Source organism: Parendozoicomonas sp. 2304DJ65-17, from assembly GCF_058148445.1.
In genome coordinates, this window is sequence record NZ_JBYVJV010000015.1 from 1 (window position 1) to 57,671 (window position 57,671).

A 57,671-nucleotide genomic window follows, 5' to 3' on the forward strand; every position below is an offset into this window, starting at 1 on the left:
TTCACCCTGAGCGCGACCACCACCAGTGGCCTGGTGACCGGTCAGAGCGACAGTGGTGAAGCGACGATCACCGATGAAGACACTCCACCTCAGTCTCTGGGAGGCGCAGTCTTAATCAACGAAGATGAAATCCACCTATTCAGCTTTTCAGAGTTTACATACTCAGATGCTGATGGTGATGCTTTTTCTGGAATAAGAATTGATTCTTTGCCCACAAGCGGCGAATTGCAAATATACAATTCAACTTCCATGTCATGGGAAACTGTGACGGCTACAGGAGTAACTGTATCTGCTACTGAGATAAGTGATAATCACTTCCGCTATGTGCCAGCCAGTAATGCCCCTTCGGGAGCTTCTGATGGTACAAACGAAGGGAACTTTGATTTCAGTGTTTCGGACGGAACGTTTTATAGTTCCAGTGTAACAATGCAAATCGATGTTACTCCTGTAGCAGACATGCCAATCATAACGGGGGGAACACCCGGTACCCCTGTCTTTGATAGTAACGGTAATATCCAGCTTCCTGCTTCTACCGGATTTAATCGGAAGATATACAACAATGCACCAATAAAATCAGGCGCAGCAACTGTTAATGAAATCTCTGATTCTGATACTGCTGCGTTTGAAGATGCGCTAAACAATACATCAGCCACTGTCACTGACACTGTCAGTGATATTTTCGCGGATAATGCTGGTAGTGATCAGAACACGCCGTTATCAGCCGATGGAGCAGTAAGTTATACAGGGTGGATTTTCCTTGAAGCTGGTCATACCTATCAGTTTACTGGGTATGTTGATGATGCTCTGCATATAGAACTGGGTGGCGTCACGCTATACAGTTCTGGAGGTGATGATTGGGGGAACTTCCCTGCGGATACAAATGGAACAAGCCAGACATTTACTCCAACAGTGTCAGGTTACTACTCATTTGAAGCCTATGCGTATAATCATGGTGGTCCCGGTGATATTGATATAAATCTTAGTGTTGATGGGCAACCTGCACAGGATCTGAATACCTCCAACTTTAACATTTACACAGATGTGCCTGCCGATGTTGCCAATGGCACAGCATCTGGTATAGGTCCTTATATTCCTGTTGCTGGCGATGCATCTGATAGTAATGATGGTGGTTACTACCCGGTAATTAACACCGGAAATGAAGGGGAGTTCATTAAACTGAATGGCGTGTCAGCGTCGTTTGTGGATAACGATGGCTCTGAGGTTCACACGCTTACTCTGGACAATATTCCACCAGGAGCAATCCTTACGGATGGTACGAATGTTTTCGTTGCGACAGCCGGTAATACCTCGGCAAATATTCTGGGTTGGGATTATGATAATCTGCAGATAAAGGCTGCAATAGACAGTGATTTCGACACAGTTACCTTAACGCTGACTGCAACGGCAGTTGAACAGGCTAACAACGATACCTCCCAGAAAACTGCGGATATTGATGTTTATATTCGTGGTGCTGAAGTTAATGCCACGAATAACAGCTATACAGTTGATGAAGATAGTTCGGTAACAGGCAACATCGTAATCGATGGACCGATTGCTGACAGCGATGCGAGCCCTTCCGCAGGCAATGTGAAATCGGGTGCTGTGCTGAACTATCGGGCAGTTGATGATACTGATGGTGATAGTCAGTGGGAGAATACTGGTACAGGTACTGCCAGCTCAGGAACGTTGAATTGGGGCTTAACAGGCCAAACCAGAGAAAGCGTTACTTCTAAATATGAGGGGATAACTGAGGCCTACAGGTTTACAAATGGCCAGGCAAAAGTTGTTGCTACGTCTTTTACCAATATCAATAGTAGCGATTCCACGAATGTAACCAACAAAGATGCAACCTTTGAGGTGTGGTTTAAGGCAGGTTCAAGTAACGCTGCTGGCAACTACACATTACTGTTTGAATCTGGTGGTTCTACTGATGGCATATCTCTCGTTCTTGAAGGCTCCAATCTCTACTTCATAGTTGAAGATTCAGAAAGTGGGGGAGCTAATCGCCGGCAGGTTGCCCTTAAATACGATCTGTCTGAGTTGGGCATAGACCCTAAAGATGAGTTTGTTCAGGTGACGGGCGTATTTGATCTTGGAGCTCCAGGCAGTGAAGGTCAGATAAGGCTATACGTGAATGGAGCCCTGGTCGCCCAAGATGTAACGCCAGTGAATTTGTTGGACTGGGCCGGTGGTAATGAAAGCTCTCTAGGCAGTATTGATAGTTCTACCAGCACCAGTGCGGATGATGATGATATTGTCATTGACGGTACTTCTTTCAATATTGGTACTTTGAACTCATTTGAAGGGGATATTGCTGAGTTCCGTTATTACGAGGAGGCACTGAGCAATTCAGAAGTACTGGGTAACTTCCAGGCGGTTGCCGGTTTAGCTGTAACTCATGTGAATGGGCAGCCGATTAGCGCATTAACGTCTATTGATACGGGTAATGGAACACTGCTTATTGCAGCAGATGGTTCTTATAAATTTACTCCAGATCCTGATTTTGCTGGCATAGAAACATTCACTTATACGCTGAGTGACCCTGATGGGAATACTGATACGGCGACGGTTACAATTAATGTCACTCCTGTTGATGATGATCCAGTTGCTTTTGGGCAAGCCGTTAATGCGTCGGTTGATAATACGCTAACTGCTCAGGTTCCAAACGCTACTGATGTTGATGGCGATTTGGATGAAAATGGTTACGTTCTATCTCAACCCTTACCATCCGGAAAGGGAGCATTGATGTTTAATGCTGACGGTTCCTATACATTTGATCCGGGTACAGATTTTGATGGATTGTCTCCCGGCACATCCGAAGACATATCATTCTCTTACATTGCTACCGATGAGAATGGTAATACCAGCGATCCTGTGCAGGTGACGATTACTGTAACCAATACAGCAGGTGATGCATTACCTGTTGTGCAGAATGTTGCTGATATTAATTATCTTGAAGGGTCGGGAGCACAAAAGCTTCTGCAGGGTGTGCAGATCAGTGACAGTGATAGCACGACTCTGTCATCTGTAGTCGTTGAGTTAGCTGGCTATGACCCTGCCAGTGAAACTCTTACCTACTTCACGCCCGGAACTTCAGTATCTGGAAGTGTTTCTGTTGTTAACGATGTATGGACGCTCACTCTTACTGGTGGAGCAAATATCGCTGAATATCTGACAGTTCTTGAATCAGTGACTTATGCTAGTAGTTCTCAGTCACCTGATACTGCTGCTCGAGCGCTGAAGGTCACGGCATTTGATGAATCTTATACAGCGTTGTCTGCTTCGGACCAGAGTAACTTCCAGATTACTGAAGTGAACAGTGCACCTGATGCTGTCAATTCCATAGCTGCTTTGCCGCAGAACACCGTAAATCAGCCTCTGGCAATACCAGCGCCAACTGACATTGATGATTCAGTGTCCAGCCTGGTGGTAATCATTGATGGCTTGCCAACCGGACTTGGTACTATCACTCTGCCAGATGGTACAGCGGTGACTGCTGGCACAATCCTGACGGTTGACCAGCTCACATCATTAACCTTGTCCAGCGGTGCTAATGCGGGTACTGGAACGCTGTCTTATATCGTACAGGATGACAGTGGTGCCTCTGATTCTGCCTCTGTCACCATTACGGTAGGCGATGCCAGTGTTGATACTGCAACCGTTTATGAGAGTTCTCTGAATAATGGAACTTTGAGTGATGGCGGCTCAACAGTTGCGACTGGTAATCTGCTTGCCAATGACGGGGCGGCAGGTGCTGATGCACAGCTTACTCAGCTCTCATTTGGGGGGACAACAGCAGGGGCACTGGGCGGCACTATCCAGATAAATACTGACTATGGTCAGTTGACTGTTTACACCACTGATTCCACGCCTGGTTTCCAGAAGGGGGATTACGTTTATCAACTGAATAACCGGGTTAATAATGCTCCGGGTGATGACTCATTTACTGAGAGCATTAATTACCAGTTCACCAGTGGTGGTAACACCTATGGTTCGAGCCTGGATGTTGCTATTCAGGATGATGAGCCTATTGCTGTTAATGTTGTTGAAACAGCACCAGAATCTGCAGAAGAAATATTCAACCTTGTATTGGCTCTGGATGTTTCTACCAGTATGGCGGCCAGTGTTGGTAGTTCAAATCGCTTTGAAATGGCGAAAGAAGCACTGATTCAACTGGTGACTGAATACTTTAACCAGTCGACTCAGGTCTCTGTCACGCTGATGGTATTTGCAAACGGATCTTATGAAATTAATAACGATCCCAGCACTGTAGCATTGCGAACGGACGGTGGCGCTGCAGGTGAACCATTTACAGATCTGGACAGTTTTATAGCTGTTATTAACAGTCCAGCTGTTCACTATGCACCTTACAACGATCAGGGAATCAGTAACTCAACAAACTATGAGTCAGCTGTTGATGGCTTCCGCACAATCCTTGATAACGATCTGAGTTCGCAGCCGGCAGACACAAATAATATTACTTATTTCCTGTCAGACGGTGCGGCAAACTCCGGTAATGTGAGTGATGCAGACCCTGATCCTTCTGACGGTGTAAATAAGGACTGGAGGCAATACACCCAGGATCACAATGTTGATTCCTACTCAGTTGGTATTGGCACAGGTTTACCTTCAAACCTTAACGACCTTAATTACGTTCACAACATAGATGCTTATGGTGAGGGCGGTGGCCATATCGACAATGCACTGATTGTTGAAGACCTGAATGACCTGACTGAAGTACTGCTCAGTACGGTGCCAACAGCATTTGGCGGTACAGTCGTTTCTGAAGGCGGTATTGTGAACTCTGTACTTGGTGCAGACGATGGTTATGTGCAGTCCATTACCGTAGAGCTGTCAGGTAACCCGGTTACCTTTACTTATGATGGCTCAACAGTGACACCGCCTGCTACAGGCTCCTATAACATCAATGGTTCAGTTCTTGAGTTGAATGAAGGCATTGGCTTCCCGTATGGCACCATGCTGTTTGATTTCAGTGATGGTACCTACAAGTTCTTTGCCAAGGCGGGAACTGCCGGGCAACAGGTGAGCATCGATTTCACTCTGATTGATGGTGATGATGATACGGCCAATGATGTGTTGCGACTGGACATTATTGAAGCTGTACCAAGAGCAGATGACGATCTGCATACCATTAACTCTGGTGAAACAGCCCAGGGTAATGTGATCACGGGTCTGGGAACGGATGGTGGTATCACACTTGGTTCCAGCTTTACTGATTTTGCTGTTCAAGGTGGAGGTGTTGACTCGGCTGTTGATAATGCAGACATATCACGCTTCAGTTTGGGAGGCTTGTCTGTTGATTTCAAAAACCAGCAGGTAACTGGCTCAGAGCCTGGATACAGTGTCTCTGGCTTTAGTGAAGAGACGGTTAAAGGGGTGGTTATTCGTCAGGTGACGATTACTCATAGCGCCTCTGGAGCTACTCTTACATTCCGCAGTAATGGTTACTACAGCTATAACCCTGGCTCATTAATGATTCCACTGGTTCTCTCCTATGTGCTTACCGACCAGGATGGAGATGAAGACAGTGCAGTATTAACTGTTCGCACAATGGAGAACACCGTACCGGGCAACGATACCGATCAAACCCTTAACGGTACCAGTCAGAACGATGCGATTAATGGTGAAGGCGGCAATGACATTATTAATGGTAACGCTGGCTACGATAACCTTTCCGGTGGTGCGGGTGCAGACCAACTGTACGGTGGAGATGATGACGACCGCTTAGCCGGTGGTGATGATGATGACCAACTCTTCGGTCAGGCTGGTGCGGACGTTCTTAAAGGGGATGAAGGTAACGACATCCTTGATGGCGGTGCTGGTGATGACCAGTTATTCGGTGGCAAGGGCAATGACCAGCTGTTTGGTTATACCGGCGATGATGTTCTCCATGGTGAGGATGGTGATGACCAACTGGATGGCGGTGCTGGCAACGACATTCTTAAAGGCGGCAGTGGCCAGGATCGCCTGATCGGTAACACTGGAGATGACACTCTGGAAGGTGGAGCGCAGAGTGATACCTTCGTGTTCCGTCTACAGGATATGCTTGATGGGCAGACTGTTCAGACTGACTCAATTCTGGACTTCACTCTGGGTGACCCTAACGCCTCTGATGCCGACTGGTTGGATATTTCTGATCTGGTGACGTTTGATAACAGTGAAACTCTTGATCTGGCCACGCTAACAGGTAAGGGAGTGAGTGCCAGTTATGATGGTGGCTCCAATCAGGCTGTCATTAGCTTCACAGAAGATACTGCAGATGGCACGAACGACACTCTGAATATTCAGTTCAATAACACGACCGGATGGCAGAACCAGAACTCTGATAGTACTTTGGATGGTGATGATATCCTTCTGCAACTGATTACCAACGGTCAGATTATTGTCTGACCGGAGAACACACTATGAATAAGAAAACAAAACAAGGTGAGTACAGGATGTCTCTTAATACTTTCAAGCTTTCCGGACTGGGGCTGTTGTTTCTTTCATCCACTCTTCAGGCGGGCTCTATGCTGGATTCCGTTAATGAGGCTTTGGCAACAAACCCGGAAATTCTCATTCGTACTGCCGAAGCTGATGCCCGTGGTTATGAAATTCGTCAGGCTAAGGCTGGTTATTTGCCAACGGTTGATCTGCGTAGTGGAATTGGCTATGAAAATACCCGTAATAGCACGACGCTTGGCTTCTATCGAACTGGTCAGGAGCCAGACAAAGACCTCAACCGTACTCGCAGAGAGGCCTCTATCGTTGCACGGCAAATGTTGTTTGATGGTTTTGCGGTAGATAGTGAAGTGGCACGACAGAAAGCCCGGCAAGCGTCGGCTTCCTTTGATGTCTGTTCAGCTGCAGAAAGTATTGCGCTTGAAGCCTCGCAGGTTTATATCAACGTGCTGCGCCAACAGTCTATGGTTGAATTGGCAAAAGAAAATGTGCAGGAACACGAACGGGTTGTTGAGCTGATTCGTAAACAGGGCGCAAAAGGCCGTAGCAATGAAGCAGATGTTGCTCAGGCAGAGAGTCGCCTTGTACTAGCTAAGGCGAATGAGATTAGTGCCGAATCAGTTCTGCGTGATGCCAAAACCCAGTATCAGCGTGTTGTTGGTAATCTTCCGAAGTCGTTTACCCTGCCAAGTGCTCCCGCCAGTTTGCCCGGAAACCTGGAAGCCGCGTTAACTCAAGCCAAGGCCAATCATCCTGTACTGCGTCTGGCTTCTGCAGATATCGATGCGGCACAAGCTCAGTATGATGCTTCCAAAAGCCCTTTTATGCCTCGCTTTGAGTTAGAGGTTGGCGCTGATTGGACCAGCGATGCTAATGGTGGCAAGGATGATAATTACACCCACACCGCCAAAGTGAATATGACTTACAACCTCTACAATGGTGGTGCAGATAAAGCTCGTCGTGAGCAGACCAGTAAGTTGATGAACGAAGCAATTGAGATCAAGAACCGTGCGCAGCGTCAAGTTGAAGAGGAAGTACGTTTTGCCTGGATTGCAGTGGAGTTTGGTGAAAAGCGCTTAATGCCCTTGGCTGAGCACGTAAAGCAGGCTGACCGTTCCCGTGACCTTTATAATAAGCAGTTCCTGATCGGTTCTCGTACTTTGCTGGATTTGCTGGATAGCCAGAACGAGTATTTCTCTGCTCGCCAGAGTGAAATCAATGCACGCTATGATCTGGCCTTTAACCGCTACCGTTTGCTGCAAAGCACAGGTTCACTGGTTACCAGTATTGGCGCGACACTGCCAGTTGAGAATAGCTGTGGCGTTGCAGTTGCTTCTTTGTAAGAGGCTCGGGGTATAGAGTAAGGTGGTGTTAGCTGCTAGCATCACCTTATCTGCTCATAGGTAAAAACTATTGGCTAAATAAATTCAATTCATTTCTTCAATTTGATGCTGAGGCATAAGATTGAACTGCAAACACGAAACAAGCAGTTCAAACTTAAGGAAAACGTTATGTCTCTGGTCAACACCAAAATCAAGCCTTTCTCCGCTACCGCATTCCACAACGGTGATTTTATCTCCGTCACTGAAGAAGATCTGCTGGGTAAGTGGTCTGTTGTGTTCTTCTACCCTGCAGACTTCACCTTTGTTTGCCCAACCGAGCTGGGTGATCTGGCTGACCATTACGAACAGCTGCAGGCCATGGGCGTGGAAGTATACTCTGTTTCTACAGACACTCACTTCACCCACAAAGCCTGGCATGATGGTTCTGATACCATCGGCAAGATCAAGTTCCCAATGATTGGCGATCCAACCGGCAAGATCTCCCGCAACTTTGAGGTGATGATCGAAGAAGATGGCCTGGCACTGCGCGGTACCTTTGTAATGAACCCAGAAGGTGAGATCAAGGTTGTCGAAACCAACGATCTGGGTATTGGCCGCTCCGCTAAAGAGCTGATCCGCAAGATTCAGGCCGCCCAGTATGTTGCCGAGCACGATGGCGAAGTATGCCCAGCCGCATGGCAGCCAGGCGAAGAGACTTTGGCTCCTTCTCTGGATCTGGTTGGCAAGATCTAAAACCTGTCCTGCAGTAAGACAGCGGTCTTCCACCTAAGAAGGCCGCTAATTCAAATCACTTTTAAGGAAAACTCGTCTTTCGGGAGCGCATCATGCTGGACGCCAATCTTAAACAACAACTGTCTACTTACTTTCAGAATATTCACCGCGCAGTTGAGATTGTCGCGTATGTTGATAGCTCTGATAAAGCCAAAGAATTAATGAACCTTGCCAGCGAGCTGGCAGAGTTAAGCCAGAACATCGCCGTGGTAAACGGTGAAACAGATCAAGCTCGTGTTCCTTCTATTGCTATACGAGAACAGGGTAAAAATGCCGGTATTAGTTTTGCCGGTGTACCTATGGGGCACGAATTTAATTCGTTGATTTTGGCGCTGCTTCATACTGGCGGCCATGATCCGAAAATAGAACAGGAATTGATTGAACAGATTAAGGGGCTGGAGGGTGAGCTGGAATTCGAAACCTATATTTCCCTCTCCTGCCAGAATTGCCCGGAGGTTGTTCAGGCTCTGAACCTGATGGCAGCACTTAGCCCCAATGTACGCCACACCATGATTGATGGTGCGCTGTTCCAGAGTGAAGTGGATGACCGCAAGGTGATGGCGGTGCCTTCAGTGTTCTTGAATGGTGAGAGTTTTTCCCAGGGCCGTATCAGCCTGAAGGATATTGTTAAAAAGATTGATAAGAATGCTGGCAAGCGTGAAGCGGAAGCAATCAATAACAAAGAATCGTTTGATACTTTGATTATTGGCGGTGGTCCATCCGGTGCGGCAGCTGCCGTTTACTCTGCCCGTAAAGGTATTCGCACAGGTCTGGTTGCTGACCGCTTTGGTGGCCAGGTGATGGATACCATGGCGATTGAAAACTTTATCTCGGTCAAAGCCACCGAAGGACCAAAACTGGTCGCTAACCTTGAGCAGCATGTGAAAGATTATGATGTGGATATTATGTCTGGCCAACTGGCGAGCAAACTCGTTCCAGCTCCAGAAACCGGCGGTTTGATTGATATTGAGCTGGCAAGTGGCGCTGTACTTTCAAGCCGCTCAGTGATTATTTCCACAGGGGCACGCTGGAGGGAAATGAATGTGCCGGGAGAACAGCAATACCGGGGTAAAGGCGTCGCCTACTGCCCACACTGTGATGGTCCGTTGTTTAAGGGCAAGCGCGTGGCTGTTATTGGTGGCGGTAATTCTGGTGTAGAAGCGGCCATTGATCTGGCGGGTATTGTCAGTCACGTGACTCTGTTGGAATTTGATACCAAGCTCCGTGCCGATGACGTTCTGCAGAAGAAACTTCGTTCACTGGGCAATGTAGACATTGTGACTAATGCTATGACCACGGAAGTTCGCGGAAATGGTGAAAAAGTTGTTGGCCTGAGCTATCAGGATCGGGAGTCTGGTGAGATCATTGAAGTTGATCTGGAAGGTGTATTCGTACAGATCGGCCTGGTGCCCAACACGGAATGGCTGAAAGGTGTTGTCGACCTGACGCCTCGTGGTGAAATCATTGTCGATGAGCGTGGGCAGACATCTGTTCCCGGTGTGTTTGCCGCAGGTGATGTAACTACTGCACCTTATAAGCAAATCATTATTGCGATGGGTAATGGTGCAAATGCTTCTCTTGGAGCTTTTGATTATTTGATCCGTACCCCTTTACAAGAATTGCATGCGGCATAAATGAAATAAGCCATTCCAGGTTGTTTGGGATGGCTTATTTTTAGGCACTAACCTTCGAAGGGTTTGGACCGTGTAAAATCATAGGGCGTGAAAATATTCTTCTGGAGGGGTGTTTGAACTGTGTACTTGAGGTGTAAGCTTTTGCATGAAGGCTTTGGCTAGATGATGATTTAACAGAAGGTTTTGCTGAGTGTTCACCCTCAGATGGTTCTCCAAGAAACTCGCGAGCTCTCGCTGTCATAATTGTTTGGCTCTCAGTATGCCCGTAAGAGCAGTTTTCTTGAAGCATTCTATAAATACGCGCCTCTCTTGAAGCAAGCATTGCTTTATAAATTCTATCTTGTCGCAATATTTTTTTTGCAAGCTGTTCATTGTTTTTCTTAAGCTTGTTGTGTTCCAGAAGCTCACAATCACACTCTTCTTCTAGTATTTGAATACGCTCTTTTAACTTATCAACCGCGTTTTCTATTTCACTAAATTCGCCTGACGGAACACCTAGTTTATCGGCGATTTTTTGAGTTTTCTCTAAATAAATTGTTGTCTTGTAAGGGCATGAAATGTACTCATAGGGATTAGCCACGCCCTCTTTCCATACGGTCAGTTTCTGAGGTTGCATTCCTGGAAGTACAGCTACAGGTGCATCAATAGTGTGATACATTGCAGGGCTTTGGCTCGCTCTAACCATAGCTGAATAAAGGGTGGAAACTGCTCTCTGGTTTGCCGCGTTTGTTGCCACCATTGCAGAAATTGTAGGGTCGGCTAATCCTGCGCCCATATTTTGTGGTCTAACAGAAGCATCGGGTGTTGCTGTCTGAACCGTCAAGTGTTGGTTAATGAGTATCCCTCCAGGCCCGGGAAATACGAGAGGGGGCAGAATGCCAGTTAGTGGCAGAGTGCCGGATGCTTGTGTTTGCATGGTATCGTCCTTGATGCTTTTAGAATGAACAAAAAACGAACCCTAATCTCTTTTCTGCGCGTTTAAACTAACACCAGTGTTTGTTTAGCTGACAAGTTCAAAAAATAACCAAGTGCCAGGCCAGAATTCCGCAAACGTTGTGATATAGTGCGCGGCCGAAAAATAATAAAGCCGTTGGTAATTAAGAAGTATGAGTGACGCGGATTCTGTGTTTCAGAGCTATGGACGCTGCTGTAAATCCCCCAATTTCTTTGAAGATTTCTACCAGAATTTTATGGGCAGTTCCGATGCTATTCGGGAACGATTTGCCAATACCGATATGCCTGCCCAATATCACCTGTTGCGTGCAGGCCTGCTCTGGATGATTATGCGTGCGCGAGGCATGTCTGATACCAAACTCAAAGATTTGGGTAAAAGTCATGATCGCAATGGCTACAATATTCCACCCCAATGGTATGACAACTGGCTTGAAGCGCTTTTAAAAACTGTGGCCTCTCATGATCAGGAATATTCTGATCAAATGAGAGAACAGTGGCGTGGTGTTATGTTGCCGGGTATAGAAATTATCCGTTCCCGCTATTAAGAACGTCTCAGAGCCATAGACTGGTGATCTTTATTTTTGCCAGTCTATCCTGTCCCCTTCCCACAATGGTGACTGGTCGTTAGGGCTGCCATTGTAGTTAATGGTTATTTCATCGTTAGGAAGAATCTTTTTAATTGCCACAATTTCCAGAATCTGCTCATCCGGGCAGGGACGATAAAGGGCGTTGGGTGTATAAGAGTGGTTATAGATTGAACCCATTCCCAAGGCTATAGCTGCGCCATCCTGTTTGTTGCCCCAGCAAAAATAATAATTGTTGAGTTCTGTACTGCGCAGACTCTCAACATCGTTGGGTGGCATAACGATAACCGGGCAGCGCTCTATCACGGTGTCCCGTTCAATTTTCTTACTGGTCAGGACCCCCCGTCCCTTCCCGAAAATACTGGAGACATAAAGCATAGGGTTACCATTGTGTTGTTCTTATATTAGGTAATGCGCGGGCTAGTATACGAAATTATTATTACTTATAAAAAAGCCCGTCATGAAAAACTTACTTATGAAAGGCTAATGTCTTTACGGACTACTCGATAACCTTAATTTCTCTTCTATCTTCACCTTTCACTCACAGCATTAAGTATGGGGGACATATGCTGGTGTGGGGGAGAGTGCAAAAATGCCATGCATTTTGGCCTGGGGTATTGTTCTGTCTTGTGGTTGGGTTATGGGCCAGTCAATCGGTGGCTGGCGGTAAGCAACCTCCAAATGTGTTGCCGGCACCAGTTGCCGGAAAGCTGCTTCAGCAATCTTTGGACGTTATAAATCACCAGCCGAGTGCAAAAGCAGGGCAAGGGCGTAGCGTGCGGCCTGAATCAAAAAGTAGTGCGTTTTCTTCATTGGAAGCCAGTTGCCCCTGTTGTTCGGGAGAGGGTTGTACAGAATGTATGACGGGCTGCTTATCTCTGACCTCGAACCTTGCAAAGCTTTGTATTGATTGCTTTCACTCTCATGTCAGGGGACGCAAACCAGCAACGGAGAATCCAATGCCAGTCTCTCCGTTGCCAGAGGAGTCAGAGGCCACCTTATCCCAGCGTTTAGAGGAATTGCATCTACCTCCAAAACACATAACCCCGGCACTGCAGAGCTCAAGTTATCTTTACTTACGAGCTTTGCTCGACAAGCTGAAACATGGGCATATGTTATCAGTTAATCAGGAACGTTTGGATCAGATGTGGGCGCTGTTTCAGGAACAGGAAACCACCCTTGCTTCTCTTTTAACAGGGGAAATCAGCGCTTTGGAAGCACCGGAGTATGGCCTGGTTCTTTATCTGTTTAACCATCTTCCTGAAAATGATGTCAGCGACATGAAAACATTTTTGGGGATGCCGCCGTCATCTATTGATGATCAGAAGTGGCAAGGCCTGATCAGCAGTATTCCTTTTCCCGGTTGGGTGGCTGCAGATGGCACTCTTTTTAATTTTGATAAATATGCCCAGCTTGATCCTGAGTGGGGAATGAGTCTGGCTTATTACATTGGTTATGAACTTGGAGATATAAAACTCGCACCTGTAAATCCACCAACACTGATTGATTACTCACACCGGGGTGATTTCCGTATACAGCTGGTTGGGGACTGGGGAACAGGTGTGTGGAGTGATGATAATAATCAGTGCCCGGCTCCTAATGTGATGACTGCCATGAGAGAACACACAGTAGATGCAGCCATTCACATGGGTGATGAGTATTACGCCGGAACACTAAAAACAATAACTGGCGCACCAGGGGAATCGGCTACTCACTTTCTTGATATGTGGAATCCCAAAGCCAGTCACTCCTTTGCTCTTGGTTCCAATCATGGCATGTATTCAGGCGAACAGGGTTACAGAAACATTATCCTGGAGTCAGAGCTCTTCGCAGCACAGAACAAGTCCAGCTGTTTTGCTATAGAGCTAAGGGATTGGGTAATAGTTGGTCTGGATACCGCACGAGGTGATCACAGTGTTTTGTTTGAACACGGTGATCTTGATGATACTCAGAAAGAATTTCTCGGAAGCATGGGCGGTAAAGGGAAAAAAGTTATGGTGCTCACTCACCACAATGGGCTGACTATTGACGGTAAAAGTCGCACACCTTTATGGAATGTGGTCGCCGAAGCATTGGGGCGAGATCCGGATTACTGGTATTGGGGTCATAAACACAGCGGTGTCGTTTATAGCGATAAATCAGCGGCAGGAGTTACGAAAACCCGTTGTCTTGGACATGGCGCTATTCCGGTTGGTAAACCGAGTGGACTATTCGAAAAAGATAACCCTGAAGTGTTAGCGGCAGAGGTTGATTATGTGGCTCATTCACCCATTCCTTCTCCCGCTGAATCACAGAAGAAACGTATTTTGAATGGTTTCTCTGTTGTGGATATTCATCATGGGGAGGTTGTTGAGAAGTTTTACAATCAGAATGGTGAGCTGGAGTGGAGTTCTGATTCTCACTATTAATAAAAGAGACCTGCGATTCGCAGGCCTCCGGGCGGAAGTTAATGCTTAAAGCAACAGCTCAACCTAATAGCTAAAAACAATCAGGCGATTGAGCGAATTGCGTTTTCCAGCCACTCGAGATCGTCACCTTCCAGGGATGGAGAGATCTTTTCGTAAACCTTACAGTGGTACTCATCAATCCATTGCTTTTCAGATTCTGTGAGAATCTCCAGCTCCAGCAGACGCTGATCGAAAGGTACAAAGGTGATGGCTTCAAACTCCAGCATAGGAGTAGAACCAGGCAGGTCAGCCTTGCGGGCCGCAACAATGTTTTCCAGACGAATGCCGAAGCTGTCTTCCAAGTAGTAGCCTGGTTCGTTACTCATGCACATGCCTTCTTCAACGATGCCGTTTTCGCCAGCGCCCATACGGATACGGGTTGGGAATTCGTGCACAGACAGGCAGTGGCCTACACCGTGGCCGGTGCCGTGGTCGAAGTTGTAACCTTCCTGCCACATTGGCTGGCGGGCCAGCATATCCAGTTGCTCACCACGGAAGCCGGACAGAAACTTGGCCTTGTCCATGTTGATATGGCCTTTCAGCACCAGAGTGAACATATGGCGCTGATGATCAGTCACATCACCCACTTTCAGGGTACGGGTAATGTCGGTGGTGCCGCACAGACCCGGACCTTTGTTGTAGTGGCCGCCACTGTCGATCAGGTACATGCCATCCTGACCCAGTGAACGACAGTCGTCTGGGTTATGGTTGTAGTGGCACATGGCCGCGTTGGGGCCAAGAGCGGAGATGCTTGGGAAAGAAGGCGCCAGAAAACCATCCATTTGCTCACGAAACTCCAGTAGCTTGCAGGCCAGAGTGTCTTCGTTATGAGGATTGCCAGCTTCAACTTCACGATCAACCCAGGCCAGGAAACGGCACATAGCGATGCCATCCTGAATGTGGGCACCACGCATGCCTTCCAGCTCGGTTTCATTTTTGCACACACGGTGCAGAGCACACAGGTTACGACCTTCAATGATTTCCGCATCAGTGTCGCCAATCAGGTTGTACAGCCAGGCGTTGGTTTCAGCCGGAGCCACATATACACGGCTTTCTGGAGTGATGCGCTGAGGCAGAACTTCCGCCATCATGCTGATATCGTGGGTGGAAACACCTTCACCGGCCCACTCGGAAAAACCTTCTGGCAGGCGGGCTGTGTCAATGAACAGGTCCAGAGAACCATCGTTCTGCAGGAAGCCAAAGCTCAGGGTGGTGCGCACGTAAGGAATGTCGGCACCACGGATATTTACCAGCCAGTTGGTGTCTTCAGGCTGGGTCAGCAGCATGGTGGAAAGATTATCAGCCTTCATCTGCTCGGCCAGCAGTCTACGCTTGGCTGTGCTGTCCACATCAGTGCCATCGAACAGGGTGATCTCTGCGTTAGGAGCCGCTGGGCGATCTTCCCAGTACTGGTCGACCGGGTTCTCTGGCAGAGATATCAGCTCGTGATTTTTGGAGGTGAAGGTTTCCTTGGCCTGCTTGAACCAGCTGATGTTGAACAGGGAAGCGTCCACACCAATACGACCAGCTACTGGCAGCTGGCTCATGGTCCATTCCAAATGACAGTCGTTCTGGATATGCAGATATTCAAACACATCGCCAGGAACCTGCTGCTTAACCTGTACGGTGAAGCGGCCGTCTACAAAAATGCCCGCGGTATTCTGAGTGATAACCACGATGCAGTTTTCTCCATGAAAACCACTCAGCCACTCAACCCGAAGAACATTCTTGGGCTGGTATTCGCCAAGGTGCGGGTCTGCGGTGGGAAGGATAAAGGCATCCAGTTGATGCTGCTTCAGATATTCCCGGATGGAATCAACGCGCTGTTGTACTGCGGATGACATAACGTGCTCTTTCCGAATTGATAGGAACGGATCATTTTATGACCGAATTTCAATATCTTACGACTAAGATTCTGTAGAGGAAATGTTATAAATCAAATTCTCTGACTCGATCGTGTAAATGTTTTGCTTAGGTGACAGGCGGTGCTGCTTGGTAGTAACAGCAGGCTATAAAATGCTGTCGTTTGTGAAATTAAAAGCTGATTGAATGATTTATTTAAAACTTTTTAGGTTGTCGGTAATCAAATGGTTAAGGCGTTAATTGCCAGTGAATTAATGTGGCACCCAGCCGTAAGATATTTGGGAGTTTGTGTGCCTAATCGTTGATCAAATGTTTTTTTGAATTTATTCTTCTTTGTGCTTTTATCAAGCCAGAAAAAGCTATAACCCCAGTAATCATATGAACCGTAACCATATGCATTACTTTATAATACATAGAAAATCAGGATATCGAGATGGCTGAGTCTGAGACTACCGGGACTGTAAAGTGGTTCAACGAATCTAAAGGGTATGGTTTTATCGAACAGGATAACGGACCTGACGTATTTGCCCATTTCCGCGCTATTGTTGGCGATGGGTTCCGTACTCTGGTTGAAGGCCAGCGTGTCAAGTTTAATGTGACTCAGGGCCAGAAAGGGCCTCAGGCTGAGAACATTGAAGTGATCTGACTTTCCAACCAGATTACAAAAACCGGCATCCATTGGGTGCCGGTTTTTATTGCCTGTTGCAAAAAAATGTAGGTCTTGTGGCAATCTGTTTTTCTAATAGCTTACTATTGTATGAAATTCATGCGTCAGCAGAGGCTAAGGAGTACTCCATGTCTGATGTTTTTCATCTTGGTTTGGTTAAGGCAGATCTTCAAGGGGCAGAACTGGCTATTGTGCCGGGCGACCCGGAGCGAGTGGAGAAGATTGCCCGGCTTATGGATCGGGCCGAACATTTGTGTAGTCAGCGCGAATACACAATCTGGCGGGCTTACATTAATGATAAAGCCGTTATTATCTGTTCAACCGGTATTGGTGGCCCTTCGACGTCTATTGCCGTAGAAGAACTGGCTCAGTTGGGTATTCGCACTTTCCTGCGGGTTGGAACGACCGGCGCGATTCAAACCGACATTAATGTTGGCAGTGTCATTGTAACCACTGGATCAGTAAGGCTGGATGGTGCAAGCCAGCATTTCGCGCCACTTGAGTATCCTGCAGTTGCGGACTTTGATTGTACTCAGGCTCTGGTTTCTACTGTTCAGGCTCGCGGGGTTGAATACCGTACAGGTATTACTGCTTCCTCCGATACTTTCTATCCTGGGCAGGAACGCTATGACACCTTGCGTGGTTATGTGATTCGCAAGTATCAAGGTTCAATGGAAGAGTGGCAGAAGCTGGGTGTGCTGAACTATGAAATGGAATCCGCCACCCTGTTGACTATGTGTGCTGCACTTGGGTTGCAGGCAGGTTGTGTGGCTGGTGTTATCGTAAATCGCACCCAGCAGGAAATTCCTGATGCAGAGCTGATGTCGAAGACAGAATCTCACGCTATCAATATTGTTGTGGATGCTGCGCGTTTGTTGCTGTCCAAATAACTGTCGTTTTGTTTTAATAGTTTTTGCGCTCAGCTTCCCTTGCTGGGCGCAGGTTGTAATGTTCTCTGTGCCTCAGGAAATATCTATAGCAGCCATTCCCTCCCGGCAATTCAGCCATAGCTTGGTTAAATCTTTCTCCTTGCCAAGCCAGTCCAGGCACCATGACAGTGCTGCCCCCATATTTTCCTTGTTCCATGCCATCAGACATTTGCGGTTGTATTTCAGAGCAGGGATCGGCCGGGTAACCAGCTTTCCTGTTTTTAGAAAGTGGTCGGCATAATGGACAGGAATCATTGTCACGCCGACACCGCGCACTGCGCTGTGTATAGCTTGTCGGAAATCCGGCATTACCAGCAGTTTTCCATAGGCTGCAAGGCTGTCTCCTCCCTGTTGTAAGACACGGGCAGAGTCTTGAACAACAATCGTTGTCTGATTCTCAAGTTCTTTCACGTCAACAGGCACGTTGGCTGGATTTGCCAGAGGGTGTTCAGGAGACATGACCAGCTTCCAGTGCAGTGGTCCCATATTGCGCCAGGCAAAAGCAGAGTTAGCGCTGATTTCATCTGGAATAGTTACTGGTGCACCAATTACCAACTGACAACGGTTGTGGAAGAGAGCATCCCAGCAACCCATATAAACTTCATTGGTCACATGCAGAACTGTGTCAGGAAAATGTTCCCGGAATGCATCTGTTAATAGTTGGATTGGACCCTGATTAATAATGTTGTCCATGACAATATGCAGTTCAGCCTCAACACCCGTAGCGATTTGTGTTGTTGCACTGGCCAGCTGGTTTAACTCGTCCAGAATTTTCTGCCCCTGCTCAACAAAATACTTTCCCGCTGGAGTCAGCTCAACACGACGACTGTCTCTTAGGAACAGAGGCACACCCAACTCGTCTTCCACCTTGCGAATGGTATAGCTGATAGCCGAGGGAACCTTGTGTAAGTGACGGGCTGCAGCTGTAAAGTTGCCGAAGTGAGCAACAGCCTGAACAATTTGTAGCGTTTCTGTTTGAATCATCTGTTTTTATGCCAGCTATCAAAAAAAATGAATGCCCTTGCAAAATAAAACGTTTTTTTTCTTGGTCTTAGGTATCTACTATTCGCATCACTTGCTGCTCAGGGCGGCAAGTCACCTGCTCTTACAGCGCATTCGGTTTGGGTGAACCTGGCGTTGGCAGGGCTCAAGAATGGAATTTCTGAACTCTGATGAAGCAGGTTGAGCGAGCGATACCTGATACTTAAACCCTCCCAGCCGATGGCTGTGAGGGTTTTTTTTGGGCTGATGAAAAGTAAGTAAAAAACCTTAAATCGTAAACCTAATAAAAAGCAGAGCGATTGATGCAGATCAAAAATTGTTCGTATTTGTTTGTGGACAATGGCGCCACGTTTCATTGTGTGAATCTTAAACAACAGGAATGTCTCTGTCTGTTGTAGTGAGTCAGTTTGTGAGCGGTTGCTTTCAAGTGATAACAAGATTTCTCTGAGTATCAATATAAAGATCTTAAAAAGATCAGGGGTGGTTTCATGGCCCAAATCGGCTTTAGTATTCTGGGTATTGCCTGTCTTCTCGGGCTGGCTTTTCTGTTATCTGATAACCGAAAGGCGATTAACTGGCGCACAGTAGGCGGAGCTTTCGCTATTCAGGCAAGCCTGGGTGCTTTTGTTCTCTACATCCCGGTTGGTCAGGAAATTCTGACTACTATTTCTGGTGGTGTACAGAATGTTATTAATTTTGCCGGTGAAGGCATTGGCTTCCTGATGGGTCCTCTGAGTAACCCAGGTTCTGCTGGCGGCTTTATCTTCGCCTTCCACGTTCTGCCTATCATTGTTTTCTTCTCAGCTCTGATCGCTGTTCTCTACTACCTCGGCATTATGCAGTTTGTTGTGCAGCTGATCGGTGGTGCTCTGCGTAAGGTGCTGGGTACCAGCCGTGCAGAATCTCTGTCTGCTACCGCTAACGTATTCGTTGGCCAGACTGAAGCGCCTCTGGTGGTTAAGCCTTTCATCAAGCACATGAGCCAGTCTGAACTGTTTGCCATCATGGTAGGTGGTCTGGCATCTGTTGCCGGTTCCGTACTGGCCGGTTACGCCGGTCTGGGTGTAGATCTGAAGTACCTGGTTGCAGCAAGCTTCATGGCCGCTCCTGGTGGCCTGCTGATGGCCAAAATCATTAAGCCTGAAACTGAAAAAAGCACTGATTTCAAAGCGGATCAGTTAGAAGCTTCTGCTGATGAAAAGCCTGCCAACGTTCTCGACGCTGCTGCACAGGGTGCATCCAGTGGTCTGGGTCTGGCTGCAAACGTAGGTGCGATGCTGCTGGCTTTCGTTGCCCTGATCGCCATGGTTAACGGTCTGCTGGGTGGTGTTGGTAACTGGTTCGGTATCGACGGTCTGTCCATGCAGATGATTCTGGGTTATGTATTCTCCCCAATTGCTTTCATCCTGGGTGTGCCAGCTGGTGAAATTCTCCAGGCAGGCAGTCTGATTGGCCAGAAACTGGTTCTGAACGAGTTCATCGCCTATATCGATTTTGTAAGCATGAAAGACACTCTGTCTGCGCACACACAGGCTGTAATTACTTTTGCGCTGTGTGGTTTCGCTAACTTGTCTTCCATTGCAATCCTGCTGGGTGGCTTGGGTAGCATGGCTCCAAGTCGTCGCAGTGACATTGCCCGTATGGGTGTGAAAGCCGTACTGGCTGGCTCTCTGTCTAACCTGATGAGTGCTGCCATCGCCGGCCTGTTCTTGGCGCTATAATACGAGCTTTACGCACGCGTATTGAAAACCGGTCGGTGTACTTCTAAAAGAAGTGTCCGACCGGTTTTACCGTTTTCTGCCAGCTTCGCCCGCTATTGTCTGTGAACTGGTAAACAAAGAGAGAAGTGTTATGTCTGATCTCAACGCCAGCAGCAAACTCGCTCTGCAACTGATGGATAATACGTCCCTGAACGACGACGATACCGCAGAACGCATTGTTGCTCTTTGCAAGTCCTCCAAAACTGCAGCTGGTCATACTGCTGCTGTGTGTGTATATCCAAAGTTTGTTCCTGTTGCTCAGAAGACCCTGAAAGAGCTGGGTCTGTCTAATGTAAAAGTGGCAACAGTGACCAACTTCCCGGCTGGTAAAGCCGATGTTGAGCTGGCGCGTCGTGAAACAGCAGAAGCTGTTGAACTGGGTGCCGACGAAGTTGACGTGGTATTCCCTTACCGCGCACTGATGGAAGGCGATGAGCAGATTGGTTTTGATCTGGTTAAGGCTTCCAAAGAGGCCTGTGGCGACCGTGCTCTGTTGAAAGTGATCATCGAATCCGGTGAGCTGAAAGATCCTGCCCTGATTCGCAAGGCTAGCGATATTTCCATCAATGCTGGTGCAGACTTCATCAAGACCTCTACTGGTAAAGTGCCTGTAAACGCAACTCCTGAAGCGGCTCGCATTATGCTGACTGCTATTAAGGAAAGTGGCAAAGATGTAGGCTTCAAACCAGCCGGTGGTGTGCGTACCGCAGAAGATGCGAAAGAGCATCTGGATATTGCTGCTGAAATTCTGGGTGCCGACTGGATTAACCCTTCTCACTACCGTTTTGGTGCCAGCAGCCTGCTGCCTAACCTGCTGAACACTCTGGGTCTGAAGAAAGATCACGTTGACACCGGGGGCTACTAATATGTTTCTTCCCCAGGAAGTCATCCGCAAAAAGCGTGAAGGTCTGAAGCTCTCCGAGCAGGAGATCAATGACTTTATCCAGGGCGTGACCAAAGAAACTGTCTCCGAAGGGCAGGTAGGTGCTCTGGCTATGGCAATCTATTTCCAGGGTATGGAAATGGATGAGCGTATCTCCCTGACCAAATCCATGCGTGATTCCGGCATCGTCATGAGCTGGGAAAACGAAGGCCTTAAAGGGCCTATCGTTGATAAGCATTCTACTGGTGGTGTAGGCGACGTTGTCAGCTTAATGCTTGGCCCTATGCTGGCAGCCTGTGGTGGTTATGTACCAATGATCTCTGGCCGTGGCCTTGGTCATACCGGAGGTACTCTGGACAAGCTGGACAGTATTCCCGGTTACCAGACCAGCGTTGATGAAGAGCAGTTCCGCAAAGTTGTTAAAGAGGCTGGTGTGGCGATTGTCAGCCAGACTGGTGAACTGGCTCCTGCGGATAAGCGCATTTATGGCATTCGTGATGTGACTGCCACCGTTGAATCTATTGACCTGATTACTGCTTCTATTCTTGCAAAGAAGCTGGCCGAAGGTCTCGATTCTCTGGTTATGGACGTGAAAGTAGGTAGTGGCGCGTTTATGCCAACCTACGAAGCCTCCCGTGAACTGGGTGAGAGCATTGCCAAGGTTGCAACTGGTGCCGGTGTAACCACCACCGTTCTGCTGACTGATATGAGCCAGTGTCTGGCCTCCAGTGCCGGTAACGCTGTGGAAGTAGCCGAAGCTGTGCGCTTTCTGACTGGTGAGTATCGAGCTCCCCGTCTGCTGGAAGTAACTGTTGCTCTGGGTGCAGAGCTGCTGGTGTCTTCAAATCTGGCACCGGACCTGGAAATGGCCCGCAGCAAACTGATGGCCTGCCTGGAAGATGGTCGTGCAGCAGACGTCTTTGGACGTATGGTTGCTGGCCTGGGCGGTCCTGAAGATTTTGTTCAGCGTTATGATCATTACCTGCCTAAAGCCAAGGTTATCAAGCCTGTGCTGGCGGAAGTCGGTGGTTATATCACTGAAGTGAATGCCCGTGAGCTTGGTCTGGCGGTTGTGGCAATGGGCGGCGGTCGTCGTACGCCAACAGATTCCCTGGATTACAGTGTTGGCTTGACCGGTGTCTGTGCTCTGGGCCAGAACATTGCAGCTGGCGAACCGCTGGCTATGATTCATGCAGGTTCCGAGCAGGCTTGGGAAGAGGCTGCCCGCATGGTTCGTGAAGCTATTACCTTTAGCGATAAGCGTCCGGAAGCACTGCCAACAGTGTATGAGCGCATTACCGCCTAAGATTGTTCAGGCTTCCCAGAGTGTTATGGTGGCTGTAAACCGCCATAACACTCCGGCTATAAACAGGAGAATAAGGATGCCAAGAGCGATATTTCTGGTGCTGGATTCATTCGGTATCGGCGCGGCTGGCGATGCAGAAAAGTTTGGTGATGTCGGCTCCGATACCCTGGGTCATATTGCTGAAGAGTGCGCTAATGGTCGTGCAGATGTTGAACGTACCGGCCCACTCAAACTCCCTAACCTGACCAAACTCGGTCTGCTTCACGCGCACCGCAACTCCACGGGTAAGTGGGCTGAGGGCATGGAGGAGATGGAAGCGACCGGCGGTTCCTATGCCTATGCGGCAGAGATTTCCAGTGGTAAAGATACCCCAAGTGGCCATTGGGAAATGGCCGGTGTACCAGTGCTGTTTGACTGGGGTTACTTCTCAGAGCACAACAACAGTTTTCCTCAGGAATTTCTAGACAAGCTGATAGAGGAAGCTGGTCTTCCGGGTGTACTGGGCAACTGTCATGCGTCTGGTACCACAATCATCGCCGACCTTGGCGAAGAGCATATACGTACCGGTAAGCCGATTGTTTATACCTCTGCTGACAGTGTATTCCAGATTGCCTGCCATGAAGAAAGTTATGGTCTGGATAATCTGTACAAGCTTTGCGAAATCTCCCGCAAGCTGCTGGACGATTACAACATTGGCCGGGTGATTGCCCGCCCATTTATCGGTTCCGGCCCGGAAGATTTTGCCCGTACCGGTAACCGTCGCGATTTCTCTGTTCTGCCTCCAGCGCCAACTCTGCTGGATCATTTGGCAGAGGCCGGTGGTGAAGTTGTCAGCGTTGGCAAGATTGCCGATATTTTTGCTCATCAGGGCATTACCCGTAAGGTGAAGGCTACTGGTCTGAAGGCGTTGTTCGATACAACTCTGGAAGAGGTTGAACGAGCTGGTGATAACACGCTGGTGTTTACTAACTTTGTCGACTTTGATTCTGCCTGGGGTCATCGCCGTGATACAGCCGGCTATGCTGCCGGTCTGGAAGAGTTTGATGCTCGCCTGCCAGAGCTGATAGAAAAGTTGCAGCCCGGTGACTTGCTGGTGATGACTGCAGACCACGGTTGTGATCCTACCTGGCATGGTTCCGACCATACCCGTGAGCATGTTCCAGTCCTGTTCTCCGGGCCTGGTGTAAAAGCTGTTGATCTGGGTGGGCGTGAAACCTTTGCTGATATGGGGCAAACCCTGGCTGAACACTTCAGCCTGCCCAAACTGGAATTTGGTAAGAGCTTCCTGAAAGAGATTCTTTAACCAGAAGCTTTTTCTTCTCTATAGTTTTGTTAGTTATTGCTTAGCCTGAGTCGAGGAATGATTCAGGTTTTGGAGGATTTTCAATGGCAACTCCCCACATTAATGCACCTGCTGGCGCTTTTGCTGAAACTGTTCTGCTGCCTGGCGACCCATTGCGCGCTAAGTACATTGCAGAGAAGTTTCTCACTAACGTTGAAGAAGTGACCAACGTTCGCAACATGCTGGGCTTTACCGGTGAGTACAAGGGCAAGCGTATCTCCGTGATGGGTTCCGGCATGGGTATCCCTTCCGCCTCCATCTACTACAAGGAACTGATCACCGAGTACGGTGCCAAGAACCTGATCCGTGTGGGTAGCTGTGGTGCCGTATCTCACGACGTAAAAGTTCGTGACGTAGTTATCGGTATGGGTGCCTGCACCGACTCCAAGGTAAACCGTATCCGTTTCAAGGATCATGACTTTGCCGCTATCTGTGACTTCAACCTGCTGGAGAAGTCTGTAGCTGCTGCCCGTGAAACTGGTGTTTCCATTAAGGTTGGTAACCTGTTCTCTGCGGATTTGTTCTACAACCCAGATGCAACCATGTTCGACACCATGGAAAAGTACAATATTCTGGGTGTTGAGATGGAAGCTGCTGGTCTGTACGGTGTATGTGCAGAGTTTGGTGCGAATGGTCTTGCGATTTGCACCGTAAGTGACCACATCCGTACGGGTGAAGCTCTGGATGCGGAAGCCCGTCAGAACTCTTTCAATGAAATGATGGAAGTGTCTCTGAACACAGTTGCTTCTCTGTAAACAGAGATATCAATTGTTCGCTTTGTCGAGGCTGTTCAGCACGGTCTCGGCAAAGGTCTGGAGATGTTCTTTCTTTGGATTCATTCTCCCCATAACTCCAATGCCCCATATTGCAGCCATAATAGTCGTGGCTTTTTCTTCGCTATCTGTACTTTTGGCAAGCTCACCTGAAGCGCGGGCATCTTCAATCGCCAGCTCGAACCTGTTCTGTATATGTTTTAGCTGTTGTTTTACGCACTCTTCCAGTTCAGGGTCGTGACCGCTGAATTCTAATAATGAATTCACTAACAAACAGCCGTTAGCCTGTTCACCGCAAGCCCTTTCTACCTGCAAGGTGAAAAAACTCTCCAGTAGCGAAGTTATGCTTGATGATGTTGCCTGCAGGCGGTCGATACAACTGATTGTGTTGTTGGCATACCCTGCAAGAACTTCTCTTAGCAATCCATCCTTGTTGCCAAATGCCTGATACAGGCTGCCAGGTTTTAATGAGGTGGCTGTTTGCAGATCGGCAACAGATGTCGCCTGATAGCCTTTGCTCCAGAACAACTGTTGAGCCGACTCAATAACCTGCTGTCTGTCGTACTTTTGAGGTCTGGCCATATGGTTTCAAGATTCAATAAGCATATAAGTGGACTATTCTCCCTGAGAAAAAGGTGGTCGTAAAGGTTATTGAATGTGTATTCATAAATTGCTATTTTGAATGTTCATTCAATAACTAAAAAGCAGAGGTTGAAATGGCTCTTACAGAAGCAATTGCCAAGTATGAAGAGGCCAAGAAACAAAAAATGCCTGCCGAAGTTCTGGAGTTGATGAGCAGAACAACTCAGGAGTTGATCGCAACAGGTCTGGCAAAACAGTCTGCTGGTCAGGGAGATAAAGCTCCTGAGTTCACTTTGCCTAATCACAAAGGTGACGATGTATCTCTCGATACACTTCTTACCAAGGGGCCAGTGGTTTTGAGCTTTTACCGTGGTGGCTGGTGCCCTTACTGCAACTTTGAGTTGAAAGCTCTTCAGGAAAAACTGGGTGATATAGAAGCTGCTGGAGCATCTTTGGTGGCGGTATCACCGGAACTGCCCGACAATGCATTGGCAACTCAAAAGGATAATGAACTGGCTTTTGATGTTCTGAGTGATGTTGGCAATAAAGTTGCCCGAGATTATGGGCTGGTATTTACTCTTGCGGATGAACTGCAGTCTCTCTACATGAAGTTTGGTCTGGATGTACCAACCCGTAATGGCGATGGCTCCTGGGAACTTCCTTTCCCGGCAACCTTTGTGATTCAACCAGACAGAACTATTTCTCTGGCTTTCGTGAGCGCGGATTACACTCAGCGTTTAGAACCTCAGGATGTGGTTGATCACTTGAGCAAGTAAGTAATGCATTAAAAGATAAATATGAAAAAACCCGCTTAATTTAAGCGGGTTTTTTATCTTAGGGTGAGATGTGCGTTTGATTAGTTCTGCTTAATAGCTTCGCCAGTATTGCCTTCTTCCTCTGGCAGGAAGGTTTCTTCAAAGTCATTCAGCTTAGTGCTAACAACTTTCGCCAGAATCAGCAGGCCAACAAGGTTAGGGAATACCATGATGCCGTTGAAGAAGTCTGCCAGAGTCCAGACAAACTCAACTTTCAATGTGCAGCCCAGCACAATGAACAACATAACGATCAGAGAGTAAACCTTAACAGCTTTGTCGCTGTCGTTACGGAACAGGAAGCGAATGTTGGCTTCACCAAAGAAGTACCAGCCAATAATGGTGGAGAAGGCGAAGAACAGCAGAGCGATGGCAATAAATACGCCGCCGAAGGACCCCATGCCAGCGGTGAAGGCAGCCTGAGTCAGGGCGATACCAGTGGTGTTGCCATCAATGGGTACAGTCAGGATCACCAGAGCCGTAATCGTCAGGATGACAAAAGTATCAAAGAATACGCCGAACATGGCGACGTTACCCTGTTGAACCGGGTGACGAACCTTTGCAACAGCGTGCGCATGAGGAGTAGAACCCATACCTGCTTCGTTGGAGAACAAGCCGCGGGCAACACCGTAACGAACAGCTTCCTTAATCGTTGCACCCAGCAAACCACCCGTAGCAGCAGCAGGGTCAAAGGCACCGACAAAGATCATTTTGAAGCCGGCAATAACAGCATCAAAGTTGCTTAGTAAAATAAAAAGGCTTCCAACGATGTACATAATAGCCATCACTGGTACGACTTTTGAGGTGAAAGATGCAATTGCTTTCACGCCACCGTTGAAAATCAGGCCGGCCAGAATAGCAACGGCAACACCTACAGCCAGAGGGGGAATGCCAAAGGCTGTGGAGAAGGCATCACCAATGGAGTTGGCCTGCACCATATTACCGATAAAGCCGAGAGCCAGGATAATGGTTACAGCAAAGAAGGCACCAAGAGCCTTGCTGCCAACACCTTTGCTTAAGTAGTAAGCAGGGCCACCACGGGTCTGACCATTCACATCTTCTTTGTAAACCTGAGAGAGTACAGATTCTGCGAAGATGGTACCCATGCCAAAGAAGGCAGTAATCCACATCCAGAAGATTGCACCAGGGCCACCGGCTGCGATTGCTGTTGCTGCGCCGGCCAGGTTACCGGTACCAACCTGTGCAGCCACTGCTGTCGTTAAGGATTGGAAAGAACTCATTCCCTTGTTGTCTGCGCTTTGACCTTTATTGGTGCCACCCAGCGCGTATTTCACGGAACGGCTGAAATGACGAACCTGAGGAAAGCGCAATTTAACAGTGAAATAAATACCAGTCCCGCAAAGAAGAAATATTAAGACGTAGCCCCATAGCAGGCTATTAGCCCAGTCAACTATCGACATTAATGCATCCATGGTTAATTCTCCTATGGATTTGTGATGGCGAATTAAGAGGTTTTTTGTTTTTTCTAAATCAAGTGAAAGAAGAAATTCTTTGAGCGATTTGGCTTTAGCCTGTCGAGTAAGCTCGCTGGTCTATGCGGGAGAGAAGCTGGTCAGCAGTTTGTAGTAACTGTGCAGTATGATTATAAATACTCATAGTTCTTGCAGGCTTGAAGCTGTTGTCTGGATTCTATGTACCTTGTTCGCTGCAAAAACTGTCCTGGAGCAAGTTTTTAAACGTTTTATTATCGGTAAACTGGCCTTTACAAAAAGTTTATGTTCTACAGTTTCAGTGAATTATCTTGTGGTTAACAAACATGTTTTTTAATTAATTTGAGTGACGTGAGATTAAATTAATTTTATTGTGTCGTATAAGCTCTATTTATTCTCTTTTGTTTAGTTCAATAAAAAAGCGCCACCAATTTAGGTGACGCTTTGAAAGAATCACTAAAGTGTCTTTAAGTTAACCTTCGAGACCTTTAGTTGCCTGGCTCATTTGAATCAATTCAACTTTATAGCCATCGGGGTCTTCAACAAAAGCGATGTGAGTAGAGCCGCCTTTTACCGGGCCAGGTTCGCGGCTGATCTTGCCACCGGCTTTGCGAATATCTTCACAGGTCGCATAAATGTCGTCAGCGCCAATGGCGAGGTGTCCGAAAGCAGTGCCGTGCTCGTAGCTTTCAGTGCCCCAGTTGTAAGTCAGTTCAATAACGGCCGTATCGGACTCATCGCCGTAGCCCACAAAAGCCAGGGTGTATTTGTATTCTTCATTAACTGACTTGCGCAGCAGCTTCATGCCAAGAATGTCAGTGTAGAACGCGATGGAACGATCGAGGTCACCAACGCGGATCATGGTGTGAAGGAGTTGCATAATAATGCTCGCTCAGGCTTGTGTGGAAAATAAGTTGCCGCTTACAGGTTCTCTGCAAAGCGGCAGGAGGGATTGGATAATTGTACGATAAAAACAGGAGAGTCGTTACTGGGAGTTAGCCGTAGCTGTTTTCTCTCCTTTAAGGATTTTATGGTTCACCGTGGCTTTATCTATAGACACGATGTAATCCTTTCCTTTTTCGGTTTGCTTCAACTTAACCAGAAGATCGTTCCAGTCTTTGGCCAGCCAGATCCAGGTCTGGCGCTTGTTGTTATCGCGAACCATCTTCAGGCGAACTGTATTCAGTTTGCCGACAGGAGTGTCCAGTACTTCCTCACCATCGATTTTGAAGGTGTAGTTATCCCGTTCATCTTCATCAATGATGTTGTAGGTAAACTCTTTCAAACCGGTAGCAACATCAAGTTGAAGCTGCTGTTGATAGCTTATACGATCTAAATCATTGGGTTGGAGTGATACGTTCCAGCTTTTTTCATTTTCTTTGCTGAGGGCAAATTTTTTACCCCAGTCAAAGTCAACGGCTGCAGTTTTTTTCTTCCCGAGAGCTCCTTTTTCCATGTTGTAGCTTTCGGGTTGAATCTTTCCATTGTTGAAGCGGAAGCGGGATTCTTCATCGAAGCTGTAAATCAGCATGTCGGCCTTGAATGACAGAGTCCAGCTATTGTCGTTGTTTCGAACCAAGGAACGCTTGGCATTACCACTAATGGGAACGCCACTCAGGCTGGCATTGTAGCTTGCTTCATAGGGTAGAAGTGTGGCTTGAGGGGCAGCGGCATTAACGTTGCCGGAAATAATCAGCCCGCTGAACAATACAGGGGCGACAACTCCCGTAATACAGGAGCGCAGGTTTGCAGGAATCAGTTTCATCATTCAGGAGTTGAAAGTACCGTATGTTGGAACCCCTGAGCAGGCAGGGGGGTGTTATCCAGTAGAGCCTTGTTATGTTCAAGGCGTAACCGGCCACTGGCAAACCAGCCAACGGCTACAGGATAGATGATATGTTCCTGTATCAGGACTCTTTTTTGCAAGGTTTCCTCTGTATCGCCGGAACGTACAGGAATGCGCGCCTGGATCACCGGAGGGCCGCCATCCAGCTCGCCGGTTACAAAGTGAACAGTGACACCATGCTCAGAGTCGCCAGCTTCCAAAGCTCTTCGATGGGTGTGAAGGCCTTTGTATTTAGGCAGCAGAGAAGGGTGAATGTTGAGAAGACGGTTCTCGTAAAAGCGGGTGAATTCTGGTGTCAGTATGCGCATGAAACCGGCAAGAACAACAAGCTTTGGATTGTGACCATTAATCAGGTTCATGAGGGCCTGATCAAACTGTTCTCTGGTTTCGTAATCTTTATGATTTAACACTTCGGCTGGAATTTTTGCTTCCATTGCCCGTTTTAAACCAAGGACATCAGGTTTGTTGCTGATAACTGCAGCGATACGAATGCCGATATCTTCTTGGGTATCAATCAGTGCCTGCAGGTTACTGCCACTGCCAGAAATAAGAACGACGACCGGCAGGCGGTCGTCGTTAAGGTTTTGATCTGAAGGGCTTGTCATTTCAGTGCTGGTCATTACAGTCCGGTCAGCTCTACCTGTTCTTCGCCTTCGGCCGCATCAGCAATAGAGCCGATTTTCCAGGCGGTTTCGCCAGCAGCTGTGAGCAGATCGATAGCTGCCTGCTTTTTCTCTGCAGGAACGGCAACAACCATACCGACGCCACAGTTCAGGGTGCGATACATTTCTTTCTGTTCAACATTGCCACCTTGTTGCAGCCACTTGAACAGGGCAGGAATTTCCCAGCTGTTGGTATCAATCACAGCTTTTGTATTGTCAGGCAGCACCCGTGGAATGTTTTCCAGCAAGCCGCCACCAGTAATATGGCTCATGGCGTTAACCAGACCTTTACTAATAAGTTCCAGCATTGGCTTAACGTAAATGCGGGTTGGTTCCATCAGCAGATCCGCCAGAGGCTTGCCGTCCAGTTCTTCATCCAGAGCGGTTTCATTCACTTCCAGAATCTTGCGAATCAGGGAGTAACCGTTGGAGTGGGCACCGCTGGATGCGAGGCCGATCAAAGCGTCGCCAGCCTGAACTTTGCTGCCATCGAGAATCTGGTCTTTTTCAACAACACCAACACAGAAACCGGCCAGATCGTAATCTTCGCCTTGGTACATGCCTGGCATTTCCGCGGTTTCTCCGCCAACCAGGGCACAGCCGGACATTTCGCAGCCATTGCCGATGCCGGCAACAACACTGGCAGCTACATCTACATTTAGATGGCCGGTGGCGTAATAGTCGAGGAAGAACAGAGGTTCTGCACCGCAGACAATCAAATCGTTTACACACATGGCAACAAGATCGATGCCGATGGTGTCGTGACGATTAAGATCCATAGCCAGTTTAAGTTTGGTACCTACACCGTCGGTGCCAGATACCAGAACAGGTTCATTGTAACCTTTGGGAATTTGACAGAGAGCTCCAAAGCCTCCGAGTCCCGCCATAACTTCCGGGCGACGGGTGCGTTTTGCAACATGCTTGATGCGATCCACGAGGGCGTTACCGGCATCTATATCGACACCTGCGTCACGGTAACTGAGCGATCCTTTATTCTCGGTCATTTTTAAATGCTGACTCTCGAAGAAAAGTGGGATTTTGGGTGATGAGCTGGCGCAGGATTGTATCAGCCGCAGGGGATTTCGGCTATCTATAGAAGGGCTTTCGGTGTATCTCGCACTATATGTTGTATCAGTGGTCATACCCGAGGGCTAAGTTGTGGCACAATGGTCGACAATAACTGTTTATTTTCATGATTACCGGGATGGCCTGAAGACGTAATGACAATGCTTCTTTACCGGAGATGGTTTCTTCACTGGAGGGATATGTGTCTCCAGATTCAACATACCACGCAAAAAACAGTTGGCTCCCATGGCAGATTGATGGGGTTTCTCAGTGTTCTGCTGTTCGCCCTCTGGGCTGGGCAGGTGCAGGCGGCGAGTGGTCAGGCCGGAAATCTTTACGAGGCCTGGATTCCTGTTGCTGACCAGAGTGATGCCAGCCGGCAGGCAGGGTTCAAGCGTGGTCTGGATATTGTTCTGCAAAGAGTAACAGGGCAGGCGCAGGCTCCGACAGTTTTGGAGCTGGCAGATATTCGTAAGCAGGCAGGTAATCTGGTCAGTCGGTTTAATTACCGGGAGCAGCCGGAAGTAGATCGTCGGCAGCCCTGGCAGCGCTATTTATTACAAGTGAGTTTTAATGAAACGGCACTGAATGATTTGCTCAGGAAGAAAGGGTTGGCTATCTGGGGGGCGGGCCGTCCTCCCGTTCTTGTCTGGATAACCCGTGAGCAGGAAGGGCGCCGGGAGATGGTCGGAGGCAGTCAGCCTTCTGTTATTCGGGACAATCTGGATCATGCTGCCAGTGAATGGGGTGTTCCGCTGATTTATCCATTGATGGATTTTGAAGATGCGGGAGCTTTGGCTGTTTCAGAGTTATGGGGACTGTTTGCTGATCCTATTCAGCAGGCCTCAAAGCGTTATGGTGTGAATACAGTTCTCGCTATTCGGGTGTGGCCCTCTACAGAAGGTGAAGGATTGTTCAATGCCCGTTCGCTGTTTCTTTTTCAGAGGCAGGTTATAAGTTCTGATTTCCGGGATATTAAACCGGAAGAATTGTCTGAACGTTTGCTTTCCACTGTCGCTGGCCAAATGGCTGGTTACTATGCTGTGACTGCTGATGGCTCACCGGGGCGTCCGGTACGGATTTCTGTTGATGGCGTTGATACGGTTTCTGTCTATGCCAACCTGATTCGTTATTTTGAGGATTTAACAGCGGTTCGTCAGGTGATGCCGGTACAAATCAGCGGAAGTAAGGTTCTTCTGGAAGTGACTATTGATGGTTCTATGGAACAGTTACGAGCCATTATTGATCTGGAACGTAAGTTGGTTACCCCTACGCCATCAATACAAGATGGGTCTGAGCAACAAGTTAATGCGATGCAGTGGCTGTCCGATTTCGACTACCGCTGGTACCAGTAACCGAGTTTTGCAGGAGGTTGAAGAAAAGGATGACTGATAACTCTGAAATACAACTGCCATCGGCCAGCAGTATGACGGTTGCTCAGCGCAGCTTCATACTCAGTATTGTGGTTGTTGCTGGTGTTCTGATTTATCTGCTGGGGCCGGTACTGACACCTTTTCTTATTTCTATGGTGCTGGCTTATCTTGGTGATCCTCTGGCTGACCGGTTGGAAAAGCTGGGGTTGGGGAGAACAGCAGCCGTTTGCGTGGTGTTTTTTGGTGTTATCCTGATCTTCGCTTTAACGCTGCTGGTTCTGGTTCCCGGAGCCATCAAGCAGATTCGTCACGTTATCGAGCTGTTGCCAGCTTTGGGGCAGTGGCTGCAAACTGTTTTTGTGCCGTGGCTGGCTGAGTATGTGGACATCAGCCCAGAACTCTTCAACCTGAAAGAGTTAAGCGCCAGATTGTCTGGCGAGTGGCAGAAGACCGGTGGTCTCCTGAAAAACTTAACCGAAGCGATTGGTGGTTCAACCAAAGCAATGGGGGCTTTTCTGGCCAATCTGTTTTTGGTGCCTGTGGTGACTTTCTATCTTCTTCGGGATTGGGATCGTTTAACGGAAAATGTCAGTCATCTGATTCCAAGAAACCTGGCTCCCACTGTGATGACTCTGTCCCGGGAGTGTGATGAAGTACTGGCTGCCTTCCTGAAAGGGCAGTTGATGGTGATGCTACTTTTGGGCATAACCTATGGTGTTGGCCTTTGGATTGTCGGTCTGCAGTTTGCCTTGCTTGTTGGCCTGGTTGCTGGGCTGGCGAGTATCGTTCCTTATATGGGTTTTATTGTTGGTATTGGCGTTGCGCTGGTAATGGCAGTATTCCAGTTTGATAGCTGGTTACCCATAGGCGGAGTCGTAGTCGTTTTTATGATTGGTCAGGCTCTGGAAGGTATGGTTTTCACACCGTTGCTGGTGGGAGACAAGATTGGTCTGCATCCCGTTGCGGTGATTTTCGCCATAATGGCCGGTGGCCAATTATTTGGTTTTACCGGAATTTTGCTGGCTTTACCCGTTGCAGCTGTGATTATGGTGCTTCTTGTGCATCTTCACGGCAACTATAAGGGCAGTCACCTGTATCATGCCAGTGAGGAGTCGTGATATGGTTGTCACCTGCCAAAACCGTCGATTCATAGCGGATACATGAGTCAGCCGTTGCAATTACCGCTTAGTGTGCAGTTGAGGGATGACGCCACCTTCGCCAATTACTATCCCGGTCCTAATGATTCCCTGGTGAACATGTTGGATCTGGAAAAGTGTGCCGATGGTATAGCTCCGGAATCCTTCCTCTATTTATATGGCCCTTCGGGAGCCGGGTGCAGCCATTTATTACAGGCTGCCTGCCACCAGACAGATCGTTTGGGGTTTCGCTCCGCCTATCTTCCGATGGATGAAATGGTCGATTATCCTCCACGAGTACTGGAAGGGTACGATGCTCTTGATCTTGTCTGTCTGGACAATATCGAGGCAATAGCTGGTAATCGCCATTGGGAAGAAGCCATTTTTACTCTCTTTAATGAACTCCGTGAACGTGGGAAACGTCTTCTTGTTGCGGCGAACTGCCCGCCTCGCCAGCTCGAAATTGAGCTTCCGGATCTAGTGTCTCGTTTATCCTGGGGGCTGGTTTTCCAGGTTCACCCTCTTGATGATCACGATAAGGTTATGACCTTGCGCCTGCGGGCTCACCTCAGAGGCCTTGATTTGTCGGAAGAAGTTGCCCGTTTTATTCTTAATCGCAGCCCCCGTACTATGCAGAGCTTGTTCGATGTTCTTGCTCAGCTTGATGGTGCCAGCTTGCGGGCGAAACGGAAGCTCAGCATTCCTTTTGTGAAGGAAGTGATGGGTTGGTAGCCCTTTTGTAGGCCATCTCTGTCAAAACCTTGCCTGAATCCTGAACCGAAGCCTTTATCTAAAGGTTTTCGGGTCACTCCCTGTGCATTTCCTTTCTGATTTCCTGCTGTTAACCCAAAACCTTCTATGGTGATGGATAAGGAATATCTCTGGCCGAGACAGGTGGTACGTTGCAGTTCGGCACACTCGAGTACCTGAATTGCCTCCCCTGAACCTCCTAAGAGAGCCTTGCCATAGCGATATGGGGGTCGGTTCATGCTTTTGTCTAACAGACCGGCGGGAACCATCCGAGTATTGTTGTGGTCACGGGCAAAGATATGTCCGGTCAGAAATTACATGGTACACACACGGAGGTTTCACCATGAAGACAGAAGGAACTGGTGGTTTAATAGGAATAGGTAAAAGTCTGTTGCATAAGGCAGACCGAGTTCTGCGCAAAGGAAAATACAAGGCAATGGAGATTGAGGCTCGCAATAAAACTGAGCAGCAGTTGCCATCTGCTGAACAGCAAGCTCATCTTGAAGGTAAGCCTCATACCAATGTGACGGTTCCACCGGCTGCTCCTCCCCTTAGTAAAGAGCTGCTTGAGGCTCAGAGAGGTGGGACAGGTGAGCCAGCCAAGAAAGAAAAGCCTTTAACCAAAAAGCAGCTTAAGAAGCAACTTAAGAAACTGAAAACTGAAGATAGGCGCACGGAAAAAGATAAGTCTGACTCACGGATTGGACCTGAAAAGGGCCCATCTATGCCAAAGGAACTGCTTAAGGATCTGAATACAGTAGATGCTGAGCGTGATGATCCTAATGTTATGGATCCAAGCAAATTTAATTTTGCACCAAGACCAGATGGCAGCTTTGAAGCAATTCCTAAAAAGTCGCTTGATCGCTATAGGGAAGGGCATAAGTTAGATGAAAATCGTCGAGAAGCATGGCTTGACAGTGCTGCCCGTGAGTCGCATGAAAACATAATGAAAGGTGGTAAAAAGCTGTTTAGTGAAGAAAAGCATTCAGGTGTACTGAATGAATTCAAAGATACTCTTCTGGCAGATCAGGTGAACAGGGTCACCGTTGGTGATGACGGACATCTTCATGCTCCTGAATATGATGGTGAAGCTGTAACACATCGTCAAATGGCCAACATTGAGAAGTCTCAAGAAGTGGATCAGGCATTCACGAATCAAAGAGCCGAGATGATGATGTACGATGCTGTAGGTAAAGCTGCAGATCGGTTGGAGTTTCTGGAAGCTAAGAAAACCAAGCTTGAAAAGCTGGTTGGTAAGCTTATGAAAGCTGTCGACAAGATTCACTCTTCCAAGCTCATTGCTGGAAAAAAAGTTGCAGATGAAGTTGTAGGTGCTGTGACTAAGTTCCTTACGAACTTGGCTGAGAGAAGTCATCAGAGAAGCAAGGCGGTTGCTGTTCAGATTCCGGCGGCTCAAAAGGCTTTATGGCATGCGCAGCATAATCTTGAGCGTTTCCTGAGTGAAAAGGAAAATGTTTCAGACACTGGTGTGAAAGAGTTGCCTAAGATGCCTAATGCAAGAACTCCTGGTGAGAACCAGTGGGCACCTATGTATCTTGATCAGTACACAGATAGCCCATTAGATATTGATGAGGATGCTCTAGCTCGACAGTATGATATAGACCGCGAAGAAGAGCTTGAGGATGCAACGTTTATGTCTGCCACCAACGAGGTTGCTGACATAGAGTCTCTGACAGATGATCTGAATATGCTGTCAGATGTCGATGAAATGGATAAGCCTGACTAATAGGCTCAAGTAGGAAAAACGGCTCTTTTTAAGAGCCGTTTTTTATTTGCCCTGAAAAAACCATCGAACAAAATAAATCGTACTGATAAACAGCGCGATGGATTCTCCCGCTAATAACCAACCAATCCAACTTTCATGTGCCCAGCCACTCACCACTCCACTGGTGAAATAAAACAGTACGACAAACCCCAACCACGCAAACCCTCGTCCATGCTTAGTAAAAACAGCTGGCACAAAGATAAGAAGTGGCAGAACCCGAAAACTCCAGATCAGCCATGGTGAATCAACAGCTGGTGGAGCCAGAACCCAGTGTTCCAGCGAAATAGTCACCAGCAGCAATACATAAAGAATCACTGACACTTGCCAGCAGATTTTTGCCTTTGGCCCCAAAGTTACTGCAGATGAACTCATTATTATTGTTCCAGTTTGATAGCCAGATTCGCGACACGCTTGCCAAGTGCTATGCAGAGTTGTTTTTCATTATCAGACAATGGTTGATTGTTCTGCCCGGCAACATGACTGGCTCCATAAGGTGTGCCGCCCGTTGTCGTGTGAGTTAAAGCGGGTTCGGAATAAGGCAATCCGCAAATCACCATGCCGTGATGAAGCAGGGGAATCTGCATGGATAACAACGTACTTTCTTGGCCTCCATGAAGGCTGGCAGTGGAAGTAAACACGGCGGCAGGTTTGTTGATTAATGCGCCGGTCAGCCAGAGGTTAGTAGTGCCATCAAGAAAGTACTTTAGCGGTGCAGCCATATTGCCAAAACGGGTGGGGCTGCCAATGATCAAGCCACTGCAGTTGCGAAGGTCATCCTCAGTGCAGTACACCGCACCTTCAGCAGGAATACTTTCTTCAGTTGCTTCGCACATTGTTGAAACAGCAGGAACAGTTCTCACTCTGGCTGTCATTCCTGCAACGCTCTCAACGCCGCTGGCTATGTTTAACGCCAGATCTTTGGTTGCACCATGCCGACTGTAATACAGAACAAGAATATATGCCTGGTCACCCTGTGACATTACAGAATCTCCAAAACGGACTCAGGTGGGCGACCGATACGTGCCTGACCATTTGTTAGTACGATTGGGCGTTGAATCAGTTTGGGGTGTTCAATCATGGCTTCAAGAAGCTGCTGGTCGGAAAGGCTGGCATCTTTCAGGTTGTTTTCTTTATAGGCACTCTCGCCAGTTCGGATAAGTTCACGAACAGAAATTCCAAGAGTGTTTATGACTTCGGCCAGAGTTTCTTTTGAGGGAGTGTTCTCAAGATACAGAACAATTTCTGGCTCAATCCCTTTTTCCTGCAACAGTTGGAGAGTCTGGCGGGATTTGGAACAGCGAGGATTGTGATAAATAGTAACTGCAGCCATGATCTTCTCCTGTAAAGCTTTATTCGGTTTTTAAGTAAAAGCAGTGTGTGTATTCTATCCAGATGGCAGGTAAGGGTATACCGATAATGAGTGCGCATTATTCCCAGATGTTTTCGGGCGAAACATTTCTTCAGAAGGCCAGACAGGCTCGCAGAGTAACGGCGATGACCTTGAGTCGCTTTCTGGAAGATGGCTGTATGAATCATGCTGCCGCGCTGACTTACACCACGCTCTTTGCCATCGTGCCGTTATTAACCGTAACCTACAGTATGCTGGCTTCCTTTCCTTCGTTTCAGGGGATCGGGGAGCAGCTGCAAAATTTTGTATTCTCTAATTTTGTCCCTTCTGCCGGAGAAACGGTTAGCAAATGGCTAACATCGTTTTCCACCCAAGCCCGTAACCTGACCATCGTTGGTATGGGCTTTCTTCTGGTCACAGCATTAATGATGCTGCGAACTATAGACCATGCCATCAACAGTATTTTTCATACCAGCGGAGATCGCAGGGCCGTTACCAGTTTTCTGCTGTACTGGGCGATTCTGAGTCTGGGGCCGTTGTTTCTTGGATTGGGATTTGCTGCCAGCTCTTACTTAGCGACAATCCGGTTTGTGGATCAGGCCACAACAATCCTTGGCGTAAAAGGTGTTCTGCTACAACTGATGCCGATCTTTATGAGTTCGCTGGCTTTTACCCTTTTGTATCTGACTGTTCCTAATCGCAGGGTGCAATTCCGTTTTGCTTTAACTGGTGGAGTGACCGTTGCCCTGTTGTTTGAATTGGCGAAGTCTGGGTTTGCCCTGTTCCTGACATTGTCGCCAACGTATGAGTTTATCTATGGCGCTTTTGCTGCAGTACCTGTTTTCCTGCTATGGATCTTTTTAAGCTGGCTTCTGGTGCTACTTGGCGCGGAGCTGGTGCATGCTTTAGGAGAACCCCGCAGTCGGGAAGGTGGAGAGTTTTCCCCGATTTTGGCAATGGTAGCTATCCTTGCGGTCTTCCATCAAAGATTCGCACGGGGAGAGGCTACGATGCTGGAACAGGTTCAGGACGAAGGCTGGCCGGTTGGTCAAAGACATTGGGAGCAGGTGACATCCTGGCTCACCCAGGAAGGATTACTTGGTCGTAATAGTCATGGTGCTCTGGTTCCTGCCCATTCTTTTCAGACAGTTTCCCTGTCTTCTGTTGTTGCTCGTTGCCCTTGGCCTTTGCCTTCTGATAGAGAGCTGGATCAGCTGAATCTAACCCAGCAACCTGATTGGTTTCAGAGTGTTGTTGGTTCTCTCAAAGAGTTGAACCGTGAGCGTGATAACTCATTATCAGGTTCTTTAGATGCTGTGCTTTCAAGCAGGGAGAGCCAGTTATCATGACTTTGAAACTGCGTATTACCAGCTGCTTGTTTGGCATGATGTTAGTGTTGAGTGGCTGCAGCGACAAACCTGGTCTCACAGACTTTCAGGGAAGCCCTTTATCTCTGGAGGATAAAGAATCCTGGCTGGTGGTGAACTACTGGGCTATCTGGTGTGACCCTTGCCGGGAAGAAATTCCAGACCTGAATCAGTTGGCTAAAGGAGACAATAATATTCGTGTGTGGGGCGTGGATTTTGATGGTGCGGAATCCAGAACCGAATTGGCCTCCAAAGTTGCCATGCTCGATATTCAATTCCCTGTGGTTGCGGTGGACAGGGTTCAACTATTAAAGCTTGAGCGCCCGCCAGTTTTGCCTGCCACATATATTTTAAATACTAAGGGTGAAATGCAGGAACGTTTGCTGGGGCCACAAACGAAGGAAAGTCTGGAACAGGCTATAGCGAAATTGCAGTCTCACTAATAATGTAGGAACCGGTTAATCTATGGCTAGAGTATGCAGAAAGGCACAGGTGCAAGGGAAGGTGCAGGGTGTCTGGTTTCGGGCTTCTACAAAGCAGCGGGCAGAACAGCTTGGTGTAAAAGGCTGGGCTAAAAACTGCGACGATGGCAGTGTAGAAGTGATGATGTGCGGAGAGGAAAGTGCAGTTGTTGAGTTAAACGACTGGCTTTATGAAGGTCCACCGCTAGCGGTTGTGGATAAGGTTTTTGTCGAAGAGGCTATATGTGGAGAGCTTACGGGTTTTACTACCGGATAGCTCTGAAAGTTAATTAACCAACCAATACCTTTCCCAACGGGTCATCACCCTTTCCGGATACCAGGTTTTTCCGAGGCTTCCATTATAGCGTGCCAGTGCGCGGGAGAGGTTGCCTTTTTCCCGTTTCAAGTAGTAGCTGAGAATGGTTGTGCCATAACGGATATTGGTTTCCAGCTCGATAAGATTATCATCCGTTCGTCCAAGCTCTTTGCGCCAGAACGGCATAATCTGCATCAACCCTTGGGCACCCACAGATGAAACCGCAAAACGGTTAAATGTACTTTCCGTATGAATTACTGCAAGGACCAGTTCTGGTTGTAGACCAACACGGTTGGCTTCTCGGTGAACTGTTCTGAGCAGGTCGAGCCTTTCTTCCGGATCTTTGATGTATCGCTCTAGCCGTAAGGACATATCAACCAGCCAGACTTCAGCGGTATAGGGGTCTTCAAAGCTTTCAGCGTCAGCTATAGCGTCTTCCAGGTAAGCACGCATCTCTTCATCAATAGCGGGTGTTCTGGCAAAAAGGTTGGGAAGGAAAAGCAGAAAAGAAAGGAATACCGACAGGCGCAAGGCCTGCCGGTATTTAGCTGTCGCTGAAGCGATCAGAGTTTCACCCTGTTCTTCAGTTCGGCAACAACGTCATCCACAGCGATGGCAACGTTTTCACCTTCACGGCGATTCTTGTATTCCAGGGTGCCCTCTTTCAGACCACGGTCACTGATAACCACACGGTGAGGAATACCGACCAGTTCCATATCGGCAAATTTCACACCAGGGCTGGCTTTGCGGTCATCCATGATTACGTCGTAACCGGCTTCTTTCAGTTCGTTATAGAGTTTTTCGGTTGTTTCACGAACAGCTTCAGATTTTTCAATCTTCAGTGGTACCAGAGCAATCTGGAATGGAGCAATAGCGTCTGGCCAGATAATGCCGCGGTCATCGTGGTTCTGCTCAACGGCAGAGGCCACGATCCGGCTTACACCGATGCCGTAGCAACCCATAAACATGGTGGCATCTTTGCCGTTCTGGTCCAAAACAGAGGCCTTCATGGCTTCGCTGTACTTTTTACCCAGCTGGAAGATATGACCCACTTCGATGCCACGCTTGATAAACAACTTGCCCTTGCCGCATGGGCTTGGATCGCCTTCAACAATGTTGCGGATATCTTCTACACGGGTAAAGCTGGCATCACGGTCCCAGTTGATACCGAAGAAGTGCTCACCGTCGCTGTTAGCGCCTGCACCAAAGTCAGCCATCTTGGCCACAGTGCGGTCAACAATGCAGGGGATTTCCAGGCCAACAGGGCCGAGAGAACCAAAGCCAGCGCCAATAGCCGCTTTTACTTCTGCATCGGAAGCCATTTCCAGAGGGGCGGCAACTTCAGGCAGATGCTCGGCCTTGATTTCGTTAAGTTCGTGATCGCCACGAACCATCAGAGCAATCAGCTCGTGCTCGCTCTCTTCGTCAGCCTTAACAATCAGAGTTTTAACAGTTTTCTCGATAGGCAGATCAAACTGCTCAACAAGTTCTGCAATGGTTTTGGCGTGAGGAGTTGGAACGCGCTTCATCTCTTCGGAAGGAGCAGGGCGATCACCTTCAGGGGCCAGAGCTTCAGCCTTTTCAATGTTAGCCGCGAAGTCACTGCTGTCACTGAAGGCGATATCATCTTCACCGGAATCTGCCAGAACGTGGAATTCGTGAGAGCCAGTACCACCAATAGAACCGGTATCGGCTTCTACTGGGCGGTAGTCCAGACCCAGACGATCGAAAATACGGCAGTAAGTGCTGTGCATGTTTTCGTATTCGTTCGCCAGACATTCCTGAGAAACGTGGAATGAGTAAGCATCCTTCATCAGGAATTCACGGGAGCGCATCAGACCAAAGCGTGGACGAATTTCATCGCGGAACTTGGTTTGGATCTGATACAGGTTGACTGGCAGCTGCTTGTAGCTGGTCAATTCGTCACGAATCATGTCGGTAAACACTTCTTCGTGAGTTGGGCCCATAACAAAGTCGCGGTTATGGCGATCTTTAAAACGCAGCAGCTCGGGACCGTAGTCTTCCCAGCGGCCACTTTCCTGCCACAGCTCGGCAGGAGCAGTTACCGGCATCCAGCTTTCCAGAGCGCCAGAGCGGTCCATTTCTTCGCGAACAATACGTTCAACTTTATTCAGTACGCGCTTGCCTGCGGGGAGCCAGGTGTACAGACCGGAAGCAAGTTTGCGGATCATTCCCGCGCGGAGCATCAGCTGGTGGCTGACAACAACAGCGTCGGCAGGGGTCTCTTTTAGAGTCGGTAGATAATATTGGCTTGTGCGCATGGAAATCTGCTGTGCCGTTGATATTCAGAAACCCGTTATTCTAAGGGGCACAGGACTGTAGGCAAAGTTTATTTTTTCAATATGAGTGTGCCCTGAGCATCTGTTTGATGTTCAGGGCACAGTGAAAGTTGCTAAATGGATTTAACTGTCGGCATTGATCATCCAGAGCTCCCTTCGGCCTTTGCTGGCAATTAACTTGAGTTTCTTTTGCAGTGTCTCAGGGAGGCTCTGTTTGTCTTTGGGTTTCATCATTATGTACAGAACTTTCGTGTTGCCTTCCGCGGTACTGATGAGAGTGTCTTTATCCTTAATCAATACAGCTTTGCCATCGGAATAAAACTGCCCTGAGAAAGGGCGCTTGGGCCAGAAGACCAACTCTGCACGCTCACTGTTGGGTTGGGCATTAAAAACTTCCAACAGATTTTTCGAGGATTCTTTCAATCCCATATGCATGGCAGCCGCAATGGTAATAATGGCAACAGGCATAATGGTTGAAGGAGCGACCATCCATAAGCGTGAGGATGTATTGGTTGATTTCTGTGTGGCAGGTGATTCCAGAAAATCTTTCAAATAGTCAGCTATTAATAGCGCCATAGCGGGAACGCCAGGCAATACGTAAGTCCAGAGGATATTGCCAGCCAGAGTGAAGAACATCATTGGTGTCAGCATCCAGCACCAGAGGAACAGTGTCCACTGGCGGTTTTTTAAGGATTCTGATTCGTTCTCTTTTGTGTCTTTTTTCAGCTGACGGTTCTTCAGCCAGGCCAGAGGAAGAACAATATTCCAGGGCAGGGCGGCAAACAGCCACAGCAGCCAGATAGTGCCTTTGGGGCGAATGTGCGCGGTGCCGTAAAGGTCTCCTTCCCATCCACCAACAAGGAAGCGTTTGAAGTGTTCGCCAACAATAAAGTAATCAATAAAGCCGGGAGTGGCTTTTTCCGCCATAATGTACCAAGGCACAGCAATAGCAAACATTAGCAGTGTGCCGGTGATCCAAGGCAGGCGGCTCCAAAGAGTCAGCAGGCGCTTTTGTGGCAGGCACCACAGAAAAACAGGGATGCCAGAAAGAATCCAGACGATGGGCCCTTTCGCCAGAAGCCCGATAGCAAGGCCAACAAAAAACAGATAACCCCAGATTCCTCCTTTCTTATGTGTGCTGTGCCAGGCCAGCCAGAATGACGACAGTGTCAGGGTGATGCCAAACAGTAACACCGTATCAGTCATCACAGCACCAATACTGATCGTGAAAACAGCTGTGGTAGACAGGACAGCAACCGCAATAGCAGCAGTTGTCAGGTTTGCCTGGCGTCGAGCCAGTTGCCAGGCAATCGCCAGAACCCCTATACCCGTGAGAAAATGAGGAAAGCGAGCGGTAAATTCACTCACCCCAAGCTCCTGAAAGCTCAGGGCTGTTATCCAGGCGTACAGAGGCGGTTTTCCCCAGAAGGGGATGTTGTAGTCAAATTGGGGAGTTATCCAGTTGCCAGTCTCCGCCATGATGCGGGCTATTTCGCCATAGCGGGCCTCGGTGGTATCCATCAGTGGATAAAGACCGAGGCTGATAAGCCTGATAGTGAGGGCAATAAGAGTTAGCCATAGAGCTAAACGAACAATAGATGGAACAGAATACTTCCTTACTTCTGAACTCACAGACGTGCCTCCTGCAGGCGGCTAGCGGCAGGTTTTGTAGTTTTCTTCATTGTTAAGTAGATAGGACGTTGCTTGCTTTCGATAAAAATTCGGCCTACATATTCGCCAAGCAACCCTATGGCCATAAGCTGGATGCCACCAAGGAACAGCATCACCACTATCATTGAGGTGTAACCAGCAACCGGTTCGCCAAAAGCAAGGGTTTTGAAAGCGACAACAGAGGCGAAGATAAGAGATAGCAGAGATATGGAAATACCGGTAAAAGTTGCCAGTTTCAGGGGGCGAACACTGAATGAGGTAATGCCCTCAAAAGCCAGACCAAACAGTTTAAAGGTATGCCACTTGGTTTCACCTGCCAGGCGAGGGTCGCGATCAAAGAGAACCTCTTTCTGGCGGAAACCAGGCCAGGCAAACAAACCTTTCATATAGCGGGTTTTTTCCGGCAGGGCGTTGATATGATCAACAACCCGGCGGCTCAGCAGACGAAAATCACCGACATTCTCCGGAATGTGGATCTCAGAGAGTTTGTTGAGAAAACGGTAGAATGCCGCTGCAGATGTGCGTTTGAACCAACTTTCCCCATGACGTTTGCGACGGCGCATATTGACGATGTCATAACCTTCACGCCATTGAGCCAGCATATCCGGAATCAGCTCGGGCGGATCTTGCAGATCACTGTCGATCAGGATCACCGCATCCCCTCGGGAGGCCTCCAGCCCAGCACTCATTGCGGCTTCTTTACCAAAGTTTCTGCTCAGGGAAATCAACACCTGCTCACTGGTGCTCTCAGGGAGCATCTGTAACTTTTTCCAGGTGTCATCGCTGCTGCCATCGTTGATGTAAATGATTTCTGAGGGTGCGGCCATACTATCCAGCACAGCTGTCAGCCGGGTGTGAAACTGATCTATGACAGAGGATTCGTTATAGGCCGGCACTATGATGCTGAGCACAATCCGTTCCTCTTCTACCGGCGGCAAAGAATGGCTGATTGGGAACTTGATCAGTGGGTTCATGGCATGGACTCCGTTCGTCATGGCGCCCAGCCTAAAGAGCGCCTGATCGCAAAAATGTCAGAGACATTTTTTTCACGTGTTCTGATTAATTGTCTGCAGACTCAGGGGGTACATAAATGAGACTGTTACTTATTGAAGATAGCCGGGATGTAGCCGGTGTGATTTTCGACTATTTCGAAGCATTAGGTCATGAACTGGATTATGCGGCAGATGGGCGACAGGGGTTAGCCCTTGGCGTTGAAAATATATATGACCTGATCCTCCTGGACGTTATGTTGCCAGGGATGGACGGTTACAGTGTTTGTCAGGAGCTGCGGACACAAGGAGTCAAAACCCCCATTCTGATGCTCACAGCCAGAGATACCAAAGATGATACCTTAACTGGTTTTTCCCACGGCGCTGATGATTACGTAGTAAAGCCCTTTGATCTGAATATTCTGGAAGCCAGAGTTGAAGCGCTGGTTCGACGTAGCCGGCCGGAGGCCTCCCAAACCACAATATCCTGTGGTGATTTAACTCTTGATTTGAGCAGCCGTGTGGTGACCCGAGAAGGGCACCGGCTTTCTCTGAATCCTACTTGTTTCCGGATTTTGACCCTTTTAGCCAGCAAGGCACCGGCTGCGGTTTCCCGTGAGGAAATCATCTATGAACTGTGGAAGGAAGACCCACCCGATGGTGATGTGCTTCGCAACCATATCTACCAGCTGCGCAGCCAGGTGGATAAACCCTTCCCTTCCCAAATGTTGGTGACTGTGCCCAAGGTAGGTTATCGCCTTGAATGCGGCAGAGAGAAATTATGACCAAACCCCGCACATTTAGCTCAAAAATTACCCTGGCGTTTACTGCTGTTGCCATTTTGATTATGTCAGCCCAGGTCGTTCTGTTTTATGACATGGTGCTGGTGGCGGAAGACTCTGTGATTGGGCGGCGGCTGGAACTCTACAGCCAGCTGACAGTAGAAGGTTTCGAAAAGGGTCGTGATACAGATGGTGTTCTGGAGATTGACCTTCTGACGACCGCCTACAAAAGATACGACCTTCTACCTGAAAGCATAAGAGGCATTCTGAAACCAGACTGGATCGGGCTTGAGGAAGTGGAGCCTGAGGAAGATCTGGTTGAGTTCATGGTGTACTCAATGCCAGATCCTCTGACAGATAGTGGAGAAAATATTTATATAATCTCTGATGTAACCCTGGTCGAAAGTACGGAAGCGCAGAGGTATATCTGGACGGGGCGGTATGGGCTTTTATTAGCGTTTATTCTTGGTCTGACCTGTCTGGCCATTCTTTATATTTCCAGGCATCTCACTTCACCCCTGCGAACCCTTGAGCAAGAACTAAGAAACTCTACTGCGGATGACCTTTCACTTCTGGCTCTGCCAAATGGTGCCCCGCTGGAAGTATATCAACTGGCAGCGAGTTTGAACGCTTACCGTATGAAGATACGGGAACTTATTGAAAGGGAACGTTCATTTTCCCGCTATGCCAGCCATGAGCTGAGAACGCCTTTAACGGTGATACGGGGAGTTGCTTCTCTTCTGGGGGTTTCTTCAGAACCTGAGTTTGTAAAACGTCAGACCCTGCGGTTGATGACTGCGGCAACCGGAATGAATGATGTTATTGAAACGCTGCTGAATCTGGCAAGAGAAGATAGAGATGCTCCGAAGATTCCGCTTGCCATAGACAAGGCAGTGCTCGAGCAGGTTGTTGACGATCATGCGCAACTGCTTAGAGGGAAGTCGGTCTCTACAAGAGTGACGCTGACCGGGCACCCTTCGGTAAAAGCGCCAGAAGCTGTTATTCGCATTCTATTATCTAATCTTGTTCGAAACGCTATGGCCTGCACCAGTGAGGGTGAGGTGCTTGTGGCTGCTGATGAAGATTGCCTGTGTATTGTGGACAGCGGTTGTGGCCTGGATAAACAACCGGATGGTCATGAAGGTTTTGGACTGGGCTTGCTGATAGTGAATGATATCTGTCGTAAGTATGGCTGGGAGTTTTCCCTGACCAATAACGAATCTGGCCAGGGATGTACCGCTAGGGTTGTGTTTGAACCTTAAAAACGAATCGACTGGCAAGGATGTAGTTGCAAAGAAGGCCGGCAAGGATGCCAGCCGCCAAAGCGATAAATGGAAAGTTTTCTAAAGGTGTGAATCGGGTCAGTAATAAAAAGGTTCCTACATTTGGAATAAATCCGAAAGCAGATGCTCCCATATAACTGGCCCATTGGCGCATTTTTTGAGCGTAAGAATCTGTTTGCTTGCCTTGAAATGTGAACAGGCGATTGCAATACCAGTTCCAGCTGGCAGCTCCCCAAAAGGCGATGATTCGAATAGTTGTTAAATCGAGATCGGACAATTCCGTGAAAGAAAGGAATAACGAACTGTCTACGAGAAAACCACTGCCACCAACAATACAGAAACGAAAAAAACGATGATTCTTCAGATGTGAAATCTTTGATAAATACTGCATAGGCAGAATGGTTTCACAGAGGCTGTGAAAGTTCTGTCATTGCTTTTTCATATCCGGGGATTCTTTTAAGGTAACCACTGCGGCCAGACAAACCATGGTTAATGCTACAAAAGCCTGCAACAGAACCGGTAGCCATACATGGTCGTTAACAGACATGCATATAACCAGTGCCATACCTGATATTTGCCCCGCCAGTAAAACCATTCCCTGTGAAAAGGCTTCCGGAATTGGGCGGGTGATTTCCGCGATGTACTGGAAGCCAACGGGGCCAGCTCCAAGAACAAAGAATCCTAAAACGGCTGTTGAGAAAAGTGCGGTGAAATAAACCGTTTCGGGTTGTGAAGAAATATCTCCCGCAAAGGCGAGTCCAAAAAGCCCTGGTAGCATTCCTGTGACACATAGCACCAATACGGCTTTGCGTCGTTTGAAGTAATCAGAGCAGATGGGTAGCACAAGAGAGCCTACCATTCCCCCCAGCATCATCATGGTCGCTATCAGGCCATCTGAATCTTCAATATTCATGCTTGCGCTAATGGCATCGGTTAATGAGCTGATGGCATTGAATATTCCCAGCCCAACCATAAACAGGAACAGACCAATCAACATATCCCGGTTTTTCAACAAGCCCGTTATATCTGAAAGTTGCGGGGGGCGGTCATCAATATCACTGGTGTTTTTGATAACAGGCCGGGGGCGGGCCAGAATCAGGGCTGCCAGACAAACAGCTGCAGAGATATAACCATAGAGGTTCAAAGCTGTTGTGATTCCTTTGCCGTAGCTGCCATCGGATGGATCGGTAACCACCAACATTGGTGTAACCACCATAACCAGCAATATACCGATAAACTGGGCGAAAACGGTCAGCCCAGCAGCCAGAGCTCTTTCTTTGAGTGGAAACCATTGATCGGTAAGCGTGGTCACGGAGTTGAGAATAAAGGGTTGGGCAATAGCTAATCCCAGTTGTGCCACGGTTACAATAGTCAGACTGTCGCCCTCTACCCCTTTGAGAATGCTGAACAGACCGGTCAGAACAGCACCAATCAGCAACCCATTTCTCAGACCGAATCGAGCCAGAATCCAGGACACGGGCAGGGAAAGAACCACGTAAACAACCATGTAGATCAGAGCAAGATTATCAATGTTTAACCAATCTCGGCGTTCAATCTGGCTGGTGTAAAAAGCTTCGGCGGGGCGTGCCACAGCAGCATGGGCCAGCCATTGCATCTCAATGATTACGGTGAGAGCCATCAGGGTGGCCAGCATAACCCAGCGATATCTAGGGTAAGAGAGTTGCGACTTCATGATTTTGGCTCCCGCCACTCTTTTATTGAATGAAGGCGGGCTACACATTAGCGGATATTTCTATAAGTGCTGTTGTTTTTAGCCGGGGTTGATATATTGCCTGTGCAATGACAATAAAGAGAGCACCCCATGAGCCAAGTACTGGTTATCGCTGCCAGCCAGCAGAAAGTATCCCAAAGCCGTAAGGTTGCAGACTATATAAAGCACCAGCTGGAGAACCTGGGAGCTGAGGCTGATGTTCTTGATCTTGGTTTAAATGTGCTTCCACTGTGGAGTGGCGAGCCTGCTTCAAATCCGGAGCAGATAAATGCTCTTCGAACTCAGCTGGAAGCGGCATCCTCTTTTGTTTTCGTTGTGCCGGAATGGAACGGAATGGCACCGCCAGCCATTAAAAACCTGCTCACATGGTTTGGCGCTGATCAGTTTGCCCACAAACCCGCTTTATTATGTGCCGTTTCTGCCGGTCAGGGTGGTGCTTTTGTAATTGCTGAATTGCGTGGCTCAAGTTACAAAAACAGCCGAATCTGTTATCTCCCGGAACATTTGATTATTCGCGGTGTGGGCGATGTTCTGGAGGGTGAAAACGAAGTCGATAAGTCAGACAGCTATTACCGTGGAAGAATTGATTTTGCCCTGCAAGACCTGCTTGCCTACGACAAAGCCCTTGCCGCTATCCGTCCGGAAGCTTTGGAGCGCATGGAAGGCTACGCAAACGGTATGTCATAAAGCTAATTTTTTATCGTCTAGGTATTTTCCGAAGGGTTCTTTGATTGTCGTCAAAGAACACTTCTGTGTGTTTGGTAGTTTTGAATCATAAAACGAATAACAAACAACACAAAAAGGGAGAGACCAATGGGAGAGGTCAAAGACAGGGTTGTATCTGCAAAACAGTCTGTGGTTGATGTGCCTGTTTTGAAGAAAGAAGTGAAAAAGGGAGTGCAAATCATTCCTTCAACAGGCCTGCCCAAAATGAAGCGCAAAGACTATGAAAAAGAAAAGCGCCTTCTGCAGATTGAATTGGTGAAGATGCAGAGTTGGGTTAAAGAAAATGGCGAAAAGGTCATTATTCTTTTTGAAGGTCGTGATGCTGCCGGAAAGGGCGGCACCATTAAAAGAATGACTGAACATCTAAATCCTCGTGGTGCCCGCGTGGTCGCTTTGGAAAAACCATCGGATCGTGAACTCGGGCAATGGTACTTCCAGCGTTATGTCCAACATCTGCCAACAGAAGGTGAAATCGTTCTCTTCGACCGTTCCTGGTATAACCGCGCCGGTGTAGAAAAGGTGATGGGCTACTGCACCAAGAAACAGTACATGAGCTTTATTCGGGAAGTGGCCGACTTTGAACGGATGCTGGTGCATAGTGGAATCAAGGTGTTCAAACTCTGGTTCTCGGTAAGCCGCGAAGAGCAGCTCCGACGTTTTGAGAAACGTCGTACCGATCCCTTGAAACAATGGAAGCTCTCACCCGTTGATAAAGCATCGATTGATAAGTGGGATGATTACACCAAAGCCAAAGAACAGATGTTTCATTACACAGATACCCGTGATGCTCCCTGGACCGTTGTTCGCTCTGACGATAAAAAGCGTGCCCGCCTAAATGCCATGCGCTTTGTTCTCGATAATCTGTCTTATAAAGGAAAGGACAAAGATATCGTTAGAAAGCCTGACAACGCGGTTGTGGGAAGTGCTGAGCAGGATATTGAATAACCCTGTTTTCTCAATGGCTATGAAGAAACACCAGCTGCAATCAGCTGGTGTTTTTTTATGGGTAACAAAACTGTTAATGATGAGCTGAAATCTGAAATCAGCTCTTGCTGGTTAGAATCAATAACAAAAATACGAACTAAGAAGAGGATGATACTTCTAATCCCCACAAATCTGATTCACTGAACTGAATGTGGGAGATGGTATGCAAAACCTTGGCGCAGAGAAAAAGACGGTACTGGTTAGTCAGGATGTGCCTGAACGTGTGGATACGGGGAGTACTGTTACAGAAGGTACTACATCATTTGATCAGGGAGTCGTGGCAACAGAGGCTTCGTCACAGTTTCCGCCGAAGGATGGCGCATCCTCTTTGCCTCCTACATTGCAGGTTGATGATAGAGATTTATCTGTAACCAGCGAAGCAACTCCTCAAATAAAAGAAGTTCCTCCCGAAGTGAGAGAGGGGCAATATTTGCTGTCTTCGTGTGCTGGTGGTGGTTCACCTTATGCCAGAGATATTGCCGAAGCGTTCGTTAATGGGTTTATGCCTCAGGATCTCTTGCGTATTGCACAATTTCTGAAGGTTGATACACAGTTTATAGCTGACATTCAGGCGTCTGTAAGTTTTAAGGTGGGAGGGCAACAATCTAAAGTTGCGAAACTCCAAATGCAGGCTGATCCTGCTGCTTTTGAAAGAGCCAAAGAAGTTGTTATAGATAGCCTTGTTATGAAACTAAACACTTCAAGCAAGGGTGTATTTACTGAGATTGCAAAAATTCATGTTGATGAGCAAAAATTTTACAGTGCGTTTTTGAACCTGCTAAAAGCCAGTGATAAATATGGAGAACTTAGGGCATCTTTGGATATTCCACGTCTTCAATGCTGGAGCCCTATGCCAAAAGACATTATTAATGTTCACACTCCCTTAACTATTCGCTGCACGATCGGGAAGAATCGAGAAGAATGTCGTTTGATGGAAGATCATGTTGCCGCGATTGGTAACAGTAAGGCTCTGAGAGGAAGCTCTTCCCCCACTTTTACAAGACAAACCAGTGATCCTCAGGGGCATACGAAAAAGCATTACCCAGCCATGTCTCACATCTCTATCGAAAGATCGATGGAAGATACGGCAAAGGTGGCAGGGAGTGAGGTGCTTTATCGTTGTAAAGGAACGGAAGGCTTTGTGAAGTTTGATGAAGAGGTCGCAAAGCATATCGATGGTTCCCCTGAAACCCTTGAACTATGCAGGCACTGGATATCTCCTGAGACTATGGATGAGTTGTTGATGCTGGTTACTCAGCACCTGGATGGAAAAATTGATCTCACACGGGAAGCGAACCCTAAGGATTGTGTGGAGATCAGAATTATTGTGCTGGATGGGGGGCGGATAACTGTTCAGTGTGACCGACGCTTTTCCCAGTTTTGCATTCCCAAAGCTCTTACCAGGTCAAAAAGAAGGGATAAACACCTGAACGGAGCAGGGCATTTGTATTGCGTTATTCACTTGAAGCGACATGAGTGTGAATGGCAGGTCTGCGACTGCACTATAGATTATCGAGATGACGTGAACGCCCATCCTCGTTGTGAAGTTCAGTTACCATCGGTGCAAACTTCTCCTAAGAGAAAAACAGATAGACAGGCAAGGGAATTATCCCCTCCTTTCCGCAGTAGTAGTGAAAGCGACCTTTCTAAACTTGGGTTAAAGAAAGCCGCGTGGACTGCTCCAGAACCTGCCAGAGCAAAATGGCTTGACGGTGACCGGTGGCTTGTTTCCAGTGACTTCGAAAAGGTTCAGGATTTTGAGCTAATGGATCGCAATCTCAATCATAATTTTGATAGTTGGGAGAAGCAGGTTGTGGCAGCTGAGAGGCAGGTTCAGGGCAAAAAGATGACTCTGGAGCTTACACAAAAAGTTGGTGGTATCTTTAAAAAGGCTGATACCCATGAAAGCTGCGATTTGGAAAAGCTCATTCGCCAGTGTCCCACGGATGAGAGTGATCAACCCAAGTACTCTCAGGATGAGATAGTAAGAGCTATGGAGTATAGGCTTGCCCTTGCAAAGGCGAGACGGGCTGAGCTTACAAGGCGCTGTGAGCAAGTCTGTAAAGATCTTTTCAAGATTGATGCAGATATTCCCAAAGTTAATGAAAGCCTGTTTGAGGAAGATGATCTTCCTAAGCTGCGTAGATTGCTGGCGATGTATGACTGTGCCAGAGACTGGCATAAAGAGAAATTAAGAGAGTTGATGGATTTAACTGAGGCCGATCTGTCACTAAAGCCCGTAGAGGAGCTCGAAAGATTAAAGTCCTGGGCTGTTGAGCTTGAAGCGAAATCAGAAGGGGTGCTGGACCCTTATCGTACACCTAGCTCTGAGGGCGGGATGATTAGGTTGGATTTGAAGATCGGTGGGGCCACTGGCACTGGTGAAGATGATGATGTCAGAAGAGCGAGAGAAGATGAAACAGTATTGCCATCTAAAGTTGCGTTCACCTATAGCAACACCTTCAAATGGTATCGGCGCAAGACTGTCCATCTATTGGAAAAGGAGCTTGAGCGAAGGGCAAAGGAGCAGGAAGCAAGACAACAGCCTCAGGTTGCCACAGTGCACCCATAAAGAGAATAAAGAAGCCCTGTTTAAACAGGGCTTCTTCTATTCACCCAAAGGTGTGAACCACCAATAACAGCTGCTGGCATAACCACCAGATTCAGCAACGGAATCATTGAGCACAGAGAAACCATTCCACCAAACAGCATGGTCTGCATACGAGGAGCAGCCAGTTTGGCTTTCATATCTTTAAAACTCACCAGTTCATTATCAGCAGCATAATCGCAGTATTGGATGCCCATCATCCAAGCAGAAAATAAATAGAATACTATTGGGCCAATAATCGGAACAAAAATAGACAGCACAAAAAAGAAAAGAGCTCTGGGCAGGTAATACCAGAGTTTCTGAAGTTCTCGAACAATGGTGCGGGGGATCATGGCCGCCAGATCTTTCCAGCCTCCTTCAGGCATGCATTCAGGATCCAGCTCTCTCTGAACCTTTTCTGCAAGAAAGCCATTAAAGGGAGCGGCAATAATATTGGCCAATAATGTAAAAGTGAAAAACATGCCAATGGCGATAGTTAAGGCAAACAGTGGCCAGATAATAAAAGAAAGAAAGCTGAGCCACTCTGGCAGCCAGGCCATCATCTTATCCATGAGTACTGAAAACTGAGTAGTGGCGAGCCAGATCATTCCGCTGAAAACGACAATGTTCACAAGAAGTGGAATAATAACAAAAGCACGGATGCCGGGTTCGGGGAGTCGCTTCAGCCCGGTAAGAAAATAATCAAGGCCCTGGCTGGTAGTCTGGATATGCTGTTTCATAATTTAAGATGCTGATACAAAGTCTGAATAACAGCGATAGATATTCTCGACTGGTTCCGGAAAGGTGAGCTGGGTATTATGTCCGACAATTTTACGTTGTGACAGTTTTATCAAGGTTCACAGACGAGCCTTTTGATATGGGGAGCGAACAATGAGTGAAGCCAGACACATCCGCCTGTTAATTCTGGGTTCCGGTCCGGCCGGTTATACAGCTGCCGTTTATGCAGCCCGCGCCAACCTGAATCCGGTTCTGATTACCGGCATGCAGATGGGCGGTCAGCTGACCACCACTACTGATGTTGATAACTGGCCCGGTGATGTCGAAGGTCTCCAGGGTCCTGATCTGATGCAGCGTATGCAGGCTCACGCTGAACGTTTCGATACGGAAATTGTTTTTGATCACATCAATAAGGCCGACCTGAAGCAGCGTCCTTTCCGTCTGGAAGGTGATAGTGGTGTTTACACCTGTGATGCCCTGATTATCTGCACTGGTGCCAGCGCCCGTTACCTTGGCCTGGACAGTGAAGAAGCCTTTAAAGGTAAAGGTGTTTCAGCCTGTGCTACCTGTGACGGTTTCTTCTACCGCAAAAAGCCTGTGGCTGTGATTGGTGGTGGTAACACCGCTGTTGAAGAAGCTCTGTACCTGTCCAACCTTGCCGACACAGTAACTCTGGTTCACCGCCGTGAAGAATTCCGTGCCGAGAAGATTCTGGTGAAGAAGCTTATGGATAAGGTGGAGAACGGAAACATCAAGCTGGAACTGAATGCCACTCTTGATGAGGTTCTGGGCGATGACGCTGGTGTTACCGGTATGCGCATCAAAAACACTCAGGATGGTTCTACCAAAGACATCGATGTAGACGGTGTGTTTGTAGCTATCGGCCATACCCCGAATACTGAGCTGTTTGTTGATCAGCTGGATATGAAGGATGGTTACCTGAAGGTTCAGAGTGGTTCCGAAGGTAATGCCACTCAAACCTCTATTGAAGGCGTATTCGCGGCGGGTGATGTTATGGATCACATTTACCGTCAGGCGATTACTTCAGCTGGAACCGGTTGCATGGCCGCGCTGGATGCCGAGAAGTATCTCGATTCCCAAGAGTAATTGTTGGGGTAAACAAAAAGGCCGCTGAGAAATCAGCGGCCTTTTTGTTTGTGTCTATTTTTCTTAAGCAGCAGAGTCTTTACCCATATCCTTCTGCGCATCAGCTACGCGGAAGTTCTCAGAAAGAGTGCCCTCATCGGCTTCTTTCTTGGGAGCGTAGTCCTTTGGCTGTTCTGTAGGAATAGCCTTGTTGCTGATGGCCTGTGTTCCCAGCAGGGAATCGTTCAGGCGATGACGGGTCAGCTCATCGGTGCACAATTCACTGGCGCTGGTGGCCAGGTGCTCGTGAACATCGCGGTAAGTTTCCGTCAGGCGGTTCACCAGGTGAGCGCTGGTGCTGAAATGATCAGACACTTTATTCTGGTAATCCTTCAATTCCGCTTCAAGCTCTGCCACACGGGCGCGGGTATTTCCGCCGGGGCGACCGCTTACCAGGAAGTGGTATAGAACAACGCCAATGACGAGGCCGGTAAAAAAGGCCACTCCGCCAATGCTCCAAAGCAGGTTCGATATCTCCACAGTCCAGCCTCAGGTTAAACGTCTTTATGTGTGCCCTAACTTATAACCTTTTCTTGTCACTGTATAGGCATTCCAGGTAACTGAGTGTTTATCTCAGAGTTAGCCCCTATCAAAGGAGCCGTTTTCCAGCCGAAGAAGACTATTAATGAGTCACTGGTAGGGATTAGGCATGCAAAAGCAGGTTTTGGGGTTTCTTGGGGCGATGATGATCCTATTCGCTTGCTTTGGTTATGCCAGACCTTATCAACAACAGGTTATTTATCGCGGATCATTACAGTTCGGGCATGTGCCGTCAGGGGCTCAAGAATATCGACCAATACAGGTGTGTGTGCGTGGCCGCAATCAGGGATTTTGGAACACATTCACACCCTCCCTGTCCGTAAAGTCTCGCAATTTTCAGTTAGTCACAGAGGAGGTCAGCAGCGAAATTATCAACAACGTTCAACACTCCTGCCTGAATCTGACCGTAATTTTCAAACCCGATCAAAACCAGAAGAAAGCTTTTAAAGTTTACGGAAAAGCGTACGGCAATAAATTGGGTGAAAGGTGCAGTTGGCATCATGTAACGGGTCCTGAATCCTGCCTGGACAGGAAGGGCACCATAGAACTTGTTGTGGGTAAGCAGGCTTTAATGCCAGCCTCCGGGGTAGGAGTGAACTTATCAACATGGCAGAAGTTGAGTGAAAAGTCGTGGCGTTATGCCGGAACGCCTCTGTTTCTGGACCGAACGCAGCATGGCGGTCACCTGGTTAATTATGATTTAGTCATTACTGATGAGACTCTCTTAATCTCCCGTGACACAAATGAATCAGACGGAAAACCTGCTCGAGTCGTTCGATTTGACTTGCAGGAGAGTGGTCAGGCTTTTTGGGATGGGTATTCAGATGTGCCGGGAAGGGCGTCTCCCAGCCAGACTCACATGGAGCTACACCCCAGCCAACCTCTGATAGCTCTGAGCGCGGATGCTGGTTCTGTGGGGCTGGCAGAATTGAAAGAGAATAAAACTATTGATTTTGTCCAGACTTATAGTTTCCAGAGACCTGAGTTATTCGGTGCAAAAGGGCACCAGTTAACGTTTGACTCTCAAGGGCAGTGTTTGCTTGCCCAAGGGTATGATCCTCGTCTTTTCACCCGCTTCCGTATGAATAGTGATAACAGGCTGACGCCACTCGCTCATTTGTCTGCTGACGATGTTGTGCCGGAATTCGATTACAGCGAAGCCTCATTCATTGGTAAAGCGTTGTTTGTTAACGACAATATTATCTTTGCCCTGACAGGAAGAGATAAAACTTCGTCGGAATGGTGGAAGCACCTCTATCAGTGCCGTTGGGACAGCGATCAGTGTGAACCGAGCCAGTGCCAGGATGTTGGCCGCTTCCGGCCAATAGCGATGACAAACTTTACAACCGCTGGTGAGGAGCAAGAGTACTTATTGCAGGATTGTCGTCTGGAGGGAGGTCCTCAAGGGCGGGACGACCACCGCTGCTATTACCAACTTCGAAACCTGGATGATGAGGACCAGGCCGGAATGGACTCTTCATTAGGGGAACCTGGCTTTCAGAGTGCTTACTACCATAGCCAGGTGCTTGTTCTTCAAGAGGACAGTGAAGAGATACAGTTGGCCAGCCTTACCTATGTTGATCTCAAAATTCTCACACTAAGAAAAAATGGTGGAGTTGCTGTTGAAATGCATCACAACAACTGGGGGAAAAAGCGGCTGATGCCCAACCTGAGTAGTTTTTATAAAATGGCTGCCCATGATGACAGGCTTTATGTCGTGGCATTATCGGGTGTCTACCAGTTTGATCAACTGGAGCCTGCGCCGGCACCTTTCAAAGCTCTTCCCGAAGGGGTTTGTCCAATAGGTGAAGAGTGCCTTTGAGTCAGGTTTCTTTTCCTCTGTCAGGGTAGAGTCCTTCTACGCTTCACGGTAAAGTGTGCACCCCGATGGCCAGCCAGACAAAAAGAACAGCATGACGCCCCTTGAGCATTATCAACAGGATCTGAAACAGGAAGGTTTTGTCCATGACCCGGCTCAGGAAGAGGCGGTCAGGCACCTCCAGCGGCTTTATGAAGACTTGCTGGCTGCGGATCAGAAAAAAGGTGGCTTGAAATCTCTTCTGTCCTTTGGGCGCAAAAAGGCTGACCCTTGTCAGGGCTTGTATTTCTGGGGAGGCGTAGGCCGCGGTAAAACTTATCTGGTGGATACTTTCTACGATTGTCTGCCCTTCGAAGACAAAATGCGTACCCACTTTCACCGGTTTATGAAGCGTGTGCATGCCGAGCTGAAAACCCTTGATGGTCAGAAAAATCCTCTGGTAATTGTTGGCAAACGTCTGGCTGACGATGCCCGGGTGATCTGTTTTGATGAATTCTTTGTTTCCGATATTACCGATGCCATGATTCTGGCCAGCCTGATGGAAGAGCTGTTCAAGAACGGCGTCACTCTGGTGGCAACCAGCAATATTGTGCCCGATGGCCTTTATCCGAATGGCCTGCAGCGGGCAAAGTTTTTGCCAGCGATTGATCTGCTGAATAAATACACTGATGTAGTGAATGTGGATAGTGGTGTCGATTA

Annotated in this window: 50 protein-coding genes (1 of these 50 running past the window's edge); 29 read left to right on the forward strand and 21 right to left on the reverse strand. The window is 48.1% G+C overall.

The window, feature by feature from the left end; translation table 11 throughout:
• Nucleotides 1-33: 33 nt before the first annotated feature.
• The 4 genes from ACY2RR_RS23320 (at nucleotide 34) to ahpF (ending at nucleotide 10,210) form a co-directional block, all read left to right on the forward strand.
• On the forward strand, nucleotides 34-6,411 hold the full coding sequence (locus tag ACY2RR_RS23320) for a cadherin-like domain-containing protein (protein ID WP_490110605.1): 6,378 nt from the start codon (nucleotides 34-36) through the stop codon (nucleotides 6,409-6,411).
• A gap of 14 nt (nucleotides 6,412-6,425) precedes the next feature.
• Entirely contained in the window at nucleotides 6,426-7,805 is a 1,380-nt protein-coding gene (locus tag ACY2RR_RS23325) for a TolC family outer membrane protein (RefSeq protein ID WP_490110606.1), read from the forward strand.
• Between the two features lie 168 nt (nucleotides 7,806-7,973).
• Nucleotides 7,974-8,537 (forward strand): alkyl hydroperoxide reductase subunit C, encoded by a 564-nt coding sequence (gene ahpC / locus ACY2RR_RS23330; protein ID WP_490110607.1) that lies wholly within the window; start codon nucleotides 7,974-7,976, stop codon nucleotides 8,535-8,537.
• Nucleotides 8,538-8,629: 92 nt separating this feature from the next.
• On the forward strand, nucleotides 8,630-10,210 hold the full coding sequence (ahpF, locus tag ACY2RR_RS23335; protein WP_490110608.1) for an alkyl hydroperoxide reductase subunit F: 1,581 nt from the start codon (nucleotides 8,630-8,632) through the stop codon (nucleotides 10,208-10,210).
• 40 nt (nucleotides 10,211-10,250) lie between these two features.
• On the opposite strand, the gene ACY2RR_RS23340 is transcribed toward ahpF, so the two are convergent.
• Entirely contained in the window at nucleotides 10,251-11,126 is an 876-nt protein-coding gene (locus ACY2RR_RS23340; protein WP_490110609.1) for a hypothetical protein, read from the reverse strand.
• 190 nt (nucleotides 11,127-11,316) lie between these two features.
• On the opposite strand from ACY2RR_RS23340, the gene ACY2RR_RS23345 reads away from it, so the two are divergent.
• Nucleotides 11,317-11,709, forward strand: coding sequence for a globin (locus ACY2RR_RS23345; RefSeq protein ID WP_490110610.1), 393 nt, complete (start codon nucleotides 11,317-11,319; stop codon nucleotides 11,707-11,709).
• A gap of 30 nt (nucleotides 11,710-11,739) precedes the next feature.
• Here the strand turns inward: ACY2RR_RS23345 and ACY2RR_RS23350 are convergent, their stop codons facing one another.
• A complete protein-coding gene (locus ACY2RR_RS23350; protein ID WP_490110611.1) occupies nucleotides 11,740-12,126 on the reverse strand; it encodes an SET domain-containing protein in 387 nt (128 codons plus the stop codon).
• A gap of 581 nt (nucleotides 12,127-12,707) precedes the next feature.
• On the opposite strand from ACY2RR_RS23350, the gene ACY2RR_RS23355 reads away from it, so the two are divergent.
• Nucleotides 12,708-14,156: a hypothetical protein gene (locus ACY2RR_RS23355; RefSeq protein WP_490110612.1), complete on the forward strand. Its 1,449-nt coding sequence runs from the start codon at nucleotides 12,708-12,710 to the stop codon at nucleotides 14,154-14,156.
• Nucleotides 14,157-14,236: 80 nt separating this feature from the next.
• On the opposite strand, the gene ACY2RR_RS23360 is transcribed toward ACY2RR_RS23355, so the two are convergent.
• Nucleotides 14,237-16,039 (reverse strand): aminopeptidase P family protein, encoded by a 1,803-nt coding sequence (locus tag ACY2RR_RS23360; protein ID WP_490110613.1) that lies wholly within the window; start codon nucleotides 16,037-16,039, stop codon nucleotides 14,237-14,239.
• 452 nt (nucleotides 16,040-16,491) lie between these two features.
• On the opposite strand from ACY2RR_RS23360, the gene ACY2RR_RS23365 reads away from it, so the two are divergent.
• Together ACY2RR_RS23365 and udp are read left to right on the forward strand one after the other, a co-directional pair.
• On the forward strand, nucleotides 16,492-16,704 hold the full coding sequence (locus ACY2RR_RS23365) for a cold-shock protein (protein WP_490110614.1): 213 nt from the start codon (nucleotides 16,492-16,494) through the stop codon (nucleotides 16,702-16,704).
• Between the two features lie 149 nt (nucleotides 16,705-16,853).
• A complete protein-coding gene (gene udp / locus ACY2RR_RS23370; protein ID WP_490110615.1) occupies nucleotides 16,854-17,615 on the forward strand; it encodes a uridine phosphorylase in 762 nt (253 codons plus the stop codon).
• Nucleotides 17,616-17,687: 72 nt separating this feature from the next.
• Here the strand turns inward: udp and ACY2RR_RS23375 are convergent, their stop codons facing one another.
• Complete coding sequence (locus tag ACY2RR_RS23375) at nucleotides 17,688-18,638, reverse strand: LysR substrate-binding domain-containing protein (protein ID WP_490110616.1); 951 nt, start codon at nucleotides 18,636-18,638, stop codon at nucleotides 17,688-17,690.
• A gap of 506 nt (nucleotides 18,639-19,144) precedes the next feature.
• Here ACY2RR_RS23375 and ACY2RR_RS23380 point away from each other — a divergent pair.
• From ACY2RR_RS23380 to deoD, 5 genes are all read left to right on the forward strand, one after another.
• Nucleotides 19,145-20,377 carry a NupC/NupG family nucleoside CNT transporter gene (locus tag ACY2RR_RS23380; protein WP_490110617.1) on the forward strand — a complete coding sequence of 411 codons (1,233 nt, stop codon included), beginning with the start codon at nucleotides 19,145-19,147 and terminating at the stop codon, nucleotides 20,375-20,377.
• A 130-nt stretch (nucleotides 20,378-20,507) separates the two neighbouring features.
• Nucleotides 20,508-21,281, forward strand: a complete 774-nt coding sequence (deoC, locus tag ACY2RR_RS23385; RefSeq protein WP_490110618.1) for a deoxyribose-phosphate aldolase — start codon at nucleotides 20,508-20,510, stop codon at nucleotides 21,279-21,281.
• 1 nt (nucleotide 21,282) lies between these two features.
• Nucleotides 21,283-22,605, forward strand: coding sequence for a thymidine phosphorylase (deoA, locus tag ACY2RR_RS23390; protein WP_490110619.1), 1,323 nt, complete (start codon nucleotides 21,283-21,285; stop codon nucleotides 22,603-22,605).
• 76 nt (nucleotides 22,606-22,681) lie between these two features.
• Entirely contained in the window at nucleotides 22,682-23,908 is a 1,227-nt protein-coding gene (locus ACY2RR_RS23395; protein ID WP_490110620.1) for a phosphopentomutase, read from the forward strand.
• A gap of 83 nt (nucleotides 23,909-23,991) precedes the next feature.
• Nucleotides 23,992-24,702, forward strand: a complete 711-nt coding sequence (deoD, locus tag ACY2RR_RS23400; protein ID WP_490110621.1) for a purine-nucleoside phosphorylase — start codon at nucleotides 23,992-23,994, stop codon at nucleotides 24,700-24,702.
• 9 nt (nucleotides 24,703-24,711) lie between these two features.
• Here deoD and ACY2RR_RS23405 read toward each other — a convergent pair whose 3' ends face one another.
• Nucleotides 24,712-25,302, reverse strand: coding sequence for a TetR/AcrR family transcriptional regulator (locus ACY2RR_RS23405; RefSeq protein WP_490110622.1), 591 nt, complete (start codon nucleotides 25,300-25,302; stop codon nucleotides 24,712-24,714).
• 134 nt (nucleotides 25,303-25,436) lie between these two features.
• On the opposite strand from ACY2RR_RS23405, the gene ACY2RR_RS23410 reads away from it, so the two are divergent.
• Nucleotides 25,437-26,078, forward strand: a complete 642-nt coding sequence (locus tag ACY2RR_RS23410; protein ID WP_490110623.1) for a peroxiredoxin-like family protein — start codon at nucleotides 25,437-25,439, stop codon at nucleotides 26,076-26,078.
• Nucleotides 26,079-26,158: 80 nt separating this feature from the next.
• Here the strand turns inward: ACY2RR_RS23410 and ACY2RR_RS23415 are convergent, their stop codons facing one another.
• The 5 genes from ACY2RR_RS23415 to purM form a co-directional block, all read right to left on the reverse strand.
• Nucleotides 26,159-27,547, reverse strand: a complete 1,389-nt coding sequence (locus tag ACY2RR_RS23415; protein WP_490110624.1) for an alanine/glycine:cation symporter family protein — start codon at nucleotides 27,545-27,547, stop codon at nucleotides 26,159-26,161.
• Between the two features lie 490 nt (nucleotides 27,548-28,037).
• Nucleotides 28,038-28,445, reverse strand: coding sequence for a lactoylglutathione lyase (gene gloA, locus ACY2RR_RS23420; RefSeq protein ID WP_490110625.1), 408 nt, complete (start codon nucleotides 28,443-28,445; stop codon nucleotides 28,038-28,040).
• A 105-nt stretch (nucleotides 28,446-28,550) separates the two neighbouring features.
• A complete protein-coding gene (locus ACY2RR_RS23425; RefSeq protein ID WP_490110626.1) occupies nucleotides 28,551-29,333 on the reverse strand; it encodes a DUF3108 domain-containing protein in 783 nt (260 codons plus the stop codon).
• Nucleotides 29,330-30,031, reverse strand: coding sequence for a phosphoribosylglycinamide formyltransferase (gene purN / locus ACY2RR_RS23430; RefSeq protein ID WP_490110627.1), 702 nt, complete (start codon nucleotides 30,029-30,031; stop codon nucleotides 29,330-29,332). Before purN ends, ACY2RR_RS23425 begins: the two co-directional genes overlap by 4 nt.
• Nucleotides 30,031-31,077: a phosphoribosylformylglycinamidine cyclo-ligase gene (gene purM / locus ACY2RR_RS23435; protein WP_490110628.1), complete on the reverse strand. Its 1,047-nt coding sequence runs from the start codon at nucleotides 31,075-31,077 to the stop codon at nucleotides 30,031-30,033. Before purM ends, purN begins: the two co-directional genes overlap by 1 nt.
• Before the next feature lie 261 nt (nucleotides 31,078-31,338).
• Between purM and ACY2RR_RS23440 the strand changes: the two genes are divergently transcribed.
• The 4 genes from ACY2RR_RS23440 to ACY2RR_RS23455 all read left to right on the forward strand — a co-directional run bounded on the left by ACY2RR_RS23440 (nucleotide 31,339) and on the right by ACY2RR_RS23455 (nucleotide 36,144).
• Nucleotides 31,339-32,493, forward strand: a complete 1,155-nt coding sequence (locus tag ACY2RR_RS23440; protein ID WP_490110629.1) for a DUF2066 domain-containing protein — start codon at nucleotides 31,339-31,341, stop codon at nucleotides 32,491-32,493.
• Between the two features lie 29 nt (nucleotides 32,494-32,522).
• The gene (locus ACY2RR_RS23445) at nucleotides 32,523-33,629 is read left to right on the forward strand and encodes an AI-2E family transporter (protein WP_490110630.1); all 1,107 of its coding nucleotides are present in this window, start codon (nucleotides 32,523-32,525) and stop codon (nucleotides 33,627-33,629) included.
• A 42-nt stretch (nucleotides 33,630-33,671) separates the two neighbouring features.
• Complete coding sequence (gene hda, locus ACY2RR_RS23450) at nucleotides 33,672-34,379, forward strand: DnaA regulatory inactivator Hda (protein ID WP_490110631.1); 708 nt, start codon at nucleotides 33,672-33,674, stop codon at nucleotides 34,377-34,379.
• 361 nt (nucleotides 34,380-34,740) lie between these two features.
• A complete protein-coding gene (locus ACY2RR_RS23455) occupies nucleotides 34,741-36,144 on the forward strand; it encodes a hypothetical protein (protein WP_490110632.1) in 1,404 nt (467 codons plus the stop codon).
• Between the two features lie 42 nt (nucleotides 36,145-36,186).
• Here the strand turns inward: ACY2RR_RS23455 and ACY2RR_RS23460 are convergent, their stop codons facing one another.
• Genes ACY2RR_RS23460 through arsC form a run of 3 tightly spaced genes read right to left on the reverse strand, consistent with a single transcriptional unit; the run spans nucleotide 36,187 to nucleotide 37,513 of the window.
• Nucleotides 36,187-36,555: a DUF2069 domain-containing protein gene (locus tag ACY2RR_RS23460; protein WP_490110633.1), complete on the reverse strand. Its 369-nt coding sequence runs from the start codon at nucleotides 36,553-36,555 to the stop codon at nucleotides 36,187-36,189.
• A gap of 2 nt (nucleotides 36,556-36,557) precedes the next feature.
• The gene (gene wrbA, locus ACY2RR_RS23465; protein ID WP_490110634.1) at nucleotides 36,558-37,163 is read right to left on the reverse strand and encodes an NAD(P)H:quinone oxidoreductase; all 606 of its coding nucleotides are present in this window, start codon (nucleotides 37,161-37,163) and stop codon (nucleotides 36,558-36,560) included.
• Nucleotides 37,163-37,513 carry an arsenate reductase (glutaredoxin) gene (arsC, locus tag ACY2RR_RS23470; protein ID WP_490110635.1) on the reverse strand — a complete coding sequence of 117 codons (351 nt, stop codon included), beginning with the start codon at nucleotides 37,511-37,513 and terminating at the stop codon, nucleotides 37,163-37,165. Before arsC ends, wrbA begins: the two co-directional genes overlap by 1 nt.
• Before the next feature lie 86 nt (nucleotides 37,514-37,599).
• Between arsC and ACY2RR_RS23475 the strand changes: the two genes are divergently transcribed.
• The 3 genes from ACY2RR_RS23475 to ACY2RR_RS23485 are packed head-to-tail and all read left to right on the forward strand — an operon-like array spanning nucleotide 37,600 to nucleotide 39,636.
• Nucleotides 37,600-38,880 carry a YihY family inner membrane protein gene (locus ACY2RR_RS23475; RefSeq protein WP_490110636.1) on the forward strand — a complete coding sequence of 427 codons (1,281 nt, stop codon included), beginning with the start codon at nucleotides 37,600-37,602 and terminating at the stop codon, nucleotides 38,878-38,880.
• Nucleotides 38,877-39,341, forward strand: coding sequence for a TlpA family protein disulfide reductase (locus tag ACY2RR_RS23480; protein WP_490110637.1), 465 nt, complete (start codon nucleotides 38,877-38,879; stop codon nucleotides 39,339-39,341). The genes ACY2RR_RS23475 and ACY2RR_RS23480 overlap by 4 nt, the downstream gene beginning before the upstream one ends.
• 22 nt (nucleotides 39,342-39,363) lie before the next feature.
• Nucleotides 39,364-39,636 carry an acylphosphatase gene (locus tag ACY2RR_RS23485; RefSeq protein WP_490110638.1) on the forward strand — a complete coding sequence of 91 codons (273 nt, stop codon included), beginning with the start codon at nucleotides 39,364-39,366 and terminating at the stop codon, nucleotides 39,634-39,636.
• 9 nt (nucleotides 39,637-39,645) lie between these two features.
• Here ACY2RR_RS23485 and ACY2RR_RS23490 read toward each other — a convergent pair whose 3' ends face one another.
• The 4 genes from ACY2RR_RS23490 to ACY2RR_RS23505 all read right to left on the reverse strand — a co-directional run bounded on the left by ACY2RR_RS23490 (nucleotide 39,646) and on the right by ACY2RR_RS23505 (nucleotide 44,641).
• Nucleotides 39,646-40,206: a lytic transglycosylase domain-containing protein gene (locus ACY2RR_RS23490; protein WP_490110639.1), complete on the reverse strand. Its 561-nt coding sequence runs from the start codon at nucleotides 40,204-40,206 to the stop codon at nucleotides 39,646-39,648.
• A 32-nt stretch (nucleotides 40,207-40,238) separates the two neighbouring features.
• Nucleotides 40,239-41,957, reverse strand: a complete 1,719-nt coding sequence (locus ACY2RR_RS23495; protein WP_490110640.1) for a proline--tRNA ligase — start codon at nucleotides 41,955-41,957, stop codon at nucleotides 40,239-40,241.
• A gap of 141 nt (nucleotides 41,958-42,098) precedes the next feature.
• On the reverse strand, nucleotides 42,099-43,607 hold the full coding sequence (locus tag ACY2RR_RS23500) for an ArnT family glycosyltransferase (RefSeq protein ID WP_490110641.1): 1,509 nt from the start codon (nucleotides 43,605-43,607) through the stop codon (nucleotides 42,099-42,101).
• Nucleotides 43,604-44,641 (reverse strand): glycosyltransferase family 2 protein, encoded by a 1,038-nt coding sequence (locus ACY2RR_RS23505; RefSeq protein ID WP_490110642.1) that lies wholly within the window; start codon nucleotides 44,639-44,641, stop codon nucleotides 43,604-43,606. Before ACY2RR_RS23505 ends, ACY2RR_RS23500 begins: the two co-directional genes overlap by 4 nt.
• A 95-nt stretch (nucleotides 44,642-44,736) precedes the next feature.
• Between ACY2RR_RS23505 and ACY2RR_RS23510 the strand changes: the two genes are divergently transcribed.
• Nucleotides 44,737-45,420, forward strand: coding sequence for a response regulator transcription factor (locus ACY2RR_RS23510; protein ID WP_490110643.1), 684 nt, complete (start codon nucleotides 44,737-44,739; stop codon nucleotides 45,418-45,420).
• A complete protein-coding gene (locus ACY2RR_RS23515; protein ID WP_490110644.1) occupies nucleotides 45,417-46,679 on the forward strand; it encodes a sensor histidine kinase in 1,263 nt (420 codons plus the stop codon). Before ACY2RR_RS23510 ends, ACY2RR_RS23515 begins: the two co-directional genes overlap by 4 nt.
• Here the strand turns inward: ACY2RR_RS23515 and ACY2RR_RS23520 are convergent.
• Nucleotides 46,657-47,091, reverse strand: coding sequence for a GtrA family protein (locus ACY2RR_RS23520; protein ID WP_490110645.1), 435 nt, complete (start codon nucleotides 47,089-47,091; stop codon nucleotides 46,657-46,659). The two genes, ACY2RR_RS23515 and ACY2RR_RS23520, sit on opposite strands and share 23 nt — an antisense overlap.
• 36 nt (nucleotides 47,092-47,127) lie before the next feature.
• The gene (locus ACY2RR_RS23525) at nucleotides 47,128-48,393 is read right to left on the reverse strand and encodes an MFS transporter (RefSeq protein WP_490110646.1); all 1,266 of its coding nucleotides are present in this window, start codon (nucleotides 48,391-48,393) and stop codon (nucleotides 47,128-47,130) included.
• Nucleotides 48,394-48,522: 129 nt separating this feature from the next.
• On the opposite strand from ACY2RR_RS23525, the gene ACY2RR_RS23530 reads away from it, so the two are divergent.
• The 3 genes from ACY2RR_RS23530 to ACY2RR_RS23540 all read left to right on the forward strand — a co-directional run bounded on the left by ACY2RR_RS23530 (nucleotide 48,523) and on the right by ACY2RR_RS23540 (nucleotide 52,714).
• Nucleotides 48,523-49,119, forward strand: coding sequence for an NADPH-dependent FMN reductase (locus tag ACY2RR_RS23530; RefSeq protein ID WP_490110647.1), 597 nt, complete (start codon nucleotides 48,523-48,525; stop codon nucleotides 49,117-49,119).
• A gap of 126 nt (nucleotides 49,120-49,245) precedes the next feature.
• Nucleotides 49,246-50,103 carry a polyphosphate kinase 2 gene (ppk2, locus tag ACY2RR_RS23535; RefSeq protein WP_490110648.1) on the forward strand — a complete coding sequence of 286 codons (858 nt, stop codon included), beginning with the start codon at nucleotides 49,246-49,248 and terminating at the stop codon, nucleotides 50,101-50,103.
• Between the two features lie 202 nt (nucleotides 50,104-50,305).
• Nucleotides 50,306-52,714 carry a hypothetical protein gene (locus tag ACY2RR_RS23540; RefSeq protein ID WP_490110649.1) on the forward strand — a complete coding sequence of 803 codons (2,409 nt, stop codon included), beginning with the start codon at nucleotides 50,306-50,308 and terminating at the stop codon, nucleotides 52,712-52,714.
• Between the two features lie 20 nt (nucleotides 52,715-52,734).
• Here the strand turns inward: ACY2RR_RS23540 and cysZ are convergent, their stop codons facing one another.
• Nucleotides 52,735-53,469 (reverse strand): sulfate transporter CysZ, encoded by a 735-nt coding sequence (cysZ, locus tag ACY2RR_RS23545; protein ID WP_490110650.1) that lies wholly within the window; start codon nucleotides 53,467-53,469, stop codon nucleotides 52,735-52,737.
• Between the two features lie 151 nt (nucleotides 53,470-53,620).
• Between cysZ and trxB the strand changes: the two genes are divergently transcribed.
• The gene (gene trxB / locus ACY2RR_RS23550; RefSeq protein WP_490110651.1) at nucleotides 53,621-54,574 is read left to right on the forward strand and encodes a thioredoxin-disulfide reductase; all 954 of its coding nucleotides are present in this window, start codon (nucleotides 53,621-53,623) and stop codon (nucleotides 54,572-54,574) included.
• A 63-nt stretch (nucleotides 54,575-54,637) separates the two neighbouring features.
• Here the strand turns inward: trxB and ACY2RR_RS23555 are convergent, their stop codons facing one another.
• Nucleotides 54,638-55,093 (reverse strand): Z-ring associated ZapG family protein, encoded by a 456-nt coding sequence (locus ACY2RR_RS23555; protein WP_490110652.1) that lies wholly within the window; start codon nucleotides 55,091-55,093, stop codon nucleotides 54,638-54,640.
• A 169-nt stretch (nucleotides 55,094-55,262) separates the two neighbouring features.
• On the opposite strand from ACY2RR_RS23555, the gene ACY2RR_RS23560 reads away from it, so the two are divergent.
• Together ACY2RR_RS23560 and zapE are read left to right on the forward strand one after the other, a co-directional pair.
• The gene (locus ACY2RR_RS23560) at nucleotides 55,263-56,975 is read left to right on the forward strand and encodes a hypothetical protein (RefSeq protein ID WP_490110653.1); all 1,713 of its coding nucleotides are present in this window, start codon (nucleotides 55,263-55,265) and stop codon (nucleotides 56,973-56,975) included.
• 91 nt (nucleotides 56,976-57,066) lie between these two features.
• Nucleotides 57,067-57,671, forward strand: the 5' portion of a protein-coding gene (gene zapE, locus ACY2RR_RS23565) for a cell division protein ZapE (protein ID WP_490110654.1). It continues 493 nt past the right edge of the window; the window shows 605 of its 1,098 coding nt (coding positions 1-605); its start codon is at nucleotides 57,067-57,069; the stop codon falls past the right edge of the window.

Coding starts and splice junctions, on each gene's coding strand:
- ACY2RR_RS23325 (WP_490110606.1), top strand. CDS start 6,426: ATGAATAAGAAAACAAAACAAGGTGAGTACAGGATGTCTCTTAATACT.
- ahpC (WP_490110607.1), top strand. CDS start 7,974: ATGTCTCTGGTCAACACCAAAATCAAGCCTTTCTCCGCTACCGCATTC.
- ahpF (WP_490110608.1), top strand. CDS start 8,630: ATGCTGGACGCCAATCTTAAACAACAACTGTCTACTTACTTTCAGAAT.
- ACY2RR_RS23340 (WP_490110609.1), bottom strand. CDS start 11,126: ATGCAAACACAAGCATCCGGCACTCTGCCACTAACTGGCATTCTGCCC.
- ACY2RR_RS23345 (WP_490110610.1), top strand. CDS start 11,317: ATGAGTGACGCGGATTCTGTGTTTCAGAGCTATGGACGCTGCTGTAAA.
- ACY2RR_RS23350 (WP_490110611.1), bottom strand. CDS start 12,126: ATGCTTTATGTCTCCAGTATTTTCGGGAAGGGACGGGGGGTCCTGACC.
- ACY2RR_RS23355 (WP_490110612.1), top strand. CDS start 12,708: ATGCCAGTCTCTCCGTTGCCAGAGGAGTCAGAGGCCACCTTATCCCAG.
- ACY2RR_RS23360 (WP_490110613.1), bottom strand. CDS start 16,039: ATGTCATCCGCAGTACAACAGCGCGTTGATTCCATCCGGGAATATCTG.
- ACY2RR_RS23365 (WP_490110614.1), top strand. CDS start 16,492: ATGGCTGAGTCTGAGACTACCGGGACTGTAAAGTGGTTCAACGAATCT.
- udp (WP_490110615.1), top strand. CDS start 16,854: ATGTCTGATGTTTTTCATCTTGGTTTGGTTAAGGCAGATCTTCAAGGG.
- ACY2RR_RS23375 (WP_490110616.1), bottom strand. CDS start 18,638: ATGATTCAAACAGAAACGCTACAAATTGTTCAGGCTGTTGCTCACTTC.
- ACY2RR_RS23380 (WP_490110617.1), top strand. CDS start 19,145: ATGGCCCAAATCGGCTTTAGTATTCTGGGTATTGCCTGTCTTCTCGGG.
- deoC (WP_490110618.1), top strand. CDS start 20,508: ATGTCTGATCTCAACGCCAGCAGCAAACTCGCTCTGCAACTGATGGAT.
- deoA (WP_490110619.1), top strand. CDS start 21,283: ATGTTTCTTCCCCAGGAAGTCATCCGCAAAAAGCGTGAAGGTCTGAAG.
- ACY2RR_RS23395 (WP_490110620.1), top strand. CDS start 22,682: ATGCCAAGAGCGATATTTCTGGTGCTGGATTCATTCGGTATCGGCGCG.
- deoD (WP_490110621.1), top strand. CDS start 23,992: ATGGCAACTCCCCACATTAATGCACCTGCTGGCGCTTTTGCTGAAACT.
- ACY2RR_RS23405 (WP_490110622.1), bottom strand. CDS start 25,302: ATGGCCAGACCTCAAAAGTACGACAGACAGCAGGTTATTGAGTCGGCT.
- ACY2RR_RS23410 (WP_490110623.1), top strand. CDS start 25,437: ATGGCTCTTACAGAAGCAATTGCCAAGTATGAAGAGGCCAAGAAACAA.
- ACY2RR_RS23415 (WP_490110624.1), bottom strand. CDS start 27,547: ATGGATGCATTAATGTCGATAGTTGACTGGGCTAATAGCCTGCTATGG.
- gloA (WP_490110625.1), bottom strand. CDS start 28,445: ATGCAACTCCTTCACACCATGATCCGCGTTGGTGACCTCGATCGTTCC.
- ACY2RR_RS23425 (WP_490110626.1), bottom strand. CDS start 29,333: ATGATGAAACTGATTCCTGCAAACCTGCGCTCCTGTATTACGGGAGTT.
- purN (WP_490110627.1), bottom strand. CDS start 30,031: ATGACCAGCACTGAAATGACAAGCCCTTCAGATCAAAACCTTAACGAC.
- purM (WP_490110628.1), bottom strand. CDS start 31,077: ATGACCGAGAATAAAGGATCGCTCAGTTACCGTGACGCAGGTGTCGAT.
- ACY2RR_RS23440 (WP_490110629.1), top strand. CDS start 31,339: ATGTGTCTCCAGATTCAACATACCACGCAAAAAACAGTTGGCTCCCAT.
- ACY2RR_RS23445 (WP_490110630.1), top strand. CDS start 32,523: ATGACTGATAACTCTGAAATACAACTGCCATCGGCCAGCAGTATGACG.
- hda (WP_490110631.1), top strand. CDS start 33,672: ATGAGTCAGCCGTTGCAATTACCGCTTAGTGTGCAGTTGAGGGATGAC.
- ACY2RR_RS23455 (WP_490110632.1), top strand. CDS start 34,741: ATGAAGACAGAAGGAACTGGTGGTTTAATAGGAATAGGTAAAAGTCTG.
- ACY2RR_RS23460 (WP_490110633.1), bottom strand. CDS start 36,555: ATGAGTTCATCTGCAGTAACTTTGGGGCCAAAGGCAAAAATCTGCTGG.
- wrbA (WP_490110634.1), bottom strand. CDS start 37,163: ATGTCACAGGGTGACCAGGCATATATTCTTGTTCTGTATTACAGTCGG.
- arsC (WP_490110635.1), bottom strand. CDS start 37,513: ATGGCTGCAGTTACTATTTATCACAATCCTCGCTGTTCCAAATCCCGC.
- ACY2RR_RS23475 (WP_490110636.1), top strand. CDS start 37,600: ATGAGTGCGCATTATTCCCAGATGTTTTCGGGCGAAACATTTCTTCAG.
- ACY2RR_RS23480 (WP_490110637.1), top strand. CDS start 38,877: ATGACTTTGAAACTGCGTATTACCAGCTGCTTGTTTGGCATGATGTTA.
- ACY2RR_RS23485 (WP_490110638.1), top strand. CDS start 39,364: ATGGCTAGAGTATGCAGAAAGGCACAGGTGCAAGGGAAGGTGCAGGGT.
- ACY2RR_RS23495 (WP_490110640.1), bottom strand. CDS start 41,957: ATGCGCACAAGCCAATATTATCTACCGACTCTAAAAGAGACCCCTGCC.
- ACY2RR_RS23505 (WP_490110642.1), bottom strand. CDS start 44,641: ATGACGAACGGAGTCCATGCCATGAACCCACTGATCAAGTTCCCAATC.
- ACY2RR_RS23510 (WP_490110643.1), top strand. CDS start 44,737: ATGAGACTGTTACTTATTGAAGATAGCCGGGATGTAGCCGGTGTGATT.
- ACY2RR_RS23515 (WP_490110644.1), top strand. CDS start 45,417: ATGACCAAACCCCGCACATTTAGCTCAAAAATTACCCTGGCGTTTACT.
- ACY2RR_RS23520 (WP_490110645.1), bottom strand. CDS start 47,091: ATGCAGTATTTATCAAAGATTTCACATCTGAAGAATCATCGTTTTTTT.
- ACY2RR_RS23525 (WP_490110646.1), bottom strand. CDS start 48,393: ATGAAGTCGCAACTCTCTTACCCTAGATATCGCTGGGTTATGCTGGCC.
- ACY2RR_RS23530 (WP_490110647.1), top strand. CDS start 48,523: ATGAGCCAAGTACTGGTTATCGCTGCCAGCCAGCAGAAAGTATCCCAA.
- ppk2 (WP_490110648.1), top strand. CDS start 49,246: ATGGGAGAGGTCAAAGACAGGGTTGTATCTGCAAAACAGTCTGTGGTT.
- ACY2RR_RS23540 (WP_490110649.1), top strand. CDS start 50,306: ATGCAAAACCTTGGCGCAGAGAAAAAGACGGTACTGGTTAGTCAGGAT.
- cysZ (WP_490110650.1), bottom strand. CDS start 53,469: ATGAAACAGCATATCCAGACTACCAGCCAGGGCCTTGATTATTTTCTT.
- trxB (WP_490110651.1), top strand. CDS start 53,621: ATGAGTGAAGCCAGACACATCCGCCTGTTAATTCTGGGTTCCGGTCCG.
- ACY2RR_RS23560 (WP_490110653.1), top strand. CDS start 55,263: ATGCAAAAGCAGGTTTTGGGGTTTCTTGGGGCGATGATGATCCTATTC.